Annotated in this window: 56 protein-coding genes, 1 tRNA gene and 1 pseudogene (1 of these 58 running past the window's edge); 27 read left to right on the forward strand and 31 right to left on the reverse strand. The window is 65.6% G+C overall.

The genetic code is table 11. The annotated features are described in order from the left end of the window. The 4 genes and pseudogenes from VGI62_RS03445 to VGI62_RS03460 form a co-directional block, all read right to left on the reverse strand. Positions 1–333, reverse strand: a pseudogene (locus VGI62_RS03445) (peptidase M61); the annotation flags it as partial. A 127-nt stretch (positions 334–460) separates the two neighbouring features. After that, the gene (locus VGI62_RS03450) at positions 461–634 is read right to left on the reverse strand and encodes a hypothetical protein (RefSeq protein ID WP_331502994.1); all 174 of its coding nucleotides are present in this window, start codon (positions 632–634) and stop codon (positions 461–463) included. 88 nt (positions 635–722) lie between these two features. Further along, complete coding sequence (gene glnA, locus VGI62_RS03455; RefSeq protein WP_331502995.1) at positions 723–2,132, reverse strand: type I glutamate--ammonia ligase; 1,410 nt, start codon at positions 2,130–2,132, stop codon at positions 723–725. A gap of 39 nt (positions 2,133–2,171) precedes the next feature. Further along, entirely contained in the window at positions 2,172–2,510 is a 339-nt protein-coding gene (locus VGI62_RS03460) for a P-II family nitrogen regulator (RefSeq protein ID WP_331502996.1), read from the reverse strand. Between the two features lie 240 nt (positions 2,511–2,750). Here VGI62_RS03460 and VGI62_RS03465 point away from each other — a divergent pair, with 240 nt between their 5' ends. Genes VGI62_RS03465 through VGI62_RS03475 form a run of 3 tightly spaced genes read left to right on the forward strand, consistent with a single transcriptional unit; the run spans position 2,751 to position 6,325 of the window. After that, positions 2,751–4,289, forward strand: a complete 1,539-nt coding sequence (locus VGI62_RS03465) for an acetyl-CoA acetyltransferase (RefSeq protein WP_331502997.1) — start codon at positions 2,751–2,753, stop codon at positions 4,287–4,289. A gap of 5 nt (positions 4,290–4,294) precedes the next feature. Then, on the forward strand, positions 4,295–4,864 hold the full coding sequence (locus VGI62_RS03470) for a histidine phosphatase family protein (protein ID WP_331502998.1): 570 nt from the start codon (positions 4,295–4,297) through the stop codon (positions 4,862–4,864). Between the two features lie 18 nt (positions 4,865–4,882). Beyond that, positions 4,883–6,325 carry an NAD(P)H-hydrate dehydratase gene (locus tag VGI62_RS03475; protein WP_331502999.1) on the forward strand — a complete coding sequence of 481 codons (1,443 nt, stop codon included), beginning with the start codon at positions 4,883–4,885 and terminating at the stop codon, positions 6,323–6,325. Between the two features lie 45 nt (positions 6,326–6,370). Here the strand turns inward: VGI62_RS03475 and VGI62_RS03480 are convergent, their stop codons facing one another. From VGI62_RS03480 to lptF, 12 genes are all read right to left on the reverse strand, one after another. After that, positions 6,371–6,835 (reverse strand): Lrp/AsnC family transcriptional regulator, encoded by a 465-nt coding sequence (locus VGI62_RS03480; RefSeq protein ID WP_331503000.1) that lies wholly within the window; start codon positions 6,833–6,835, stop codon positions 6,371–6,373. A 164-nt stretch (positions 6,836–6,999) separates the two neighbouring features. Continuing rightward, on the reverse strand, positions 7,000–7,356 hold the full coding sequence (locus VGI62_RS03485) for a hypothetical protein (protein WP_331503001.1): 357 nt from the start codon (positions 7,354–7,356) through the stop codon (positions 7,000–7,002). 5 nt (positions 7,357–7,361) lie between these two features. Next, on the reverse strand, positions 7,362–7,586 hold the full coding sequence (locus VGI62_RS03490) for a hypothetical protein (protein ID WP_331503002.1): 225 nt from the start codon (positions 7,584–7,586) through the stop codon (positions 7,362–7,364). 158 nt (positions 7,587–7,744) lie between these two features. Next, a complete protein-coding gene (locus VGI62_RS03495) occupies positions 7,745–8,773 on the reverse strand; it encodes a DUF2891 domain-containing protein (RefSeq protein ID WP_331503003.1) in 1,029 nt (342 codons plus the stop codon). After that, the gene (locus VGI62_RS03500; protein ID WP_331503004.1) at positions 8,754–9,707 is read right to left on the reverse strand and encodes a DUF979 domain-containing protein; all 954 of its coding nucleotides are present in this window, start codon (positions 9,705–9,707) and stop codon (positions 8,754–8,756) included. The genes VGI62_RS03495 and VGI62_RS03500 overlap by 20 nt, the downstream gene beginning before the upstream one ends. Next, on the reverse strand, positions 9,704–10,372 hold the full coding sequence (locus tag VGI62_RS03505) for a DUF969 domain-containing protein (RefSeq protein ID WP_331503005.1): 669 nt from the start codon (positions 10,370–10,372) through the stop codon (positions 9,704–9,706). Before VGI62_RS03505 ends, VGI62_RS03500 begins: the two co-directional genes overlap by 4 nt. Positions 10,373–10,494: 122 nt before the next feature. Further along, positions 10,495–11,328, reverse strand: coding sequence for a 16S rRNA (adenine(1518)-N(6)/adenine(1519)-N(6))-dimethyltransferase RsmA (gene rsmA / locus VGI62_RS03510; protein ID WP_331503006.1), 834 nt, complete (start codon positions 11,326–11,328; stop codon positions 10,495–10,497). Then, complete coding sequence (pdxA, locus tag VGI62_RS03515) at positions 11,325–12,332, reverse strand: 4-hydroxythreonine-4-phosphate dehydrogenase PdxA (protein WP_331503007.1); 1,008 nt, start codon at positions 12,330–12,332, stop codon at positions 11,325–11,327. The genes rsmA and pdxA overlap by 4 nt, the downstream gene beginning before the upstream one ends. Then, positions 12,329–13,762: a peptidylprolyl isomerase gene (locus tag VGI62_RS03520; protein WP_331503008.1), complete on the reverse strand. Its 1,434-nt coding sequence runs from the start codon at positions 13,760–13,762 to the stop codon at positions 12,329–12,331. The genes pdxA and VGI62_RS03520 overlap by 4 nt, the downstream gene beginning before the upstream one ends. Before the next feature lie 43 nt (positions 13,763–13,805). After that, positions 13,806–16,265: an LPS-assembly protein LptD gene (locus tag VGI62_RS03525; protein WP_331503009.1), complete on the reverse strand. Its 2,460-nt coding sequence runs from the start codon at positions 16,263–16,265 to the stop codon at positions 13,806–13,808. A 63-nt stretch (positions 16,266–16,328) separates the two neighbouring features. Beyond that, positions 16,329–17,429, reverse strand: coding sequence for an LPS export ABC transporter permease LptG (gene lptG / locus VGI62_RS03530; protein WP_331503010.1), 1,101 nt, complete (start codon positions 17,427–17,429; stop codon positions 16,329–16,331). Between the two features lie 10 nt (positions 17,430–17,439). Next, positions 17,440–18,576, reverse strand: a complete 1,137-nt coding sequence (gene lptF / locus VGI62_RS03535; RefSeq protein ID WP_331503011.1) for an LPS export ABC transporter permease LptF — start codon at positions 18,574–18,576, stop codon at positions 17,440–17,442. Positions 18,577–18,725: 149 nt separating this feature from the next. Here lptF and VGI62_RS03540 point away from each other — a divergent pair, with 149 nt between their 5' ends. The 5 genes from VGI62_RS03540 to VGI62_RS03560 all read left to right on the forward strand — a co-directional run bounded on the left by VGI62_RS03540 (position 18,726) and on the right by VGI62_RS03560 (position 22,271). Continuing rightward, positions 18,726–20,177: a leucyl aminopeptidase gene (locus VGI62_RS03540; RefSeq protein ID WP_331503012.1), complete on the forward strand. Its 1,452-nt coding sequence runs from the start codon at positions 18,726–18,728 to the stop codon at positions 20,175–20,177. Between the two features lie 9 nt (positions 20,178–20,186). Continuing rightward, positions 20,187–20,894, forward strand: coding sequence for a hypothetical protein (locus VGI62_RS03545; RefSeq protein WP_331503013.1), 708 nt, complete (start codon positions 20,187–20,189; stop codon positions 20,892–20,894). Further along, positions 20,887–21,348 (forward strand): DNA polymerase III subunit chi, encoded by a 462-nt coding sequence (locus tag VGI62_RS03550; RefSeq protein WP_331503014.1) that lies wholly within the window; start codon positions 20,887–20,889, stop codon positions 21,346–21,348. The genes VGI62_RS03545 and VGI62_RS03550 overlap by 8 nt, the downstream gene beginning before the upstream one ends. Further along, positions 21,345–21,725 (forward strand): I78 family peptidase inhibitor, encoded by a 381-nt coding sequence (locus VGI62_RS03555; protein ID WP_331503015.1) that lies wholly within the window; start codon positions 21,345–21,347, stop codon positions 21,723–21,725. The genes VGI62_RS03550 and VGI62_RS03555 overlap by 4 nt, the downstream gene beginning before the upstream one ends. Positions 21,726–21,977: 252 nt before the next feature. After that, on the forward strand, positions 21,978–22,271 hold the full coding sequence (locus VGI62_RS03560; protein WP_331503016.1) for a hypothetical protein: 294 nt from the start codon (positions 21,978–21,980) through the stop codon (positions 22,269–22,271). Between the two features lie 15 nt (positions 22,272–22,286). Here the strand turns inward: VGI62_RS03560 and VGI62_RS03565 are convergent, their stop codons facing one another. Genes VGI62_RS03565 through VGI62_RS03575 form a run of 3 tightly spaced genes read right to left on the reverse strand, consistent with a single transcriptional unit; the run spans position 22,287 to position 23,530 of the window. Next, the gene (locus VGI62_RS03565) at positions 22,287–22,577 is read right to left on the reverse strand and encodes a transcriptional regulator (protein WP_331503017.1); all 291 of its coding nucleotides are present in this window, start codon (positions 22,575–22,577) and stop codon (positions 22,287–22,289) included. A gap of 20 nt (positions 22,578–22,597) precedes the next feature. Continuing rightward, positions 22,598–22,936, reverse strand: a complete 339-nt coding sequence (locus VGI62_RS03570) for a type II toxin-antitoxin system RelE/ParE family toxin (protein WP_331503018.1) — start codon at positions 22,934–22,936, stop codon at positions 22,598–22,600. Between the two features lie 57 nt (positions 22,937–22,993). Continuing rightward, positions 22,994–23,530, reverse strand: a complete 537-nt coding sequence (locus tag VGI62_RS03575) for a GNAT family N-acetyltransferase (protein ID WP_331503019.1) — start codon at positions 23,528–23,530, stop codon at positions 22,994–22,996. 518 nt (positions 23,531–24,048) lie between these two features. Between VGI62_RS03575 and VGI62_RS03580 the strand changes: the two genes are divergently transcribed. Beyond that, positions 24,049–24,133, forward strand: a tRNA-Leu gene (locus tag VGI62_RS03580). Between the two features lie 148 nt (positions 24,134–24,281). Beyond that, entirely contained in the window at positions 24,282–25,640 is a 1,359-nt protein-coding gene (tig, locus tag VGI62_RS03585; RefSeq protein ID WP_331503125.1) for a trigger factor, read from the forward strand. Between the two features lie 170 nt (positions 25,641–25,810). Here the strand turns inward: tig and VGI62_RS03590 are convergent, their stop codons facing one another. Then, the gene (locus VGI62_RS03590; protein ID WP_331503020.1) at positions 25,811–25,999 is read right to left on the reverse strand and encodes a hypothetical protein; all 189 of its coding nucleotides are present in this window, start codon (positions 25,997–25,999) and stop codon (positions 25,811–25,813) included. A gap of 327 nt (positions 26,000–26,326) precedes the next feature. Between VGI62_RS03590 and VGI62_RS03595 the strand changes: the two genes are divergently transcribed. The 3 genes from VGI62_RS03595 to VGI62_RS03605 are packed head-to-tail and all read left to right on the forward strand — an operon-like array spanning position 26,327 to position 31,001. Continuing rightward, positions 26,327–28,114, forward strand: coding sequence for an FAD-dependent oxidoreductase (locus tag VGI62_RS03595; RefSeq protein ID WP_331503021.1), 1,788 nt, complete (start codon positions 26,327–26,329; stop codon positions 28,112–28,114). Next, the gene (locus VGI62_RS03600) at positions 28,111–29,949 is read left to right on the forward strand and encodes a 2-oxoacid:acceptor oxidoreductase subunit alpha (RefSeq protein WP_331503022.1); all 1,839 of its coding nucleotides are present in this window, start codon (positions 28,111–28,113) and stop codon (positions 29,947–29,949) included. The genes VGI62_RS03595 and VGI62_RS03600 overlap by 4 nt, the downstream gene beginning before the upstream one ends. After that, positions 29,946–31,001 (forward strand): 2-oxoacid:ferredoxin oxidoreductase subunit beta, encoded by a 1,056-nt coding sequence (locus tag VGI62_RS03605; RefSeq protein WP_331503023.1) that lies wholly within the window; start codon positions 29,946–29,948, stop codon positions 30,999–31,001. Before VGI62_RS03600 ends, VGI62_RS03605 begins: the two co-directional genes overlap by 4 nt. 230 nt (positions 31,002–31,231) lie before the next feature. On the opposite strand, the gene purM is transcribed toward VGI62_RS03605, so the two are convergent. Then, positions 31,232–32,257, reverse strand: a complete 1,026-nt coding sequence (purM, locus tag VGI62_RS03610; RefSeq protein ID WP_331503024.1) for a phosphoribosylformylglycinamidine cyclo-ligase — start codon at positions 32,255–32,257, stop codon at positions 31,232–31,234. A 79-nt stretch (positions 32,258–32,336) separates the two neighbouring features. Here purM and rnd point away from each other — a divergent pair, with 79 nt between their 5' ends. Next, complete coding sequence (rnd, locus tag VGI62_RS03615; protein ID WP_331503025.1) at positions 32,337–33,515, forward strand: ribonuclease D; 1,179 nt, start codon at positions 32,337–32,339, stop codon at positions 33,513–33,515. A 414-nt stretch (positions 33,516–33,929) separates the two neighbouring features. Here the strand turns inward: rnd and VGI62_RS03620 are convergent, their stop codons facing one another. The 6 genes from VGI62_RS03620 to VGI62_RS03645 form a co-directional block, all read right to left on the reverse strand. Continuing rightward, positions 33,930–34,934: a D-2-hydroxyacid dehydrogenase gene (locus tag VGI62_RS03620; protein ID WP_331503026.1), complete on the reverse strand. Its 1,005-nt coding sequence runs from the start codon at positions 34,932–34,934 to the stop codon at positions 33,930–33,932. A gap of 3 nt (positions 34,935–34,937) precedes the next feature. Continuing rightward, positions 34,938–36,437, reverse strand: coding sequence for a Ppx/GppA phosphatase family protein (locus VGI62_RS03625; RefSeq protein WP_331503027.1), 1,500 nt, complete (start codon positions 36,435–36,437; stop codon positions 34,938–34,940). Beyond that, positions 36,418–38,628 (reverse strand): RNA degradosome polyphosphate kinase, encoded by a 2,211-nt coding sequence (locus VGI62_RS03630; RefSeq protein WP_331503028.1) that lies wholly within the window; start codon positions 38,626–38,628, stop codon positions 36,418–36,420. Before VGI62_RS03630 ends, VGI62_RS03625 begins: the two co-directional genes overlap by 20 nt. Before the next feature lie 64 nt (positions 38,629–38,692). Further along, positions 38,693–39,364 carry a DnaA ATPase domain-containing protein gene (locus tag VGI62_RS03635; protein WP_331503029.1) on the reverse strand — a complete coding sequence of 224 codons (672 nt, stop codon included), beginning with the start codon at positions 39,362–39,364 and terminating at the stop codon, positions 38,693–38,695. Between the two features lie 119 nt (positions 39,365–39,483). Continuing rightward, on the reverse strand, positions 39,484–40,245 hold the full coding sequence (locus tag VGI62_RS03640) for an arginyltransferase (RefSeq protein ID WP_331503030.1): 762 nt from the start codon (positions 40,243–40,245) through the stop codon (positions 39,484–39,486). A 79-nt stretch (positions 40,246–40,324) separates the two neighbouring features. Beyond that, positions 40,325–41,236 carry a flagellar motor protein MotB gene (locus VGI62_RS03645; protein ID WP_331503031.1) on the reverse strand — a complete coding sequence of 304 codons (912 nt, stop codon included), beginning with the start codon at positions 41,234–41,236 and terminating at the stop codon, positions 40,325–40,327. A gap of 89 nt (positions 41,237–41,325) precedes the next feature. Here VGI62_RS03645 and VGI62_RS03650 point away from each other — a divergent pair, with 89 nt between their 5' ends. The 3 genes from VGI62_RS03650 to VGI62_RS03660 are packed head-to-tail and all read left to right on the forward strand — an operon-like array spanning position 41,326 to position 43,578. Beyond that, entirely contained in the window at positions 41,326–42,186 is an 861-nt protein-coding gene (locus tag VGI62_RS03650; RefSeq protein WP_331503032.1) for an NAD(P)-dependent oxidoreductase, read from the forward strand. Next, positions 42,183–42,680, forward strand: a complete 498-nt coding sequence (locus VGI62_RS03655; protein WP_331503033.1) for a GNAT family N-acetyltransferase — start codon at positions 42,183–42,185, stop codon at positions 42,678–42,680. Before VGI62_RS03650 ends, VGI62_RS03655 begins: the two co-directional genes overlap by 4 nt. A 7-nt stretch (positions 42,681–42,687) precedes the next feature. Next, positions 42,688–43,578, forward strand: a complete 891-nt coding sequence (locus tag VGI62_RS03660) for an alpha/beta hydrolase (protein WP_331503034.1) — start codon at positions 42,688–42,690, stop codon at positions 43,576–43,578. On the opposite strand, the gene VGI62_RS03665 is transcribed toward VGI62_RS03660, so the two are convergent. Further along, the gene (locus VGI62_RS03665; protein ID WP_331503035.1) at positions 43,463–43,930 is read right to left on the reverse strand and encodes an NUDIX domain-containing protein; all 468 of its coding nucleotides are present in this window, start codon (positions 43,928–43,930) and stop codon (positions 43,463–43,465) included. The genes VGI62_RS03660 and VGI62_RS03665 overlap by 116 nt on opposite strands. Positions 43,931–43,962: 32 nt before the next feature. On the opposite strand from VGI62_RS03665, the gene VGI62_RS03670 reads away from it, so the two are divergent. Further along, a complete protein-coding gene (locus VGI62_RS03670) occupies positions 43,963–44,841 on the forward strand; it encodes an SMP-30/gluconolactonase/LRE family protein (protein WP_331503036.1) in 879 nt (292 codons plus the stop codon). On the opposite strand, the gene hemB is transcribed toward VGI62_RS03670, so the two are convergent. Then, positions 44,838–45,854 (reverse strand): porphobilinogen synthase, encoded by a 1,017-nt coding sequence (gene hemB, locus VGI62_RS03675; RefSeq protein ID WP_331503037.1) that lies wholly within the window; start codon positions 45,852–45,854, stop codon positions 44,838–44,840. The two genes, VGI62_RS03670 and hemB, sit on opposite strands and share 4 nt — an antisense overlap. 285 nt (positions 45,855–46,139) lie before the next feature. Between hemB and VGI62_RS03680 the strand changes: the two genes are divergently transcribed. From VGI62_RS03680 to hemA, 5 genes are all read left to right on the forward strand, one after another. After that, positions 46,140–47,279: an isobutyryl-CoA dehydrogenase gene (locus VGI62_RS03680; RefSeq protein ID WP_331503038.1), complete on the forward strand. Its 1,140-nt coding sequence runs from the start codon at positions 46,140–46,142 to the stop codon at positions 47,277–47,279. Further along, entirely contained in the window at positions 47,276–48,343 is a 1,068-nt protein-coding gene (locus VGI62_RS03685) for an enoyl-CoA hydratase/isomerase family protein (RefSeq protein WP_331503039.1), read from the forward strand. Before VGI62_RS03680 ends, VGI62_RS03685 begins: the two co-directional genes overlap by 4 nt. A 42-nt stretch (positions 48,344–48,385) precedes the next feature. After that, entirely contained in the window at positions 48,386–49,144 is a 759-nt protein-coding gene (locus VGI62_RS03690) for a methyltransferase (protein WP_331503040.1), read from the forward strand. A gap of 23 nt (positions 49,145–49,167) precedes the next feature. After that, entirely contained in the window at positions 49,168–50,058 is an 891-nt protein-coding gene (gene mmsB, locus VGI62_RS03695) for a 3-hydroxyisobutyrate dehydrogenase (protein WP_331503041.1), read from the forward strand. A 176-nt stretch (positions 50,059–50,234) separates the two neighbouring features. Then, complete coding sequence (gene hemA, locus VGI62_RS03700; protein ID WP_331503042.1) at positions 50,235–51,464, forward strand: 5-aminolevulinate synthase; 1,230 nt, start codon at positions 50,235–50,237, stop codon at positions 51,462–51,464. Between the two features lie 161 nt (positions 51,465–51,625). Here hemA and VGI62_RS03705 read toward each other — a convergent pair whose 3' ends face one another. Together VGI62_RS03705 and VGI62_RS03710 are read right to left on the reverse strand one after the other, a co-directional pair. Continuing rightward, positions 51,626–51,859 carry a hypothetical protein gene (locus VGI62_RS03705; protein WP_331503043.1) on the reverse strand — a complete coding sequence of 78 codons (234 nt, stop codon included), beginning with the start codon at positions 51,857–51,859 and terminating at the stop codon, positions 51,626–51,628. Positions 51,860–51,861: 2 nt separating this feature from the next. Further along, positions 51,862–52,293: a MucR family transcriptional regulator gene (locus VGI62_RS03710; protein WP_331503044.1), complete on the reverse strand. Its 432-nt coding sequence runs from the start codon at positions 52,291–52,293 to the stop codon at positions 51,862–51,864. A gap of 195 nt (positions 52,294–52,488) precedes the next feature. Here VGI62_RS03710 and glyA point away from each other — a divergent pair, with 195 nt between their 5' ends. From glyA to VGI62_RS03730, 4 genes are all read left to right on the forward strand, one after another. Continuing rightward, positions 52,489–53,802: a serine hydroxymethyltransferase gene (gene glyA, locus VGI62_RS03715; RefSeq protein ID WP_331503045.1), complete on the forward strand. Its 1,314-nt coding sequence runs from the start codon at positions 52,489–52,491 to the stop codon at positions 53,800–53,802. Between the two features lie 28 nt (positions 53,803–53,830). Further along, positions 53,831–54,304, forward strand: coding sequence for a transcriptional regulator NrdR (gene nrdR, locus VGI62_RS03720; protein ID WP_331503046.1), 474 nt, complete (start codon positions 53,831–53,833; stop codon positions 54,302–54,304). Positions 54,305–54,458: 154 nt separating this feature from the next. After that, positions 54,459–55,103, forward strand: a complete 645-nt coding sequence (locus tag VGI62_RS03725) for a RibD family protein (RefSeq protein WP_331503047.1) — start codon at positions 54,459–54,461, stop codon at positions 55,101–55,103. Next, positions 55,104–55,553, forward strand: partial view of a riboflavin synthase gene (locus tag VGI62_RS03730; protein WP_331503048.1) — the 5' portion only. It continues 141 nt past the right edge of the window; only the first 450 of its 591 coding nucleotides appear in the window; it begins with the start codon at positions 55,104–55,106; the stop codon falls past the right edge of the window.

A 55,553-nucleotide genomic window follows, 5' to 3' on the forward strand; every position in this document is an offset into this window, starting at 1 on the left:
CATCCAGGGGATGGCCCTGCCGTTGGCGCTGAAGCTGATGCCGCCAACGTTTTTGATCGGGCCGTTCGCGGCGTGATTGCCGGGCAGCCACTGCGGATAGAGCACTGTCAGCGGCCCGGATTTGGCGACCGGGATCGACTCTTGAACGCGGAAGATGTGGCGATCTGTGTCGGTGGCGTCGACCTTCACCTTCAAGAGGCCGGGGTAGGCGACGTCCTTCGGCGCTTCGGTCTTGGGCGGCATGGGATAGGGCTGCGGTCCGGGCGAAGGCTGGGCGGCGGCGGAACCGGCGATGCAAAGAACGGCGGCGCACGCGAACAGGGCAAGCTTCAACGGAACATCACCTGGAGCGGGGAGAGGCTTGCCCTTGTAGGGCCACTTCGACAGCAATCTCAACTACCCGAGAGGACGCAGGGTCAGGCGGTCGGAAGGGGTGGCTCGCCGGACTCGTCGTCTCCCTTCACTTCGCCTCATTGGCGGGCGGATCGAACGGCACGCCGAAGCCCAGCAAGATCGAAGCGAGCGCAAGACCGCCCTTGATGCTGCGTCCGTGACGATGGCCGAGCCAGGCCATTAGCGGCGCCAGGACGACCAGGGCGCCGAGCGCCGGAAGATAGCCAAGCCAGGCCGACATAGAGCCAGGGTGGTGTGGGGCCTCGAAAAGAGAAGGGGCCGCGGAGAAACTCCGCGGCCCCTTCCTTGCCCCTGTCAGCTTTCGCCGACTAGCACTTGTAATACATGTCGTATTCGACGGGGTGCGGGTGCAGGGCCAGGCGCATGACCTCTTCCATCTTGAGCTCGATGTAGCTGTCGATGAAGTCGTCGTCCATGACGCCGCCCTTCTTGAGGAAAGCGCGGTCCTTGTCGAGATTGTCGAGCGCTTCCTTGAGCGAGCCGCAGACCTCGGGGACCTTCTTCTGCTCGCGCGGCGGCAGGTCGTAGAGGTTCTTGTCCAGGGCCTGGCCGGGATCGATCTTGTTCTCGATGCCGTCCAGGCCGGCCATCAGCAGAGCCACGAAGGTGAGGTACGGGTTGCCCATCGGGTCAGGGAAGCGGACTTCGATGCGCTTGCCCTTGGGGCTGTCGACGTGCGGGATGCGGATCGAGGCCGAGCGGTTGCGGGCCGAATAGGCCAGCTTCACCGGAGCTTCATAGCCGGGCACCAGGCGCTTGTAGGAATTGGTCGTCGAGTTGGCGAAGGCGTTGATCGCCTTGGCGTGCTTGATTACGCCGCCGATGTACCAGAGGCACATGTCGGACAGGCCGGCATATTTGTCGCCCGCGAACAGCGGCTTGCCGTCCTTCCAGATCGACTGGTGCACGTGCATGCCTGAGCCGTTGTCGGCGAACATCGGCTTGGCCATGAAGGTCGCCGTCTTGCCATAGGCGTGGGCGACGTTCTTGATCACGTACTTATAGAGTTGCAGCCGATCGGCCATGGTCAGCAGGTCGGAGAACTTCAGGCCTAGTTCGTGCTGGGCCGGCGCCACTTCGTGGTGATGCTTCTCGGGCATCATGCCCAGTTCGCCCATCACCGCCAGCATCTCTCCGCGGAGATCCTGGGAGCTGTCAGTGGGATTGACCGGGAAGTAGCCGCCCTTGGGACCTGGACGGTGGCCCATGTTGCCTTCCGGATAGGACTTGGTGGCGCTGAGCGGCAGTTCGGTCGAGTCATACGCGTAGAAGGTATTCTCCGGTGATGTGCCCCAGCGGACGTCGTCGAAGATGAAGAACTCGGCCTCCGGGCCGAAGAAGACGGTGTCGCCGATGCCGGCCGACTTCACGTAGTTGAGCGCGCCCTTGGCGATCGAGCGCGGATCGCGGTTGTAGGGGGTGTTGGTGTCGGGGTTCAGCACGTCGCAGAACAACACCAGCGTGGTCTGTTGATAGAAGGGGTCGATGTGGGCGGAGGCGAGGTCCGGCCGCAGCTTCATGTCGCTCTCGTTGATCGCCTTCCAGCCGGCGATCGACGAGCCGTCGAACATCGTGCCGTCGGTCAGGAAATCGTCGTCGACGAGGTCGATGTCGAAGGTCACGTGCTGCATCTGACCGCGGATGTCGGTGAAGCGCACGTCGACGTATTTGACGTCCTTCTCCTTGATCTGGGCCAGAATTTCTTTGGCGGTGGCCATGGTGGTTATCCCCTTTAGTGGTCTCGATTGGATGGAAGGTTAGACGGCGTCCGCCCCGGTCTCTCCGGTCCGGATGCGCATGACGTCCAGGACGTCGGAAACGAAAATCTTGCCGTCACCGATGCGGCCCGTTCGGGCGGCGGTCGAGATGGCGTCGAGGACGCGGGCGAGCTGGTCATCGGCGATCACCACCTCGATCTTTATCTTCGGCAGGAAGTCCACGACGTACTCCGCGCCGCGGTAAAGCTCGGTCTGGCCTTTTTGGCGTCCGTAGCCCTTGGCTTCGATCACCGTCATGCCCTGGACCCCCAGTTCCTGCAGGGCCTCTTTCACTTCATCCAGCTTGAACGGCTTAATGATGGCTTCGATTTTTTTCATGGGTCCTCGGACACGCCGCCCCCGCGTCTTGCGGGATTCGCGCGTTCGGCGCGACGGAGCATGGCTGATGGGGGCTCACAAGCGCGCTGGTGGGAGGCGCGCGCCAGGGCGTACGGCAAAGCCGTGGGCGCCCAAAATCAAGGCGCCGAGAGATCAAAAAATGGTCAGCGTCGAATTGCCTTCAAGAGCGCGGTCCCGGCGCCTAGGATCGCCCGCGCAGCATTGAAAGGCGGGAGAAGCATGGACGGAAGCACCCCAGTTCTCATTGGAGCGGGCCAATTTACCTATCGTGGCGATCCGGCCGCTTCGCCCTCTCCGGTCGCGCTGCTGAAGATTGCGGCGGAACGTGCAGCGGCAGATGCCGGCATCGGGGCGGGGGGTCTTTCGGCGCTGGACGGGCTGGCCGTGGCGGGCTTCACGATCGACGCGCCGGGGTCCACGCGGAGCACGATCCCCCACTCGTCCAACCCGCCTGCCAGCCTCGCCAAGCAGATCGGAGCGGCTCCTGGCTGGTCGGTTTATTCGCATATGGGCGGCAACACCTCCCAGCAGCTGGTCAATGTGATCTGTGAGCGAATCTCCAAGGGCGAGACCGAGCTGGCGTTGGCCGTGGGGTGCGAATTCCTTGGTTCGGCGGTCAAGCGGCTGACCAAGGGCCTGGGCTTCGACGATTGGCAGGAGGACCAGGACCTGCCGGAGCCGCAACGCATCGGCGATCCTCGGCCGGGGGTGACGCCTTACGAGGCTCGGCACGGCCTTAACCGGCCGATCAATACCTATCCGCTGTTCGAGAATGCGCTCCGTGCGCGCGACAAACGTTCGCTCGCGGACCACCAGGCCCGACTTGGGCGACTGTTTGCGCCCTTCACCAAGGTGGCGGCTGCCAATCCCGAAGCCTGGTTCCCCATTGAGCGGACGGCCGAGGAATTGGTGGCGGTATCAGAGAAGAACCGGATGGTGGGCTTCCCCTATCCGAAGCTGCTTAACGCGATCATGGAGGTCGATCAGTCGGCCGGCGTGCTGATCGCCAGCGAGAAGAAGGCGCGCGAGCTGGGCGTGCCGCAGGACCGCTGGGTCTACCTGCACGGCTGCGCCGACGCTGCGGACCTGTGGTACCCGCTGGATCGCCAGAACTTCCACTCGAGCCCAGCCATGCGCCTGACCGGGCAACGAGCGCTCGAAATGGCCGGCGTGACCCTGGACGACATCGACCTCATCGACCTCTATTCCTGTTTCCCGGTGGCGGTGGAGATCGGGGCGGAGGAGCTGGGACTGGCGCTGGACGACCCACGCGGGCTGACGGTCACTGGGGGCCTGCCCTATGCCGGTGGGCCGGGTAACAACTACGCCATGCACTCGATCGCCACGATGGCGGCCAAGCTCCGGACCAAACCGGGCTCGTATGGCCTCGTCACGGCGAACGGCTGGTACCTGACCAAGCAGTCGACCGGAATTTATTCCACCAAGCGTCCCGAACGGCCCTTCGAACGGCAAGATCCCGCCGTCCTGCAGCGCCAGATCGACGTCCTTGCGCATCCGACCGTTACCGAAACGCCGCAAGGGCCGGCCAGAATAGAGACCTACACCGTCGTCCATCGCCGCGAGGGGCCGTTCATGGGGATCGTAATTGGACGCGACGAGGCCGACCGCCGCTTCGTGGCCCAAACGCCGGGCGACATGGAAACCCTTGCTGGCCTGGAACACGGCGAGCAGGTCGGCCGCGCCGGTCGTGTCGGCCCAGGCCCCGACGGCCAGACCAACCTCTTTGTACCGGATTGAATTCCATGGCCCGCCTTTACCTGATCCGCCACGGAAAGCCCGCCGTCGCCTGGGGTGGCGGTGATGATGATCCGGGCCTCGATGAGACCGGCCAGGCCCAGGCGCGCGCCGCCCGGGACTGGCTTATGTCGCTTCCGCCGACCGAACGGCCCACGAAAGTGGTGAGTTCTCCGCTGCGCCGCTGCCGCGAGACCGCCGAGCCGACCGCGCTTGCGCTGGGCGTCACGCTTGAGATCGACAAGCGGGTGGGGGAGATCTCAGCACCCGCCTCCCTGACGCCTGAGGAGCGTGGCCCCTGGCTTCGGAGGGCCTTTGCCGGCACCTGGGCGCAGATCGAGGGTGACCTCGACTATGACGCCTGGCGCCGAGATATCACCGCCTCCCTGCTTGATCGCGGGGGCGCGGCCGTTTTCTCGCACTATGTAGCGACCAACGCGGTCGTCTCTGAACTCCTTGGCGATCCGCGCGTACTGGCCTTCCGGCCGGACCACGCGTCGATCACGGTGCTGGAGACGGACGGCGCGGAACTGGTCCTGGTGGAAAAGGGCCGCGAAGCGACCACAGGTGTGCTTTAGGATGGGGCGCTAAGGATTTTGATACGCCAGGTTCTTACAGTCTCAGAAATGGCGCAGGCCGATGCCGCGGCGATCGCCTCCGGAACGTCGGGCCTGACCCTCATGGAACGGGCGGGGCAAGCCGTCGCTGATGCGGTGTGCGCACGGTTCGCCCGGCAGAGCGCGCTCGTGTTCTGCGGACCTGGCAACAACGGCGGCGACGGTTATGTAGCGGCGCGGGTTCTCAAGGAACGCGGCTGGCCGGTAGAGGTGCGCGCGTTCGGCGAGCCGGCTAGCCAGGACGCCCAGGCTGCCTACGCCCGATGGTTCGGGACCACCAAGCCCCTGAATGGGACCCTCGAGCCCGGCGTCTGGATAGACGCGCTGTTCGGCGCGGGCCTGTCGCGGCCCCTGGAAGGCTCGGCTGCGGCGGCGGCGCTGCGCATGGCCGAGGCGCCGGCGCGCGTGGTGGCGGTCGATACGCCAAGCGGGGTGCCCGGCGACACCGGCAAGCCAAGAGGTCCGGCAGCCCGCGCGGCGCTGACGGTCACCTTCCACTCCAAGAAGCCGGCCCATCTGTTGGAACCCGGCCGCAGCCGGTGCGGCGAGGTTGTCGTCGCCGATATCGGACTGGGCGCGACGCTTGGCCAGACCGTGGAAAACACCCCTGAACTGTGGCTGGCGCGCTTCCCATGGCCGACGGCGGCCTCCCACAAACATGCCCGTGGTCGGTTGGTCGTGGTCAGCGGTGAAGCGTGGAGCACAGGCGCCGCGCGGTTGGCGGCTCGCGGGGGTTTACGCATCGGGGCAGGTTTGGTGACCGTGCTGTCGCCACCGGAGGCCCTGCCGGTCAACGCCGGTCATCTCGAAGCGATAATGCTAAGGCCCTTCGAAACCGATCTCGAGCTGGAGCAGGCCGCCAAGGACGTGGACGCCGCAGTGATCGGTCCGGCCGCCGGCCTGGGTGAGCCGACCCTGCTCAACGTGCTCGCGCTTGCGCGCACCGGGGCGGCCCTGGTGCTGGATGCTGACGCCATTACTGTGTTCCGCGAGGATCCGGAGGAGCTGTTCTCGCTCCTGGATCGCGACGACGTGCTGACCCCGCATCCTGGCGAATTCGAGCGGTTGTTCCCGGGGCTTCTGGCCGGGTCGCCGGAGAGGATCACTGCTGCGCGAAGGGCGGCGGAGAGGGCCGGCGCCGTGGTCCTCCTGAAGGGGTCTGACACGGTGATCGCCGCGCCGGATGGACGCTGCGCGGTCAACGCCAATGGTTCGCCATGGCTCGCCACCGCGGGCTCCGGAGACGTGCTTTCGGGCTTCATCGGCGGCCTTGTCGCCCAGGGGATGGAGAGCTTCGAAGCCGCCTGCGCCGGCGCATGGATCCACGCCGAGGCCGCCGACCTGCATGGACCGGGCCTGATTTCCGAGGATTTGCCGGGCCTCGCGCCGGCCGTACTTCGCCGGCTCTTCGACGAGCGCTGAGCGGGGGAGGGGCGCGGCATCCGGGTTCCGCGCCGGTCGCCGTCCTTACAAGGGAATGGCCGTGGTGAATTTGACGCGCTTCTTCACGAAGCTCGCTTCATAGCGGCGCACGGCGGGATGGTCAGCGATATTGGCGTCGGTGAAGGCGTTGAACTCTTCCATGCCGCGGAAAACCGCGATGCACGAGATGTCGTAGGCTCCCGAGATCTCCATGCAGACCTGCACGTGGGGCGAGCAACAGAGATGGGCGCGGAACTCAGCGACGGCGAGCGGGGAGTGGCGTTCCAGTTGCACCATCATCAGGACCGATATCCGCTCGCCGACCTGGGTGGGTTCAATGATCGAAACATCGGCGGCGATCACGCCCTCATGCCGATACTGGCGAATGCGGCGCAGGATCGCCGAGGGTGAGAGCGGCACCCGATCGGCCAACGCCTGGGCGGTCGCCTGATTGTTTTCCTGCAGGGCGGCGAGGATTTTCACATCCAGGCGGTCGAGTGCGTAGGCCATGGCGGCTGGCTCTCCCGAGTAACAGGAACCAACCACAGGATTCGAAATCTTGACAATTAACTTGCGTTCATCTCGCTCTTTAAGACTGCAGTTCGGTATTCGAGCGGCGGGTTGTTGCGGAAACGCATGGAGTTTTCTACGGATCGTTAGTAGAATTTCTCCATTCAAGTTCCATACTCGATAGTCACGCAGCGGCGGATCAGTTCGTCCAGCCGCTCGCGCATCGCACGCCCCTCTTCGGTCAAATGAATGACGTGGCTGCGGGCGTCGGCTGGATTGAGGAAGGCGTCAACGAGGCCGAGCGCCGGCTCCTGGGCCCAGTCGGTGCCGGGCCGCCCAAGCGAACGCAGGCTCCGCGACGCCGTCGACTGGGTAAGCCCGGCGACGTAGGCGAGCTCCATCACCGACAGGCCCTCATTCTCGCAAGTGTAAAGGAAAGCGACGATCTCATTGAGGCTGATGCGCGGGCTAAGCGCCCTTAGCGCGAGGAGGGCCTCGAGGAGAGAGTCCCTTGGACGCATCGGGACTATTCGTCGAAGTAGTGGTTCAGGGCCCCCGTCGCGGCGGCCCGTGGCTCTGCGCGGCCGGTCGGCAGAGCCTTGCGCTGACGACGCTCACGCATGGCGAGCCTCGCATCGGGATAAGCGTCACGGACCAGCTTGAGAATGTCCTCCAGCCGCTTTTGGTGGTCGGCGGCTTCGATGTAGTCGCCGACAGTCAGTTCGACGGAGATTTGACCACAGAGCTTCATAGGCATCCTCGCAAGAGATCTTGCTTTGAGGAAGAAAGCGTAAGCCAAGGCGAGTGCGGTTTTGCCGCTTTGAACGCCCCTCCAACGCGAAAAAAGCGCGTTCTGCGAGGTCCGTTCGCTGAAAGTCGCGCGCGGTCATCTTCTAAAAAAACTGTAATCTATCCAATAGTTTCTCCGGCGGTCATCGCGAGGAGCGCGAAAGACGCCAGCCAGTGCTCGCCCATGTAGTCGCCCGCGACGTGCGGGAGGCTGGCTTCGAGGTGCTCCTGGGCCGTGGCTTCGGCAAGGCTGGCCAGGGGGTCATCAGGGGCCAGGGTGGCGGCGAGCTCGCGCCAACACCAGGCGCGCGAAAAGTTCAGGCCGTCGAGGTGGGCAATCTTGCCATCGGACCGGTCGGAGACAACAGCCGGCGCAAACAGGCTGGCGGGTTGGCGCTGGGCGGCTCGGGGCAGGAAGTCCTTCAGCCACGAGGCGAACTCCTCGGCCGGCAAAATGCGGCGCAGGCATTCGGCCTCCATCAGGGTGGCGGACAGGAACTCATCGCCCGACGGCTCCCAGGCCTGGGCGTCGCGGTCGCTGAGGTACCAGGCACGGGCTTTTTCGAGGAAGAGCCTCGTCAGGGCGGCGTCGCCGACCGCCGCGGCATAGTCCTGGGCGAGCGCTATGGCGAAAGCGGTCGAGGAATGGACGCCTGTGCGGACCGGATAGTTCGCCTTCGGAAGGAAGTCGAAGAAGCGTTCGGCAAAGGCGGTGGCCAAAGGTTGCAGCTTCCCAGCCCAAGGGCGATCCCGGTGCGAGAGAAGTTCGGCCTGCAGTTTCAGGAGCCAACCCCAGCCGTAGGGCCGTTCGAAGCCGCGGGAGGCGGCGCGCGCGAGGTAGGCCACCTCGCCGGCGACCTTGGCGTCTGTAAAAGCATCATCGAAAAGATCGCCGATGGCTGAGGCCTCTGGAATGCCGGGCTCCCGGCGCAGCAGCGCGGCCAGCAACCAGTAGCCGTGCACGCAGGAATGCCAATCGAAGCTGCCGAAGAAGATCGGATGCAGGGCACGGGGCCCGCGCGCGTCGGCGGGGCCCTCGAGCACGTGATCGAGCTTGTTGGGAAATTCGCGCGTCACGTGACCGAGTGCGATACGGGCGAACTTCGAGGCGACCTGCGGGGTCAGCCGACTAGCGGAAGGCAAGGACATACATCAGCACCGTGTTGACGATCAGCATCAGAAGGGCCGTCGGGATCTGCGTCTTGATCACCGCGTAGCGGTCGGGGATTTCGAGCAGGGCGGGAGGGACTAGGTTGAAGTTGGCGGCAAGCGGCGTCATCAGCGTGCCGCAGAACCCCGACAGCATGCCGATCGAGGCGATCACGGCCGGATTGCCTCCAAAATGGCCCACGAGGATCGGGATGGCGACACCTCCGGTCAGGACGGGGAAGGCGGCGAAAGCGTTGCCCATCAACATGGTGAAAGCCGCCATGCCGATGCAGTAGACGGCGACCGCGGCCAGGCGGGTGTCCACGGGCAGGTAGGTGGTCACCAGCGCGCCGATTTCCTTGCCGACGCCGGCCATGGCGAAGACCGCCCCGAGCGCGGCCAGGAACTGCGGCAGGAGCGCGGCCCACCCAACGGTGTCGGCCAGCCGCCGTCCTTCCTGCAGCGGCCCAGCCAGCGGTTGGCGAAGCAGAATAAGCGCGACCGCGAGCGCGACGACGACGGCCAGGGCGAGTGAGATCAGCGTCGCCTGTTTGGCGTCCATCAGCGGAACCCCACTCAATTGAATGGGCTTCAGGATCAGCACGCCTGTCGCAACAACGACAGGCAGGATCAGCGCCGGGACGAAGAGTTTGTTACCGAACTCGCGGGAGAGGCCGGCCCGCTCCTGTGGCGAGGTCGTCGGGGGCTGGCTGCGGCCCAACAGGCCAAGGCCCGCCAGTCCTGCCAGACCCAGCACGAGGACGCCGTTGCCGAGGTCGCCCAGCCGGTCCCCAGCCAGGAAACTCAGAGCCACCAGCGCCCAGAAGGCGGCGTTTCCGAACCGCTTGCGGTTGCCACGGTCCAGCGCGCTGAATGCCGCGAAGCCCGCGAACATAAGTCCCGCCAGGACGTAGACGGCCCCAAGCTTGATCACGAGCCCGCCCGCCGGCGCAGGCGACGGTCAAAGAGCATCAGGCGCGTAGAATGGATGGCGAAGGCGGCCAGCGCCGTGGGGATCGCCCAGACCGAGAGGTGCAGCGGGTCGAGCACGATCTTGCTGCTCGAAAGGAAGCCGACCATCAACAGCACCGAGCCCATGGCCACGAAGATGTCCTCGCTGAAGAACACCGAAACGTTGTCGGTGGCCGCGGCCATGGCGCGGATGGCATAGCGGGTCTTGAGGGTCGGGACGCCGTCACGCGCCTCGGCGGCGGCCTCGGCCATCGGGGCGACGATGGGCCTGATCGTCTGGGCCTGTCCCGCGATCGGCATCAGCCCCACCGCCGTGGTGGCCTGCCGGAAGACCATATAGCTGACGAGCAGGCGACCGACCGAGACGCCGCGCAGCCCGGTGATGATCGCAGCCGCCCGCTCGCGCAGCCCTGCGCGCTCGAGCACGCCCACCAGTGGCAGGACCAGGTAGGCGGCGCTGACAAAGCGGTTGTCATTGAACGCCTTGCCGAAGGCGGCGATCACCTGGAGCGGGGACAGGCCCGCGAACCAGCCGCTGGTCATGGCCGCCAGCACGACCACCAGCAGCGGGTTGAGACGGGCGGCGAAGCCGATGACGATCACGGCCACGCCCAAGAGGATCAACATCCGGTCTCCTTCGTGAACGGCGCAGCCATTGGACCGTCTGGAGTTAGTGTAGGCAACGGCGAAGGCCGGCCAGACAGTGGAGGATGGGCCCTAAGCAGCGAGGCGCCCCCGGATAGTCTTGTCTAGCGCCGGCGTTCGGTGATCCAGGCGTCGGCCAGGCGCAGGAAGCCCCCAACGTCCACCGTCTCGGCGCGGGCCTTGGGGTCGAGGCCGGCGGCGTCGATAAGCGGCTCGCCGCCAAGCGCCTTGAGGCTGGCTCGCAGCATCTTCCGGCGCTGGCCGAAGGCGGCTGCGGTGAGCTTTTGCAGTGCGTCCAGGCGCGCTGGTGACGGCCGATCCGGGCGTGGGGTCACGCGTACGACGGCGGATTCGACCTTCGGCGGCGGGGTGAAGGCGCGGGCCGGTACATCCATGACGGTCCGCACGTCGGACGTGACCTGGGCGATCACCGCCAGCCGACCGTAAGCTTCACCGTCCACCGGGGCCGTTATCCGCTGGGCGACCTCCTTCTGGAACATCAAGGTCATGGATGACGGCGTCCAGCGCCCGGTCAGCCACTTGATCAACAGCGCCGTTCCGACGTTGTAGGGCAGGTTAGACACCACGTGAGCCGCACCACCGCCCAGCGCGGCCTCGTCGGCGATGAGCGCATCAGCGAATTGCAGATTGAGCGCTCCGGGCGAGGCTGCGGCCGCCAGCGCTTCCAGCAGTGGACGAAACCGCTGGTCCTTCTCGATGGCGACCACCTGGGCGCCGGTTTCGAGCAAAGCGCGGGTGAGCCCGCCCGGGCCCGGCCCGACTTCGATGACCTGATCGCCGGGACCGACCTGCGCGAGGCGCGCGATCTTGCGTGTGATGTTGAGGTCGAGGAGGAAGTGCTGCCCAAACGCCTTCCTCGCCAGAAGACCATGTTCAGCCAGCGCGTCGCGAAGCGGCGGCAATTGCTCCAGGGTCACGCGCCTCGCGCCCGCGCCAGCTGCTCGGCGAGGCGGATCGCGGCGATCAGGCTGTCAGGTCGAGCCAGGCCGCGTCCTGCGATGTCGAAAGCGGTGCCGTGGTCGGGCGAGGTGCGCACGATCGGCAGGCCCAGCGTGACATTCACGCCGCCCCAGAAATCCAGCATCTTCACCGGGATCAGCGCCTGGTCGTGATAGAGGCAGATGGCCGCGTCATACCGCTCGCGCATCTCCTGCGGAAACAGAGTGTCGGCAGGATAAGGCCCGGCTACCTCGACGCCGAGGTCCTTCAGCGCGCGCACGGCGGGCGCGACGATCTCGATCTCCTCTCGGCCGATGCCGCCGCCTTCGCCCGCGTGAGGATTGAGGCCGGCTACCGCCAATCGCGGCCTGGCTATCGCGAAGTCGCGGCGCAAAGCCTGGGCGGTCACGAGGCCTGCGTTCACGATCGCCTCGACGCTCAGCAATCCCGAGACTTTCGCCAGGGGTTCGTGAACCGTGACCAGGGCCACCCGCAGGTCGCCGGCGACCAGCATCATGATCGGCCCGCGGGCGCCGTCGAACGCCTCGCTGGCGGTCAGTTCGCCGAGGAACTCGGTGTGGCCCGGAAACTTGAAGCCGGCCTCGTAGAGGGGCGCTTTGGCGATCGGAGCGGTCACCACGCCGCAAACCGCGCCGGAAAGCGCCAGGCCCACCGCCGTCTCGATCCATTTGATGATCGCCGGGGCCGCCGCCGGCGATGGCCGGCCCGCCACGACCGGCGCTCGCAACGGCAGGTCGAGAACCGGCAGAGCGTCTGAGAACGCGGTCATAGCTTCGGCCGGGGCGAGGACCTTCCGCAGGATGGAGGCCCCGCCGGCCGAGGCCGACGCCACAGCCTGGAAGTCGCCGATCACCATGAAGGGGGGCCCTTCTCGGCGCAGCTCGCTCCAGGCCTTGACGATGATCTCCGGACCGACGCCGGCCGGATCGCCAAGGGTCAGGGCGAGTGGCCCGGACTTCACCTGGTCTCGATGGTCGCGGAGTTGCGAAGATCGCGCATATAGCGCCGTGAGATCATGCTGAGCTGCTGACCTGTCAGACGGCTTTCGATCTGGTCGTGATCGGCGAGCACCGCCCCGCCGGCGCGCTTGCCGCAGACCGCCAGCACATGCAGTCCGACTTTTGTGCGGATCGGCGATGAGACCTGGCCGACGTTGAGGGTCTGGGCGGCCTGCTTGAACTCCGGCGCAAGATCGTTGATTTCCGCCTCGCCCAGATCGCCGGCCACGACGCCGGGCGTCTTTCCGGCGGTGGCCTCGAGTGTCGCGCAGTCCTTGATCTGTGACTTCACGCCTTCCAGCTTCACCCGCGCGGCCTCGATGTCGGCCGGGGTCGCGGTTGCGGGAAGTGCGATGGCCGCCTGTTTGAGGCTGACCACGGTCTGGCTCGCGCCCGAACGCTTGTCCTTCAGATAGATGATGTAGACGCCGTCCTTGACCGGGATCGGTTGCGAGAGCTGGCCTGGCCGCAACTGTTCCAGCACGGCGTCGACCTCGGCCGGCATTTCACCTTGGCTGATCCAGCCCGCATCGCCGCCGGCAGCGGCGGTGGACGAAGCTGAAAACTGCCGGGCCACCGCGGCGAAAGGCGCGCCCTGCTGCAACTGGGCGACGAGTTGCGCGGCGCCCTTGGAGGCCGGTTCCATGCCGCCGGCCCGGCCGGCGTCGACGAAGACTTCGCTGACTTCATATTGCGGCCTGGAGGCGGCGGCCGTCAGTCTGGCCTGCGTGGCCTTGATCTGGTCCTCGCCGATCCGCAGGCGTGTGCCGTAGCGGCCGCGAATCCAGCGCTGCCAGCTCATCTGGGCGCGGATCTGCTCGTATAGCGTCTCCGAACCGATGCCTTGCTGCTTCAGCGCCGCAAGGAATCCTTCCGGCTTGAGGTTGTTCTGCTGGGCCATGCCGGCCAGCTCCTCCTGGATCTCCTCGTCAGTCGCGATGATCGTGATCTTCTGATCCTTTTGGACGCGCTTGAGCTCCTGGATCTGCAAATGTTCGTCGACGAGGGAGCGCAGGGCCTCCTGCTGGAATTCCGGCAGGGTGTCCTGGGTGGGCTGCACTCCGGACGTGGCGATCAGCAGGCGCATACGCTGGGCCAGGTCGTAGGTGGAGATGATGTCGTCGTTGACGATCGCCGCCACCGATTCGGTCATCGGGCGCATCGGCGTAAGCAGTTGAGTAGATTCCGGCGCGGGCGCCAGCGCCGTCGCCGACGAAGCCGCCGCGGGCGCAGCCGCCGAAGCAGCTGCGGGCGCAGCCGCCGGCGCGGAGGCTGCCGCCTTGGCCTTCGAGGCCTGGGCCTGGGCGCACATCGGCAGGGAGGCCGCCAGCACGGCCGTTGCCACAACAGCGCCGCGCGCCCCAAGGCGAGTGACGTTACGCGCGCGCATCATGGATGAGATCATTCCTTCGTTCGGCCGCGTCCGGCCGCAATTCCTATCTGCCATAAATTGGTCCGCCCAATGTGGCGAGCGTTAGGCGCACGGACACTTGGTCGCTGGCGCCCAGTCGACCCAGGATAACGTCTTCGTGGCGATAAAACACGTCTACTCGGATACATTCGTCCTTATAGAAAACCCCGAGGTCGCTGATCACCCAGGCGTCCTGCACCAAGTCGCGATTTCCTGAGGCGCTCAGGCCCCAATGCTTGGTCAGGTTGAGGTCGCCGCCGAGGTCGAGGTTCTCGACCTTCGCCCCATTGATCCCCTGGTCGTCGGAGAGATAGCGGACGTAACCGGAACCCCACTTGGAGCTGATGTTGGCGCCCGCCTCCAGGCGGTGAACCTCCAGGGTGTCGGCATCGAGCCGCGTGCGCGCAAAGACAGAGAATCCCGTCCAGGGCTGTGCGTCGGCGGCAATGATCCAGTCCGAGGCGCGTTCGCTGAGGCCGGATCTTGGCGCGAACACCGTGTTGGGGCTGTCTCGAAAGCTGCGGCCGATCAGCAGGCTCGCGCGGCGATTATCGTCCCAGAGGATGGACCCGCGGCCCGCGACATTCACGCGCACGCCGTCCTCGTAGAGGTCGTACCCCGGGAACTTGTTGGCTTGGAAGAGCGTGGATTCGTCGAACTCGAAGGCGACGCTATCTTCGTTGAGATAGATCGGGGCGCCCGTGGCGTCATGGCCGACAACCACCTGCTGGGCCTTCGGCGAGGCGGCCACTTGCACCAACGGCTCCAGCACCACGGTGGCATCGTGCCAGCGCCGGAAGAGCGGATAGGAGAAGTCCGCGCCGGCCACGCCCAGGCCGCGGGACATCGATTCCGACGTTGTTTCCTTTCCGACTCCGGTGAGGACGTCGTTCAGGGCGTAGGCATCGAACCGCATGCTCACGAAGGGCTCGACGCGCAGACCGACGCTCGAGGTGAAGACCCGTGACCAGTCGGCCTCGGCCGTGGCGCGCTTGCTGTCCAGGCCCGGCAGGTTCTCTGCCTGGTTGTCGGGAGACTGCGTGCGGGTTAGCGACACTGCGCTTCCAAGCAACCTCAGGCGTCCGCCAAGAACGTCGTCAGGCAGCTCGTATCGGGTCTCCAAGAGAGGAGCGGCGACGGGGAAGGTTCGGTTGTTGTCGCCCGGACGAAGCCCCTGGACCGTGAAGGCGGCGATAGAGGTATAGGACCGATCATCCTGGCGGATCGCATAGGCTTGACTGATCAGCCGGCGGTCGTCCGCCACGTAGGGCCCCCGCGCCTCGTAGACGCGGCCGATGTCGTATTTGTCGAAGAGCAGCGGATCGGAGGTCCGCTCGGCGGTGAAGCCGGCTATCCAGTTGTCGTCGATATGGAAGAGGCCACGCCCCAGCACATAGCTGCGGTTCGTCAGGTCGCCGAATCGCTCACCCTGGCCGGTCAGATCCTGCTCGTAGGTGTAGCCAAGGCGCATGTCGATTTCGCCGGTCGCGAAGCGCTCGCGATAGTGCAGGTTCAGGAACGGATTGACCTTGGAGTTGATCTGCGGGGCGATGACCAGGTCGGCCGAGGGGTTGATCACCCAAAGATAGGGCTGGTCCCACGAAAAACCGCGGCGGCTGTTGATGCCGATCCTGGGCGCCAGCAGCCCAGAAGCCCGGTACGCCGACGGATCGGCGTGCCAGAACACCGGCAGGTAGAGGATCGGCACGCCAAGAACATGGATGCGGGCGTGGCGGTAGTAGATGACCCGGTTGGCCTTGTCCTGAACCACGCGGTCGGCGGTGATCGACCACGTCGGGGTCTTGGGCTTATCGCCGACGCAGATCGGGCAGGGCGTGTAGATTGCCTTATTCAGCTCCTGGATCTCGTCGGTGCGGCGGACGGCGGTGGCGCCGGCGATGGTGATGTTCTGGTTAAGGCGCTGGTCGTGCATGCGCGACGAGAAGGCCAGGGCCAGGCCCGCCTGCATCTTGTCGTCGAGCGTCATCTCGTCGGCGTATTCGACGTCGCCGTTGTCGTGAATGATCTGCACGTGTCCGTACGCGCGGATCACGCCTTGGGCGGGCGCCTCCTTGTCCCGCGGCGGACGCGATTGGCCTTCGGGAGGCGGGGGCGCCTCCTTGTAGACGACGCGGTCGGCGCGAAGGGTCCGGTCTTCGTATCGGACTTCGACCGAGCCTTCGGCGGTGGTGATGCCGTTCTTGTCGTCGCGGGTGAGCTTGTCGGCCTCAAGGTAGAGCTCACCGGGACTGAGTCCATCGATGTGCGCAGGGGCGGGCGGCTTGGCCGGCGCGGAGCTGACCTGGTTCTGATTGAGGATCTGGCCGCGCTCTTGGCGGCCCTCGGGACCGACCGGCGGCGCGCCCACAGGCTGGGCCTGGGCGGCTGCGGGCCAGATCGCAGCGATCGCCGCGCCGGCAAGCAGAACGCGCTTGCAAGCGGCCATCGGGGCGGCAGCGGACGACCTGCGTCGACGCGAACTCATTTTCCGCTTCCGATCCTTCCCACGACGCGCCTTGCAGCCTGCATAGCCGGGCACGCGTAGGATTCAACCGTCTTCGGTGTAACAGAGCAGGGTGAGGCCGGACAGAAGCGCGACCACAGCCGGCGCCCAGGCGGCCGCGAACAGCGGAATGATATCGGCCCGCCCCAGGGCGCCGGCGAATTTGTCGAAGAAAAACACAATGAAGCCCAAGGCGACACCGGCGCCCGCCAGGCCAGCCAACCCGCCGAGTCGCGCCAGCCTTAGTGAAAAGGCGGCCGCCAGTATGGCCATGGCGGTGAACAGCACAGGGGTGGCCAACATCTGTTGAAACTTCAGCCGGTAGCCGGAGGCCGAGAACCCGGCCTGCTCTGTCAGGCGGATAGCGTCGGGCAAGCGCCAGAAGGCGATCGTGTCCGGCGAAGCGAAGCGCTCGACAGCAGCCTCCGAATCCAGCGTCGAGCGCAGCGACAGGCTGTCGGAGCGCACGGAGTTTTGTCCGGCGGAGGCTTCGCGCACGTCTTTCAGTTGCCAAAAGCCTGGGCGAAGCACCGCCTCGGCGGCCTCGAGGCGGCGGCGGAATTCCGGTTGGCCGGCCTGATTTTTCTCATAGAGGTACAGCGAGACGCCGCGCAGCCTCACCTCGCCCTCGACGGTGTCGCGCGACTTGGCATGGATCACCATCTGGGTGTGTTCATCGCCTTGGCGCAGCCAGATGTCCTTCGGAGTGTCTCCCAGGTAGTTGGACATGAGCCGCGCCCGGTCAGCCTCGAAACGGGCGCTGAGCGCTGCCGAAATCGGATTGAGCGCCGCGACCGCCAGGACACCAGCGACGAAGGCCGCCACCGCCGCCGGCATGATGAAGCGCCAGGCCGAAACGCCGGCGGCCCGCATGGCGACCAGTTCGCTGCGCCGGTTCAAGCCAACGAAGGCGCTGATGCCCCCGAACAGGAACACGAAGGGCAGCAGGAGTTGGATCACCGAGGGTGACTTGAGCAGTGTCAGCCCAAAGATGTCGCCTGCATTGACGTCGGCGCGCACCCCGATGGAACGGGAAAGGTCGACGAACTGGACGAGCAGGATCACCGCCGAAATCACGGCCAGTGCGGCGCCGACACCGCCGAGCGTTCGGGCCAGGACGTAGCGTTGGAGGCGTGCGGCGCTCACGTGGCGTTCCTCATGCCGGCATCGGGGCGATCCGCGCCGGACGCCGGCGCATGTCGATAAAGCGGCTGACCCGCTGGCGGAAAATGCTGCGGAGCGCGAACACGGTCGCGGCCAGCGGAATAGCGTATTGCAGGAGGTTCACCCATACGTTCCCCTCGCTGGCTGACTGGGCCACGAACCCCAGGATCCGCACGAGCGCGGCGTAGGCGCCGATCAGCGCGATTCTCCTCGCGTAGCCCAGCCGCGAAAAACCACCTCCGATGATCGCCGACAACGCCATGGCCATGAAGGCGATGTTGTAGAGCGGCGTTGCGAGCCGAGCGTGCCCCTCGGCCAGCAGGCTCTTACGGTTGCGCTTTTCCCAGGCCTGCTGGAGATCGGGGAAGAAGAGCTCGTGGATGAATCGGTCCGAGGCCTTGTAGTGCACCATCTCCTGGGGATTGCTGAGCGACCCGAGCTCGAAGGGATACTCGATGAAGGTCAGGTAGTTGAGGACCCCCTGCGGCGAGAATTCCTGCGTGGAGCCATTGCGCAGCACGAGCACGGAGCTTCCGTTGCGGTTGTCTATCCGACCGGAGTTGGCCATGTAGGTGGTGGCTGTGCCGTTCTGTTTCATCTGATGGATGAAGAGGTTGTGCATGTCGCCATTAGCGTCGACGGTCTGCGCATAGACCGTGAGGCCCGGAACCGGCTCGGTGAATTCACCCTCGCGCACCATCGTTGCGGCCAGGTCGGTTCTCACCTGGAAGAGCTCCTTTCGAAGCTCCTGGTAGGTCAAGGGCTGCACCCAGAGGTTCATCAGAAGGGCGAGGAAGGCGACGGTTGCGGCCAGCCGCATCGCCGGCGAAATCACCCGCCAGCGGCTCATTCCTCCTGCGAAACAGACCACGATCTCCTGTTCGGTATGCAGGCGGTTCAACGCGACGAGCGCAGCCACGAAAACGGCGATCGGCAGGATCATGTTGATCAGTTGCGGCATGGAAAGCAGCGTGACCTTCAGGACCACCAGCGCGCTCTGTCGCTGGTTCACGATCAGGTCGAGCCATGTGAGGCTCTGGCTCAGCAGCGCAACTGCCGTCAGCGCCGCTGTGGCGAGAAGGGTAGGGCCGAACAGTTGCCGAAGCAGATAACGATCGATCAGGCGCATGGGTAAGAAATACGGCTCGCTCGGAGTTTTTGCCGCGCCCCCGCCGCGGAGCTGATCTAAACCATGCGTCGCCGTGTCAGACAACCGCCGGGACGCTTCGGACGGGGCGCGTCGGCCACGGCTCCCATTTTGGCATCGAGAGACTTCGTATGGATATCCAGTTCGTCGCCGCCGACGCGGCCGTGTCGTCGAAGACCGCGCTGGCCCGCATCGTATTCGAGGGCGCCCCCCTCGAGGGCGCCTTAGCCCAGGCCGCGTCAGCGACTCGCTTCACGGGAAACAAGGGCCAGAGCCTCGACGTGCTGGCTCCGGCCGGAACGGACGCGGCGCGGTTGGTGCTGGCGGGCGTGGGCAAACGCGAGGACTTCGATGCACTGGGCGCAGAGCGCGCGGCGGCCGGCGCCTACGCGGCCGTGAAGGCCTCGGGCCTCACGACGCTCAGGCTGGAGTTGCCCGACAGCGCCGCTGACCTGGCGGCGCGCGCGGCGCTCGGCGTGCGCCTGGCGAGCTACCGGTTCGACAAATACCGGACCAAGGAGCCGGCGGATAAGAAGCCCTCTATAGTCAAGACTGAGATCGTCGCCGCGGACAGCACCGCTGCGCTCGAGGCTTTCGCGCCGCTGGCGGCCTTGGCTGACGCGGTGAGCTTCACACGTGATCTGGTCTCCGAACCTGCAAACGTCCTTTACCCCGCCGAATTCGGACGTCGGGTGAAGGCCCTGGAGACCCTGGGGCTGGAGGTGGAGATCCTGGGCGAGCCGGAAATGATGAAGCTCGGAATGGGCAGCCTGCTGGGCGTCGGCCAGGGCTCCATCCGCGAAAGCCAGCTGGCGATCATCCGTTGGAACGGTGCGGCGGACAAGAACGCCCAACCCATCGCCTTTATCGGCAAGGGCGTTTGCTTCGACACCGGCGGCATCTCCATCAAGCCGGCCGACAGCATGGAAGACATGAAGTGGGACATGGGCGGGGCGGGCGCCGTGGCGGGTCTCATGCACGTGCTCGCCGGCCGCAAGGCCAAGGTCAACGCAGTGGGGATCCTTGGCCTCGTCGAGAACATGCCCGACGGCAACGCTCAGCGGCCCGGCGACGTGGTGACCTCCATGTCCGGGCAGACTATCGAGATCATCAACACCGACGCCGAGGGCCGCCTCGTGCTGGCCGACGCCATCTGGTATTGCCAAGACCGCTTCAAGCCGAAGTTCATGGTCGACCTCGCCACCCTGACCGGGGCGATCATCGTCGCCCTGGGGAACGACCTGGCCGGCTGCTATGCCAACGACGAACAGCTGGCCGCGAACCTGATCGCAGCCTCGAACACCGAGGGCGAGCCCCTCTGGCGGATGCCGCTGCCGGCGCAATACGACAAGAACATCGACTCGATGATCGCCGACATGAAGAACACCGGCGGCCGGCCTGGCGGTTCGATCACCGCGGCCCTGTTCATCCAGCGCTTCACCAATGGCGTACCCTGGGCGCATCTGGATATCGCCTCGACGGCGTGGAAGAAGCCGTCGCAGGTCGCCACGATCCCGGACGGCGCTACCGGATTCGGCGTTCGCCTGCTGAACCGCATGGTGGCGGAGAAGTACGAGGATTGAGGCCCACGAATGCGTGCGCCCCTCTTTGTGCTGCTGGCGAGCCCGCTGCTGGGGCCAATGGCCTGGCAGGCCGTCGCCGCCGAACTGGCCAGACGGGGACATGCCGCCAGCGCGCCCGCCTGGCCGCGGCTCTCGACCATTGCGCAGGGGTTCTACGGCGCTCTGGCTGACGGCCTGATCGGGGCTTCCGGCGCGTTCCCCGAGAATCTCCTGCTGGTCGCACACAGCGGCGCCGGAGCCCTCGCGCCTGTGCTGGCCGATCAGCTGGGCGGCCGCGTCGCAGGCGTGATCTTCGTCGATGCAATCCTGCCGCATCCAGGACGCAGCTGGTTTGACACCGCCCCTGAGGAGATGCGCGGGAAGCTGCGGGCGGGCGCGCAGATGGGCGAATTGCCGGCCTGGGACCAATGGTGGGCGCCGGGCGCGCTGGAACGGCTGGTTCCGGACCGGGGTGTCCGCGAGGCGTTAGTCGCCGAACTCGAGCCCCTGCCGCTCGCCTACTTCGAAGAGAAGGCTCCTTCCGTCGCGTTTGACGTGCCCGCCGCCTACCTGCAGCTGAGCGGAGCCTATGACGACGAGGGCAAGATCGCCGGACGATACGGCTGGCCTCTCGTGCGCCTTCCGTTGCATCATCTCGGGATGCTGACCGATCCCGGGCCGGTTGCCGCTGCGCTGGAATCCCTGGCCGCGCGACTGGCGGAGCCGGCCCATGGCTGAGCGCGCCGCAACCGAGGTCTGGTTCTATCACCTGGAGCGGACGGGGCTCGAGCAGGCGCTGCCTGAACTCCTGGAGAAGACCTTGCAGCGCGGATGGAAGGCCCTGGTGCGGGTCCGCGAGATCGAGCGCTTGCGCAATCTCGACAGCTGGCTCTGGACCTATCGCGATGAGAGCTTCCTGCCCCACGGGCCCGATGACGAGCCGGGAGCCTCGCGCCAGCCGATCCTGCTGACGACAGGGTTTGAGAACCCCAACGGCGCGGACGCCCTCTTCCTGATCGATGGGGCTGAGCCGGGCGATCTAGCGGGCTTTGCGCGCTGCGTGGTGCTGTTCGACGGCGGCGACGAGGCGCAGTTGGCCGTTGCGCGGTCGCAATGGAGCGTGGTGAAGGCTAGCGGCGTTCAGGTCTCCTATTGGCGACAGCAGGGCCGCGGATGGGAGAAGCAGGCATGAGGCGGGCGTTCTGGCTCGGACTCGTCTCGTTGGCGGCGGCGTGCTCGACCACCCCACGCTATCCGACAACAACCCAGACGACACCGGCGGCTCCGGCGACTCCGGCGGCTCCGGCGACTCCCGCGACGCCGACACCCTTACCGCAACAATCAGCCCGTCCGCGGCGAAGCCAGACCAGCGCCAACGACCAGTGCGGAGCCTCGGCCCTGCAAGGTCTGGTCGGCCGGCCGCGGACGGAAGTCCCCGTCCCGGTCAATCCGAACCTCCAGCGCGTGGCTTGTACGACCTGCCCCGTCACGATGGACTATAGCCCCCAGCGGCTGAATTTTTTCTTCGACGCCCAGACCGGCATCATCAAGGAAATCCGCTGCGGTTAGCCGGCGGAATCGCCGCCCCAAATTCCTTGAGTAGCCCCAGCCACGCGGCGCGATCGTCGCGGGTTGCGAATCTGTCCATGGCGGTCTCGCGATCGGCCCGCGCAGGGGCACGGCAGCCTGTGCTGTTGAGCCTATCGGCGCCGACGCCCTATCGGGCGACGGGCGACCTCGACTGCTCGGGTTCGGCGACAACGCGCCCGCTCGAGTGGCCCAGAATTTCCGGCAAGTGCTGGAGATCCCCAACGAGACGGCGTGATCTTCAAGCCGTCGGGAACGCGACGCCCCTGCTTCTGGGGTGCTCGCATGTTTGGCGACCATCATGACGATCCATCGGCGGCTGGGGAGATCAAAGGATTTGTGATGCCGTATCTCGGACAGGTCGATGAGCGCCTCCCGGTCCGCCCTTCCGACCTTGTGCCCAGGCAAGCGGTGGTCGACTACCCCACTGACTTCAATCCGATGTCGAAGGCGAATGTCGAAAAACTCAGCACGCGCAGCGAGCAACCCACCAACGCGCTGCTCGATGTCTATGCGCCCGATCTATAACGCTCTTCGACATAGTTACTCGGCGACCGCGTCCATGATCTCCCTCGGCTTGCGCTGAATAGCGAGTAGGTACGCAGCCGCCGGCCCATCCGGGTAGCGTCGCCCTTGTTCCCAGTTCTTGAGCGTCGCGAGCGGAATGCGAAACGCAGCCGAGAAACGGTTCTGCGACATGTGAAGCGACTGCCGGATCGCCTTCACGTCCGGCACCTCGACGTTCGTAAGCCGTAGGCCGGGCACGCGCTCGCCGCGGGCGTGCGCTGCTGCCTCGCTCATACTCTCGATCAGATCCTTGCCAAACTTCGCCATGATACACCTCTCGCCCGTCGCTACTTCGCTCGCTTCAATTCCGCCGCGAGCTGGCGGACTGCTTTCTTCTCATCGGCCGTCAGGTTCTCCCGGCTCGCCTTCGCATAGGCGAGCAGGAGGTAAAGCGGGTGTTCCGGGTCGTGGTAGAAGTAGATGACCCGGGCACCGCCGCGCTTGCCTGAACCTGGCCGGGTCCACCTGACCTTCCGCACCCCACCGGTCTCTGGGATCAGATCGCCCGCTTCCGGGTTCGCTGCGATGAAGTTCACGAAGGCGTCGTGCTCCTCGTCATCCCAAATCGCAGAGGCCTGGCGGATGAAAACCTTGGTCTCGGCCACAGTGATGAGCCTAGTCGACATTGCAGAGCACTATACGCCAGTGGCGTCCAAATGCCCAGGAAAAGACGCCAATGGCGTCTAAGTCACTGGCGTATAGGCCGAAGGCCGGTTGAGCCACGATCGGTCCATTCGAAAGACGCTAATCCGTGCTCCATGGAAGTCGGCGTCGCGCTCGTACCCAAACCCCGTCTTGAGGAGCACGCGATCAGAGGCAACATGGCCCTTCATCACGAGGCCGAGAAGGCTGGGGTCTGCAAGCACTGCGCGCCAGTGATCAACGAGCGCCTGCGCAATCTCCGTCGCCAGCCCTTGCCCCCAAAACGGTCGGGCCAGGGTGTAGGCGATCTCCAGGGTCTCTTCGCCTTCAAGCTCCGTGTAGCGAAGACCTGCGCGTCCGACGAATTCGCCCCCGAGCGTCTTGAGGGCAAGCAGTCCGAAGCCGTGCTCGTTCCAGTGAGCGATCTGGGTCGCGAGATATTCCGCGGTCACGTCGGCTGAACGTGTGCCGCCAAGGAAGCGCGAGACGTCTTCATCGAGGTGAAGACGTACGAGATCATCGCGGTCCTCCTCGCCGATGCGCGTGCCAATCAGACGTGACGTTCTTAGCTCCCCCATGCGAGGGCAGCATGGGCGCCTCAGCCGAGAACAGCAAGGATGGCTTGAGGAGGGCGTGGAGGGCTCTCAGTCCACTAAGGCGCGCCCCTCGCGCGCGAGTACGATCCTGAGCGGCCTTCCTTTCGGTAGCGCTGATTAAGCAGTTCAGCGATATCGACCGCGTCTTCCTCGGAAATCCCGGTCTGTACGGCGCGAGCAAATATCGCTGGTTCGCTGAGTAGCCCCAGCCACGCGGCGCGACCGTCGCGGATTGCGAATCTGGCCATGGCGGGCTCGCGAGCTACCCGCGCAGGGGCGCGGCAGCGTGTGCCGTTCAGCCTATTGGCGACGCCCTATCGGGCGACGGGCGACTTCGACTGCTCGGGTTCGGCGACAACGCGCCAGCTCGAGTGGCCGAGATTTCCGCAAAGTGCTGGAGATCTTCAAGCCGTCACGCGGAGGCTTGATGGGTTGGTTTCGTACCCTCGGCGCGATTCCGCTTGCCTGCTGAGGTCGATTTCCCTTAGCGGACGACGGGCGCGGATGTGGCGGAACTGGTAGACGCACTGGATTTAGGTTCCAGCGCCGCAAGGCGTGGAGGTTCGAGTCCTCTCATCCGCACCAAATTCGGTCCTAGCCTTTGCACTTGGAGGCGAAGGCGCCGCGTGACATAACCCCCGCCCTCCGCTGACCCCTCGGCGGCGTTCGTTTTCATCCCCAAGGCGGCCGACCGGCGCTCGTTGGCGCCGCGACCGGAAGTTCGAGAATGTCGATGCAGATCGTTGAAAAATCTGGTGAAGGCCTGAGCCGCGTGTTCGGCGTCACGGTCCCCGTTGCGGACCTGACGCAGGCGCTGGAGGCGCGTATCGCAGAGATCACGCCGACCCTGAACATCAAGGGCTTCCGCCCCGGCAAGGTGCCGACCGCCCACGTGCGCCGCCTCTACGGTAAGGCGCTGATGAGCGAGGTGGTGGAAAAGACCCTCACTGAGACCACCCAGAAGGTCCTTGAGGACAACAAGCTGCGCCCCGCCGGCGACCCGGATCTGAAGCCGGAAGGCGACATGAACGCAGTGATGGATGGCAAGGCCGACCTGGCCTATGAGATCGCCGTCGATGTGATGCCCGATTTCGAGCCCGTCGATCCCGCCACGCTGTCGCTGAAGCGCCCGGTCTATGCGCCCACTGAGACGGAAGTCGAAGAGGCGGTGGCCGAGTTGGCCAAGCAGAACCGCACCTACGAACCCCGGTCCGGCAAGACCGTGAAGGCCAAGGACGGTGATCTCGTGGTCATCGATTTCGTCGGCAAGCTGGGTGGCGAGGCGTTCGACGGCGGCTCAGCCGAAGGCGCCGAACTCGTCCTTGGTTCAGGCCAGTTCATTCCCGGTTTCGAGGACCAGCTGGTTGGCGCCAAGCCCGACAGTGATGTCGAGGTGAAGGTGACCTTCCCGGAGAACTACCAGGCCGAAAACCTGAAGGGCAAAGAGGCCGTCTTCGACGTCAAGGTGAAGGAAGTGAAGGCGCCGGTGAATGCGCCCGCCGACGATGCGCTCGCCGAACGCCTCGGTATCGAGAACCTCGAAAAGCTGCGCGAACTCCTGAAAGCCAACCTCGAGAAGGAATACGCCGGCGCGAGCCGCTTCAAGCTGAAGCGCGCGCTCCTGGACCAACTCGACACCAAGCACGACTTCCCGCTGCCGCCGAAGATGGTGGAAGCTGAGTTCGCATCGATCTGGCAGCAGGTGGAGCAGGACAAGGAGGCCGGTCAGCTGCCGCCTGAGGACCTCAAGAAGTCCGACAAGAAGCTCAAGGAAGAATACCGCAAGATCGCAGAGCGCCGCGTGCGCCTGGGCCTGGTGCTGGCCGAGATCGGCCGCGCCAACAATGTCCAGGTCACCGACCAGGAACTGGGCGAGGCCATGCGCCAGGAGGCCATGAAATACGGGCCCCAGGCCCAGCAGGTGTTCGACCTCTTCCGCCAGAACCCCAACGCCCAGGCTCAACTCCGCGCCCCGATCTTTGAGGACAAGGTCGTCGACCTGATCGTCGGCAAGGCCAAGGTGAAGGATCAGAAGGTCTCGAAAGAGGACCTCATGAAGGACGACGACCTCCCGGAAGGCTACAGCGAATAGTCTCTCCGATCGATCTGACTGCGGAAAGCCGCGATGGCGGCTCTCCGCGATCTGGCAGCGCGGCAGGCGCACACGATTTAAGGGCCCGGCGGTGACGCCGGGCCCTTTCCCGTTCAGTGCCGATCATCGGTGGTCTCCTGGTTCCGCGACCGGGATGCCGGGAACTGGCCCTAGAGGCCCCGCAGTTGCTGCAGCAGTTCGGCGTTCTCGACGCGCGCGCGTCGTTCGTTGATTTCCTGAAAGAGGCTCAAGGAGGCCCCCTGGTTTTCGGCAAGGGGTGGCGCTGTTGGCGCCGCCAAGGCGCCGGCGGCGAGGGAAGGGGACTGAGGCGCAGGGGCGACGTCACCGCTCATCGTCATCGGAATCCTCCCGGGTCTCGCGCAGAGCTCTCACTTGTTAAGCTATCATTAAGGAATAGCGAGGCCTGCCAGAAATGATGGAGCCGTCCTCACGTTCCCTGAGGCCGTCGCAGCGTGGCCAAGGTAGGAATTTACAGGCTTTGGGCCTCGCGGGCTCAAAATCACCGATCATCGATCAGGAATCGACTTGGCTTGACCGCCAAACGAGGCCTAACCTGACAAGAACGCCGCGTCGTGACGGCTCAAGCGCATCCTGCAGTCCGAGTTCAATTGCAGAGTTTGTCTTGCCGCCGCGGGAGGAGAGCGTCGCGGGAAGGGATCAGAGTTTTGCAACGTACGAGTACGTGGACTCCCGACTACTTTCACAAGGTCGTCGATTGCCAGTGGGCTTGTCCCGCGCACACGCCGGTTCCGGAGTACATCCGCCTGATAGCGGAGGGCCGCTACTCCGATGCCTATATGGTCAACTGGAAGTCGAACGTCTTCCCGGGGATTCTCGGCCGGACCTGCGATCGACCCTGCGAGCCTGCCTGCCGCCGTGGCCGGGTCGAAGATGAGCCCGTCGCCATCTGCCGCCTGAAGCGGGTAGCGGCCGACAACAAGGAAGACATCACCCCGTTCCTGCCTGCGCCTGCCGCGACCGCCAACGGCAAGAGGGTCGCGATGGTCGGCGCCGGGCCGGCGTCCTTGACGGTGGCGCGCGACCTAGCCCCTCTTGGCTACGAGATCACGATCTTCGACGGTGACGCCAAAGCCGGCGGTATGATCAGGAGCCAGATCCCGCGCTTTCGCCTGCCCGAGGCGGTGATCGACGAGGAGGTCGGCTACATCACCGGGCTCGGGATGAGGCTTCGGCTGGGCGAACGGGTGGACAGCCTAAGAACCCTGCTGGGCGAGGGTTATGACGCGATATTCGTGGGCTCCGGCGCGCCGCGCGGCCGTGACCTCGACTTGCCGGGACGCGAAGAAGCCCGCGCCAACGTCCACATCGGCATCGACTGGCTGTCCTCGGTTTCCTTCGGCCACGTCAGCAAGATCGGCCGCCGGGTGATTGTGTTGGGCGGCGGCAACACTGCCATGGACTGTTGCCGCACCTCGCGCCGCCTGGGCGGCGAGGACGTCAAGGTGATCGTCCGCTCCGGCTTCGAGGAGATGAAGGCCAGCCCCTGGGAGAAGGAAGACGCGATCCACGAGGACATCCCAATCCTCAACTACCGGGTCCCCAAGGAATTCACTCACCAGGATGGCAAGCTGACCGGGGTCATCTTCGAAGTGGTCAAGGCCGAGTTCGACGAGAAGGGCCGCCGCAAGCTCGTGCCGTCGGGAGAGCCGGACGAACACTTCGAGTGCGATGATGTGCTGGTGGCGGTCGGCCAGGAGAACGCCTTCCCGTGGATGGAACGCGACATCGGCATGGACTTCGACGAGTGGGACATGCCCAAGGTCGACCCGATCACGATGCAGTCGACCATCCCACGGGTTTTCTTTGGCGGCGATGCAGCCTTCGGGCCCAAGAACATCATCTGGGCGGTGGCGCACGGCCACGATGCGGCGGTCTCCATCGACAAGTTCTGCCGCGGCGAGAATGTCGGTGAGCGCCCACCACCGGAGTTCTCCCTCATCAGCCAGAAGATGGGGATCCACGAGTGGAGCTACGACAACGACATCGCCAACGACCGCCGTTATCGCGTGCCCCTGCGCGAGAAGGCCGTGGCGCTGAAGAACGTCAAGATGGAGGTCGAGCTCGGATTCGATCAGGAGACGGGCTACCGGGAGGCGCAGCGGTGCCTCAACTGCGACGTCCAGACCGTGTTTGCCGACAACCTGTGCATCGAGTGCGATGCTTGCGTCGATATCTGCCCGGTCGACTGCATCACCTTCACGGAGGAGAGCGATGAGGCCGATCTGCGCACGCGGCTGAAGGCGCCGGCGCTCAATCTGGACCAGCCCCTCTACGTGTCCGGCTCGTTGGCCACCGGCAGGGTGATGGTGAAGGACGAGGACGTCTGCCTGCACTGCGGACTATGCGCCGAACGCTGCCCGACGGGGGCCTGGGATATGCAGCGCTTCACCCTCGAAATGACTCAGGCGGGGGTGGGATGTCAGTCTCGATGAAACGCGACGCATCGGCGTCTCGAGCGGTGACGGTCAACGACTTCGTTGTGAAGTTTGCCAACGTGAACGGCTCGGGCTCGGCGAGCGCCAACGGCATGTTCGCCAAGTCGATCCTGCGCATGGGCGTGCCGGTGGCGGCGCGCAACATCTTCCCGTCCAACATCCAGGGGCTGCCGACTTGGTTTGAGGTGCGCGTGACCGAGAGCGGCCACCTGGGACGGCGCGGCGGCGTGGACCTGATGGTGGCTATGAACCCCCAGACCTGGGACAAGGATCTGGCCGAGATCGAGGCCGGTGGTTTCCTGTTCTACGACTCGACCAAGCCCCTCCCACCTTCGAAATTCCGCGACGACGTGACGGTCATCGGCGTGCCGCTGACGGCCATGTGCAACGATCGCTACGAGCTTCCACGCGAACGTCAGCTCTTCAAGAACATCGTCTACGTCGGCGCGCTGGCCGCGTTGTTGGGCATCGATCCGGCGGTGATGGAACAGCTTCTGGCTGAGCAATTCGCCGGCCGCGCCAAGCTGATCGCCGCGAACGTCGAGGCCCTGCATATGGGCGTCGACTACGTAAGAGCGGAACTTGGACCGATCCGCCTTCAGGTGCGCAAGGCCGACAAGGTGGGCGAGCGCATCTACGTCGAAGGTAATTCAGCCGCCGCCCTGGGCGCGGTGTACGGCGGCGCCACGGTTTGCGCCTGGTACCCGATCACGCCATCGACCTCGCTGGCCGAGGCCTTCATCGGCTACTGCGAGGATCTGCGCACCGACCCTGATGGCAAAGCGCGATACGCGATCGTCCAGGCCGAAGACGAGATCGCCTCGATCGGCATCGTCGTAGGGGCCGGCTGGAACGGTGCGCGCGCCTTCACCTGCACCTCCGGTCCCGGCGTGTCGCTGATGACCGAGTTCATCGGGCTCTCCTACTTCGCCGAAATTCCTGCGGTCATCTTCGACGTGCAGCGGGGAGGGCCATCCACGGGAATGCCCACCCGCACCCAGCAGGCCGACCTTATAGGGGCGGCCTACGCTGGCCACGGCGACACCAAGCATCCGATGCTGCTGCCGGCCGATCCAGGCGAGTGCTTCGAAATGGCGGCGCTGGCGTTCGACCTGGCCGACCGACTCCAGACCACGATCTTCGTCATGCTCGACCTCGACATCGGCATGAACGAATGGCTGACCGAACCCTTCGCCTGGGACGACAAGCGCCAACTCGACCGCGGCAAGGTGATGACCCACGACGAGCTTGAGGCAGGGGCCGATTTTGGGCGCTACAAGGATGTCGACGGCGACGGCATCCCCTACCGAACTTACCCAGGGGTGCACCCTTCGAAAGGCAGTTATTTCACCCGCGGCACCTCACGCAATCCCTATGCGCGCTACTCCGAAGAGGGCGCCGTCTACGTCGACAACATGCAAAGACTGCTGAGGAAGTTCGAAACGGCCAAGTCGGTGATCCCGGCGCCGGTCGAGCGAGCGGCCAAGCGCGCCACCAGCGACGGGGTGATCTACTTCGGCTCTTCGACACCCTCGATGCATGAGGCGCTCGAGGCGCTGGAGGCGCAGGGCCGCCACCTGGACGCCATGCGCGTGCGGGGCTTCCCGTTCTCAGACGAAGTCTACGAATTCGTGGCCGCCCACAGCCGCGTCTTTGTTGTCGAGCAGAACCGCGACGCCCAGTTGCGGACCCTTCTGGTGAATGAAGGCGAGATCGACCCGGCCAAGCTCATACCGGTGCTGCACTATGACGGGACGCCGATCACCGCGCGGTTCATCGCCGGAGAAATCGGCCAGATCCTGGCGCTTGGTCGTATCGAGGCGGCGGAATGACCTACATACTGAAACCCCAGTTGCACCACCCGAAGCTGGCCGCCAACGCGCTTGGCTTCACGCGGCGCGACTACGAGGGCTCAGTCTCGACGCTCTGCGCCGGTTGCGGCCACGACTCGATCTCCTCAGCGATCATCCAGGCGGCCTTCGAACTCGATCTGCCGCCGCACAGGATCGCCAAGCTGTCCGGGATCGGCTGCTCCTCGAAGACGCCCGACTATTTCATGGGCGCCAGCCACGGCTTCAACACCGTGCACGGCCGCATGCCATCGGTGCTCACGGGCGCGAACTTGGCCAACAAGGACCTGATTTACCTGGGCGTCTCGGGGGATGGGGATAGCGCCTCGATAGGCCTGGGCCAGTTCGCCCACGCCGTACGCCGCGGCGTCAATATGCTCTACATCGTCGAGAACAATGGCGTTTACGGCCTCACCAAGGGCCAGTTCTCCGCAACCTCCGACAAGGGCTCAAAATCCAAGCGCGGCGTGGTCAACCACGACGCCGGCATCGACCTGGTGGGCATGGCCCTGCAGTTGGGCGCCACGTTCGTCGGCCGTTCGTTCTCCGGCGATAAGGAACAGTTGGTGCCGCTGATCAAGGCGGGACTGGCGCACAAGGGCGCAGCCTTCATCGACTGCATCAGCCCTTGCGTACAATTCAACAACCATCAGGGCTCCACCAAGAGCTTCGACTATGTGCGCGAGCACAACGAGGCGGTGAACCGGCTTGATATGATCCCCGCCCACGCCCCGATCTCGGTCGAATACGCGCCCGGGACTACGGTCAAGGTGGCCCAGCACGACGGCTCGATCCTGTCGCTCCATAAGCTCGCCGAGCTCTACAATCCGAATAATCGAGCACAGGCGTTGGGCTACCTCCAGGCGCGACAGGCGAGGGGGCAGGTGGTGACCGGCTTGCTCTACATCGACCCGCAGGCCGGCGATCTGCATGACGCCCTTGAGACGGTGGACACACCCCTAAATGAGCTCCAGACGTCCGATCTGGTGCCCGGAGCCAAGGCGCTCGAGACAATCAACGCGGGGCTTAGGTAACACCGTCCATCCCTACCGGACCGGGCGTCCCGAGGGTGGGAGGAATTTCCACAGGCGAGACCGGGCGGCAGCGGGGGTCTCCATCTCCCTTTCGACCGGGCGATCAGGCCAGCGAGGCGGCGATCGCCCACGTCTCCTGGGCCGGGCTTGCTAAGCCGTAGTCAGGGATGCCTCCGGGTGTTGGAGGCGTTGCAGGCGGCGGCGTGGCTGTCGGCTGATCTCAACCCGCTCTAGTCCTTCGCCAATTCCCCGATCACGAAGGCGTCCTCGTCGGCTCGGACTAGGCCTTCCAGCACCTCGGCGAGGTCGTGGGGATCGACGATCAGCATCAGGCCGACGCCACAGTTGAAAGTGCGGCGCAGTTCATGGTCGGAGACGCCGCCCACCTCCTGCAGCCAGTCGAAGACCGGCGGCAGCGCCCAGGCGTTCCAATCGAAGCGCGCAACGAGGCCGTCTGCGATGGCGCGTGGCGGGTTCTCGATCAAGCCGCCGCCGGTGATGTGGGCGAGGCCCTTGATGTGTCTTGCCTTCAGGTGTGGCAGGACCGTCTTCACGTAGATGCGCGTCGGTGCAAGCAGCGCTTGGGCGAGCGTTTTGCCCTCCTCGAACGGCGCGGCTGCGTCCCAGGCCAGGCCTGAGCGCTCGACGATGCGCCGAACCAGCGAATAGCCGTTGGAGTGCGGGCCGCTGGAGCCCAGGCCCACCAGGATGTCGCCCGGCTTCTGGTCGCCCATCCGCGGCAGGACCTTGTCGCGGTCGACCGCGCCGACGCAGAACCCGGCCATGTCGTAGTCGCCGGGTGCGTACATACCCGGCATCTCGGCGGTTTCGCCTCCGACCAGAGCGCAGCCGGCCTGGCGGCAGCCCTCGGCAATACCGGCGACCACGGTTGCAGCGGCCTCCACGTCGAGCTTTCCCGTGGCGAAATAGTCGAGGAACATCAAAGGCTCGGCGCCTTGGGCGAGGAGGTCGTTCACGCACATGGCTACGAGGTCGATCCCGACGGTGTCATGGATGCCGGTCTCGATTGCGACCTTGAGCTTGGTGCCGACACCGTCAGTGGTCGTGACCAGCAACGGGTCGTCGTAGCCCGCCGCCTTCAGGTCGAAGAGGGCCCCGAACCCACCGAGCGAGGCCTCTGCGCCGGGCCGGCGCGTTGACTTCGCAAGTGGCTTGATGCGCTCGACCAGGGCGTTCCCGGCATCGATGTCGACGCCTGACTGCGCGTAGGTGAGGCCGTTTGGCCGGTCGGACATAGTGTCGCCTTCGGTAGAAAAACACGGCTTGCGCCACGGGACTTGCAGACTCGCCCGCGCGCCGGGCTATAGCTAGTCGATGACTCCTATTACGACCACCGCGGAACTGGCGGTGTTTTGCAACAAGCTCAAGGGCCAACCGTTCGTCGCCGTGGACACCGAGTTCATGCGCGAGACGACCTATTGGCCCAAGCTGTGCCTGATCCAGGCGGCCGCCGAAGGCGCGGAGGCCTGTATCGACCCTCTGGGTGAGGGCATCGACCTCGAGCCGTTCCTCGAGATCATGCGCGACACCTCGATCCTGAAGGTGTTCCACGCGGCTCGCCAGGACGTGGAGATCTTCAACAATCTGCAGGCTATGCCGGCGCCGCTGTTCGACACCCAGGTAGCAGGCATGGCCGCGGGCTTCGGCGAGCAGATCGCCTACGACGCCCTGGTTCGCCAGATGCTGAAGATCGAGCTCGACAAGTCCTCGCGCTTCACCGACTGGGCGCGCCGACCGCTGTCCGACAACCAGCTCACCTACGCCCTGGCCGATGTGACCCACCTGGCCAGGCTCTATCCGATGCTGCGCGAGCGGCTGGAAAAGGAAGAGCGCCTGGGCTGGGTCACCGACGAGATGACCAATCTCGTCGACCCTGCGCTCTACGACGTGGAGCCGGAGAACGCCTGGAAGCGCCTGCGGCCGCGCAAGCACAATGCCAAGTACCTGGCGGTTTATCGCGCCGTCGCCGCGTGGCGGGAGCGCACGGCCCAGACCCGCGACCAGCCGCGTGGACGAATTCTCAAGGATGAGGCGATAGACGAGGTCGCCACGCAAGCGCCGACCGACGCCGATGCGCTCGACCGGCTGCGCTCGGTGCCCAAGGGCTTCTCGGGATCTCGGTTTGGCCCTGACCTGTTGGCGGCGATCCGCGAGGCGCTCCGCGATCCCGAGGCGTATGCCCCGGTGATCGAGCGCTCAAAGGCGCCGCCATCGCCCGCCGCCGGGGCGGTCGTCGAGCTTCTGAAGGTCCTTCTGAAGGCGCGCGCCGAAGAGGCCGGCGTCGCCTCCAAGCTGATCGCCACCGTGTCCGACCTGGAGCAGATCGCCAACGACGACGCAACGGACAACGCTGCGCTCAAGGGCTGGAGACGCGAGGCGTTCGGCGAGGACGCCCTGAGATTGAAGCGAGGCGAACTGGCGCTAGTCCTGGACGGCGCCCGCGTGCGAGTCGTCGAAGTCCGTCGCGCGCCCAAGGCTGCCAGCGCGGGCTGAGCTCTTCACGATGGGTTCCTGAGGATAAGGCGCGCGCCGTTGATTTCGCCCGGCCTTTCAGGAGGCATACCGACGTTCTCCACAGTCTATCCACCGGCCGTGCCGGGGTCCGCTCACAAGGCCGTTGGCGGGCCTGCTTGCTTCGAGAGGGGACGTTTGCAAATCTGAACTTGCCGAGAGGGACTGCGGCGCGGGGGACCGGGCGACCGGGACGCAAGCGGACAGAAGGCTCACGGGGGTAGGAGGGCTCAGGGCAACCTGATCCGTTCGATCCTGGGGGCAACGAGGACGACCTGAAGTCGAGCTGGGGTGACTCAGCGAAGCGGACGCTCTCTTCGACCTTGAAGGCTCAGATCCCCCAACGGATCTGGTTCCGAGGGCGGTGTTTCGGGAAACCGGGGCGCCGCCCTCTTGCTATGCGCGCTCGGGCAGATGCAGCCCGACTTCGCTCGGGTCGGCTTCGTTGAGCATGGGCTCGCGGGCCAGGTAGCGTCTCAGGTTTTCCAGAAAGAGCTCGTCGCCACGGGCGAGATTGCCGTCCCCGGAGTTGGACGTGTGAGCGCTGACCCGGACCTTCGGGTGGTCCCAGAACCAGCTGTCGGTGGGAAGCGGTTCAGTTGCAAAGACATCAAGGACCGCGTGGGCCGGCTGATCACGAGCCAGCCCCGCCTGCAAGGCCTCCTCGTCGACAAGGCCGCCGCGGCCGATATTGATCAGGATCGCGCCCGGTTTCAGCACCTGGAAGAATGCCGCGTCGCACATTCCACGGGTTTCGTCGTTCAACGCGCACGCCAGCACGACCACGTCCGCATCGGGGATGACCGAGGCCAACTGCGGCAGGCCGATCACTCGGTCGGCCAGCGGATCGGGGGCAGGATTGCGCCGAACAACCGTCAAGTCGACACCGAACGGCTTGATGCGCTTGGCGATCTCGTGGCCGATATTGCCGAAACCGACCAGAACCCAGCGTGTACGGGCGAGCTCTCGATAAGGCGTGTGCTTCCATTCGCGCCTCGCCTGAAGTGCGGCCTGCTCCAGGATCGGCAGCTGCAGGCTGAGCGCGTGGGCGACGACATATTCGGCGATGGGCGTCGCCTGGGCGCTCGACTTCGTGATGCGGACACCCTTCTCCATGATCGTGCGGAACATCGGATTGTCGATCCCGGCGGCCATGATCTGAGTCCAGCGCGGCGCCGGCGTCTTCATGATCCGGCCGAACAGCGGGCCGAGCAGGCCGGAGGTCCAGCTGTCGAGACTCAGCCAGACGACTTCCGGGTCAATATCCTCGACGGCGATCGGCCGGCCATCGCGCTCAAAGGTCTCGGCAGAGAGGGCCGTGATCACGTCGATGGCGGGCGCAATGGCGGCAAGTCGATCGCCGAGCCGCTCTCGCGCCGCCTTGGTCATCAAAATCTGCATCGCTCATCTCAATTCGAGTTTCAATTTCAGCGCCGAGGCCAGGGTCTGGGCGCGGCGGGTGGTCTGCTCGCCCAGCAGCATATCCTCCCAGCCGTCAGCGGCGGTCAGTGTCAGCCGCTCGTCCTGCAGGGTAAGGCTGGATTTCTCCAGCAGGCGCGGATTGCGTCCTGAGAGGTCGCAGCCGAGGCGCACCGCGGCGCCGAGAGCGCGGGCTCTTTGGCGACGCTCGGCGCCGATCACCCGCGCCACGGCCGTAGCTTCCGGCGGCGTCGCCGCTGCGGTGTGCCGCGCAAAGGCCACGCTGGCCAGGAAGGCGCGCTCAGGATGGTTCATGCCGGCGATAGGCGCGCGCAACACCTGCTCGAAGGCGAGATCCGCGCGATGGTCCGGGTGCAGAAGCGCCCCGAGATCTGCGAGCCGGCACGCGGCGGCGACAAGCACCGGATCGCGCACGCCAAACACCGGCGCCAGCCTTTCAAAGGCCGGCGTCAGCCACGCCTCCAGCGCGCCACCCAGCTCCGAGGCGCCCCCACGGGCCGCGGCGAGGGCCTCACAACCCTCGATCAGCGGGTCACGACGCCGCACTTCGGGCGTCATGGCTTCCAGCAGAAGGCCCTCGCGCACGCCGAATGCCGAAATGATCACCCGCTCGAAGCCCAGGCGCTCGATCAGCGCCTCCAGGACCACGGCGGAGTAGGGAAGCGTCTCGATCCGCTTCTTGGAGAGGCCCTGCATGCGCTCGAGCGAGGCGCGCGATTGACGGGCGACCAGGCGCGATACGCTGAGCGCGTCTGCGCGGGACATCTCGTACTGGTGGGCCACGTGCAGCGGGTAGTCGGCCAGTTCCATGTGGAAGAGCGCAAGGTTGCGCCAGGCGCCGCCGACAGCGTGGAATTCCCGGGCGGCGAAGCGCTTGGCGTGTGGGCTCAGCCAATCTTCGATCACGCGGCGGATGCGGTCATTGTCGAGGGGACGTGGTGCGCCGAGCGCGAACGGCCCAAGCGGCAGGGAAACACCTTCTTCGGCCGGAACAGCGCCGTTCAGGGTCACGAGTTCCAGGCTGGACCCGCCGAGGTCGCCCACCACGCCGCCGGCGTCCGGCTGACCGGCGATCACGCCGAGCGCGGCGTAACGCGCCTCCTCCTCGCCGCTCAGCACCCGCACGACGAGGCCGGTCTCCTCGCGAACGCGCTTCAGAAAGGCGGTCCCGTCAGCGGCCTCACGGACTGCCGCAGTGGCCGCCGCGGTGACGTCCTCGGCGCTCCAGCCGTCCAGCGTCGCGCGAAAACGGCGGATCGCGTTCAGCGCGACTTCCACGCCGTCGGGCGAGAGCCGCCCGGTGGTCGGCAGATCGCGTCCAAGGCCGGCCAGCGCCTTTTCGTTATAGACGGTCCAGATTGCCCGGCCATCCAGCCGGTAGATGACCAACCGGACGGAGTTCGAGCCGACGTCGATAACGGCCGCCTGCCTGGACTCGCCCCGGCTATCCCCGCGAGGCCACATGATCGATCGCGCGCGGCATGTCCTTCACCTTCTGCCCTCTACCTGAAAGGCTGGGATTGGTCATGAAATACTCGTGCGCGGAGAAAGCGCTGGGATGATCCCAGGACGGGTCGCGGTGATACTGGCCGCCGGTGTCGAGGAACCAGCTCTGGGCTTCGTCCTTCAGGTTGGCCAACATGATCTGCTGCAGCACCTGCTGGTGCACTGTCGGGTTCTCGATGGGCGTCAAGCACTCGACGCGACGGTCGAGGTTGCGTGGCATCCAGTCGGCCGAGGAGATGAACACGCGGGCCTCGGAGGAGGGAAGCGGCGCGCCGTTGGCGAAGGCGACGATTCGGCCGTGCTCGAGGAAGCGGCCGATGATGCTCTTCACACGGATGTTGTCCGACAGCCCCGCAACTCCGGGTCTCAGGCAACAAATGCCCCGGACAACAAGGTCTATTCCGACCCCGGCCTGGCTGGCGGCATAGAGCGCATCGATGATCTGCGAGTCGACCAGCGAGTTCATCTTCGCCCAGATGCCGGCGGGCTTGCCCTCGGCCGCGTTCGCCGCTTCGCGGGCGATCAGCGCCAGCAGGTCACGTTTCATGGTGATCGGCGAGAACGAAAGCTTTTCAAGGCCTTCCGGCTGGGCGTAACCGGTCACGAAGTTGAACAATCGCGCAGCGTCGCGGCCCAGCGCCGGGTCGGTCGTGAACAGCGACAGGTCGGTGTAGAAGCGCGCGGTGATCGGGTGATAGTTGCCGGTCCCGAAATGGCAGTAGGAGCGCAGGGTGTCGCCCTCCTTGCGCACCACCATCGAGAGCTTGGCGTGGGTCTTGTACTCCACGAAGCCGAAGACGATGTGCACGCCAGCCCGTTCCAGGTCGCGGGCCCACTTTAGGTTCGCCGCTTCATCGAAGCGAGCCTTGATCTCGACGACGGCGGTGACGTTCTTGCCCGCTTCGGCAGCCTCGATCAGGGCGGCGACGATCGGGCTGTCGTGCGAGGTGCGATAAAGCGTCTGCTTGATGGCCAGCACGTTCGGGTCGCGCGCCGCCTGCCTTAGGAATTGCACCACGACGTCGAAGCTCTCGAACGGATGGTGGACCAGAATGTCCTTTTCGCGGATGGCCGCGAAGCAGTCGCCTCCATGGTCACGGATGCGCTCGGGGAACCGCGGCTCGAAGGGCTTGAACTTCAGGTCCGGTCGATCAGCCGGGATAAGCTGGTTCAACTCGTCCAGGCCAAGCAGGCCGTCGATCTTGATGATGTCCTGCGGCTCGGCGTGCAGGCTGGAACAGATGAAGCTCTGCAACTCGTCGGGCATGCTGGCGTCGATCTCGACCCGGACGACCGAGCCTAGGCGGCGCTGTTTCAGCGCAGCCTCGAATTCGCGCACCAGGTCCTCGGCCTCTTCCTCGATTTCGATGTCGCTGTCGCGGATCAGGCGGAAAACGCCCTGGGCCTGGACCTCACAACCGGGAAAGAGGTGGTCGAGGAACAGGCTGACGAGCGCCTCAAGCGAAACGAAGCGCCGCTCGGCACGCTTTCGGCCGGTTCGTTGCGCTGGAAGCTCCCAGAAGCGGGCGACCTGGGCTGGGATCGGCACCAGGGCATAGAGCACCCGCCCATCCGCCAGTCGCCGCAGCTTCAGGGCCAGCGAGAAGGCCAGGTTCGGGATGAACGGGAAGGGATGCGCCGGGTCGATTGCCAGCGGCGTGAGCACCGGGAACAACTGGGACGCGAACGGCTCCTCGAGGGCGTCCAATTCGGCGTTGGTCACATCGGAGGCGGCGACGACGCGTAGGCCCTGGCCGGCCAGTTCGTCGCGGAGTTCGCGCCAGCGGGTCTGCTGGTCGCCCATCAGGTCCGCGGCTTCGGCGTTCACCCGCTCGAGCTGTTCGCTTGGCGTCAGGCCGTCCTGGCTGGTCACCCGCACACGTTCACGGATCTGGGCGCGCAGGCCCGCGACCCGGACCATGTAGAATTCGTCGAGGTTGTTGGCGCTGATCGCCAGAAACCGAAGGCGTTCGAGGAGCGGATGCCGAGGGTTCATGCTCTCCGCCAAAACCCGCCGGTTGAATGCCAGCCAGGAGAGTTCGCGATTGAAGAAGCGAGCCGGCGAGGCCGCCAACTGGCCGTCCCAGAGGAGAGGCGCGTGCGGGATTTCGCTCGCGATGTTGGCGGCGATGGGCTCGGCGTAGCTCATCGAACTGGCTCCGGAGCGGGTGGGGCTCGTAGATTTGAGCCCCGACTGTGACGCGTTCAAGTCTTCAATCGAAATGGTCAAGATTTTCAGTATCGCCCTCAAGGATCTCGCGGGCCAGAACGCGTGACACCGGGCGCATCTGACCGTCTTCGGTCTCATCGAGCCTGCGCACGATCTCCTCCGCCCCGGGGATCGACCGTTCCATTCGCCGCAACAGGTAGGGATAGACATCGTCGTGCGGTCGTATGTTCCGCTCACGGAAGAACTTCCTCAAGACGCCCGAAAGGACTTCGTCATCGGGCGCGGCGATCTCTGCCACTGTCAGGGCGTTCAGTCGCGAGCGCAGGTCGCCAAGCGTGGCGGTCCAGGCAACGGGCGCAATCCGCGCGGTGAGCAATAGGCTACCGCCTTCGCGGGCCGCCAGGTTGATGAGATGGAATAACGCCTCGTCCGCCACGCCCTGGTCCACGTCCTCCAGAAGCGCCGGGCGCCCGGCGACGGCGGCGATATCGGGCGCTTCGCGATCAAGAAGCACCGCTTTCACCTCGGCGGCCCAGGCGCGCGCAAGATGGGTCTTACCGACCCCTTCGGGGCCGACAAGCACAAGCGCTCCGCCCGGCCAGCGCGGCCACGCATCGAGCGCCGCCACGGCGTCGGCGTTGGAGGCCCCCTCGATGAAGGCGTCGCGGGTGTAGGCTGCGGGCCTCTTGAGGCTCAGCCGAAGCTGCCTGGCCATGCGCCTCGTTCAATGCGTCGGATCACCCAGCCACTGTAGCAAGGCGCAGATGGACGGCACACTGGGCTTGCACTCCCATCCCCGGCATTCACATCCCCTTCGGGGCTGTTGACCAAAGACTAGGCGGCCCCGTCGCGCACAGCCCCGCCGACCACCAGGGTCCAACCCTCCGGCTTAAGCAGCTCGATGGGGGAAAAGCGGACCTTGTAGTCCATCTTCTCCGAGCCGCGGACCCAGTAGCCCAGATAGACGTAGGGCAAGCTGGTCAGACAGGCCTGGATCACGTGGTCCAGGATCACGAAGGAGCCGAGGCTGCGCCGGCTCTGGGTGGGGTCATAGAAGCTGTAGACCAGGGAAAGCCCGTCGCTCATCACGTCGACCAGGGCGCAAGCCACCAGATCGCCCGGGCCTCCGTCCCCGGACCTTGTCCGGTATTCGATGATGTGGGTGCGCACGGCGGTGTCTTCGACCATGGCCACGTAATCCGGCCAGGTCATCTCCGCCATGCCCCCGTCAGCGTGGCGGGTGGTGAGGTAACGGCGAAGCAGATCGAACTGCTCCATCGTGGCCTCGGCCTCTACGAGGTGACGTTCGAGGTCCTCGTTGCGGGCGATAGCTTTCCGCTCGGAGCGGGAGAAGACATAGTCCGCGGCCGGCAGGCGAGCCGAGACGCAGGCCGTGCAGGCTTCGCAGGCAGGCCGATAGGCGATGTTCTGCGACCGGCGGAAGCCGACCTGGGTCAGGCTGTCGTTGACCGTCGCGCCATCCGATAGCGGCAGGTGGGCGAAGACCTTCCGCTCATAGCGTTCGGGCAAGTAAGGGCAGGGCGACGGCGCGGTTAGAAAAAACCTGAGCTGCCGGGTCGGGAAATGCTGCGTCACGGACTTGCAGTCGCCTTCGTAGCGATACGCCTTAAGGACGATTAGGCGTCATGCCGCGTCTTGGCGCAAGGCCTCAGGTCTAGAGACCCTGGTCAGGTGGGAGGACCGGCGCTTCGCGCAAGAGCACGATCGCAATCCGGCGGTTGCCCGGAAGGGTCGGATCGTCGGGGTAAAGTGGCTCGGAAGTCGCCTTTCCGGAGACCTGGTAGACCCGATCCGGATCGACCCCTGAGCTTTGCAGAATACGGCGCGACGCATCGGCGCGAGCGGCCGACAGGGACCAGTCGCCCTCCGCCTTGCCGCCTTGTCCCGCGTTGGCGCTGGTGTGGCCGTAGATACTGATTCGATTTGGCAACTGGTTGATGATCTTGGCGATGGCCCTGAGAAGCAGCTTCGCCCGATCGTTGGGCGTCGCGGTGCCCTGATTGAACATCGAACGACCTTCCTGGTCCACGAGCTGGATGCGCAGGCCCTCAGGTGTCTGGTCGATAATGATATTCTTGGAGAGCTCGGCCAGCTCGGGCATATCCTGCAACGCTTGGCGCAGGGACTGGGCGGCCGAGGCGAAGGCGGCCTGCTCACTCTTTTTCTGTTGTTCCTTCAGGACGTCGCTGGCCGCCTGGTCACTGGAGGCGGACTTGGCCCCATCCTTCGACTTGCCGTCGTTGGGGTGACGGGAGTCCGGGCTGGCGTCCTGGACGACCGACTGTGACCCGTTCTGCTTGGCGCCCTCGTTGCCGAGCGCGGTGCCCGCCAGGATGCCGCCTGAGCCGGACGTGGTCGACGACACGCTGGCCGGGGCGAAATAGTCGGCGATGCCGCGTTTCTGTTCCGGCGAGGTGGTGTTGATCAGCCACATCAGGAGGAAGAAGGCCATCATGGCGGTCACGAAGTCGGCGTAGGCGACTTTCCATGCTCCGCCGTGGTGTCCGGGGCCCCCGCTCTTCTTGATGCGCTTGATGATGATCGGGCGCTCACCGCTCATCGACATGGTTCGCCCCGGTGAAGCCTGTTACGAGGCGCGCAAGGTGCGCCGACGCCCGTTAAGATGGCGTTGCGCAGGGTTAAGGAGCTTCTGGAATGAAGGTGGCGTTCGCTGGCGTGGGAGTGATGGGCTTTCCCATGGCAGGGCATCTGGCCAGGGCCGGCCACGAGATGGCGGTTTATAATCGCACTCCGGAAAAGGCTGAGCGCTGGGTTGCGGCGAACGGCGGGCGGGCTGGGGCGAGTGCGGCGGATGCCGCGACGGACGCCGAGGTCTTCGTGCTATGCGTCGGCAATGACGATGATGTGCGCCAGGTCGTGGCCGAGGCGCTGCCGGCGATGGCCCCAGGTGGGATCGTCGTCGACCACACCACGACTTCGGCCGTGGTTGCTCGCGAGATGGCGGCGTTGGCGGCTAAAGGCGCCAAAGGCTTCGTGGACGCCCCGGTGTCCGGCGGCCAGGCGGGCGCTGAGAACGGCCAGCTGACCATCATGTGCGGGGGCGAGCCCGAGGCCTTCGCCAGGATCGAACCGGTGATCGCATCTTACGCCAAGGCGATCCGGCTGATGGGCGGGCCCGGCGCCGGCCAGCTCACCAAGATGGTCAACCAGATCTGCATTGCGGGCGTCGTCCAGGGCCTGGCCGAAGGCCTGCATTTCGCCAGGCGGGCCGGCCTCGATCCCCAGGCGGTCTACGAGGCGATTTCGAAGGGCGCCGCGCAGTCCTGGCAGATGGACAATCGCTGGAAGACCATGAGCGAGGGCAAATTCGACTTTGGATTCGCCGTCGACTGGATGCGCAAGGATCTGGGTCTTGTGCTGGACGAGGCGGCGCGCAACGCCGCAGCCCTCGATATGACTGCATTGGTCGATGGCTTCTACGCCGAGGTGCAAGCGTTGGGCGGACGTCGTTGGGACACCTCCAGCCTGGTCGCGCGCCTGGAGAAGGCCGAGTGATTCTGCAAACCGAACGACTGGCGTTGCACGAGCTGACGCAGGCCGACGCGCCGTTCATTCTGGAGTTGCTGACCAGCCGCGGCTTCATGGACAACATCGGAGATCGGGGCGTGCGCGACCTCGCGGGCGCGGCGGGCTACATTGAGCGTCAGCGCGAGGGCTATGGGGTCAACGGCTTTGGCCTCTGGGGCGCCGATGTGAAAGCCACCGGCGAGCGGGCAGGCATCTGCGGCTTCGTGAAGCGAGAGGGCCTTGAGCATCCGGACGTCGGCTACGCGTTCCTGGAGCGCTTCTGGGGGCGTGGCTACGCCACCGAGGCCGCTGCAGCTGCGCTGGCCTATGGCCGCCAAACGCTTGGGCTGCAGACCATCGTCGCGATTACTGCGCCTCACAACAAGGGCTCGGCCGCGGTGCTGGAGAAAATCGGCATGCGGTTTACGGGCATGGTCACGATGCCCGGCTACGACACCGAAAGCAGCTATTTCACCACGTGAGGACTGCATGGCGATCGCGACGCGCCGGATCACGGCAAACGGCTTCGAGTTTGCGGTGGATGAGGCCGGCGTCGGGGATCGACTTGCCCTTTGCCTGCATGGGTTCCCGGAGAGCCGCTTCTCCTGGCGCTTCCAGCTGCCCATGCTGGCCGCCATGGGCTACCGCGCTTGGGCGCCCGACCTGCGAGGTTATGGCCAGACCGAGCCCAAGCCGCAGGATGTGGCCAGCTATCGGATAGACCGGCTGATGGAGGACGTGGCCGCCCTCATTGACGCCAGTGGCGCCACGTCCGTCACGCTGATCGGCCACGATTGGGGCGCGGGCCTGGCGTGGACGTTCGCGGCCAATCACGTGCGCCCGCTTGAGCGGCTGGTGATCATGAATGTGCCGCATCCGGCGATCATGAGCGCCCATCTGCGCCGCTCCTGGGCCCAGCTGAAGAAATCCTGGTACATGTTCTTCTTCCAGCTTCCTGGTTTGCCGGAGCGGGCCATGACCGCCGCTGACGCGCGGGCTATCCGCAACGCCTTCCATGGCATGGCGCTCGACAAGACGAACTTCACGCCAGAGGTCCTCGACCGCTACGCGGCGGACGCACAACGGCCAGGCGCCATGCGCGGCATGATCAACTGGTACCGCGCGGCCATGCGCGAGCAGGGCAAGCTTGCCGGTCCATGGCCGGTCATCGAAACCCCGACCCTGATCGTCTGGGGCGAAGAGGACGCCGCGCTCGGGATCGAACTCCTGGACGGCACGGACGAACATGTGCGCGACCTCACGATCAGCCGCCTCCCGGGCGTCTCCCACTGGGTGCAGCAGGAAGCTCCGACGGCGGTGAACGCGATCGTGCAGTCATGGCTCGAGGCTCCGCGGGGAGCGCCGGCAGGATCTGGCTGACGAGCAGGGGCGCGATCGGCGCCGCCGGCGAAGCGGCCGGATCGATCCAGAGCAATTCCTCAATTTCCGCCTGGAGGGCGATACGGCCGGCGATCTCGACCAAAAAGGCGCGGCACCGCACGATCGCGCCGGGCTCGTTGGCGGCCTGGGCCTCGAAGTCGCCCAGCAGACTTGCGGCGGTGACTTCGACGCCCAGCTCTTCGCAAACCTCGCGCGCCGGCGCCGTCAGGTCGTCCTCGCCGGGCTCGCGTTTTCCCCCTGGAAGCATGAAGCGGCTCGTGCCGCGTTTTCTGACCGTAAGCAGCCGTCCGGCCGCGTCGTGGACGACAGCGCCCACAACCTCGACGATCATATGAGCGAAACCTTCCTGCGAAAGGCGAGACCATGGGACGCGCGACGCGAGTGCTCACGGGCGGCATCCATTTCGGCGAAGGTCCGCGTTGGCGCGACGGCCGGCTGTGGTTCAGTGATTTCTACGCTCACGCGGTGAACTCCGTGTCCCTGACTGGGGACCTGCGCGTCGAGGTCGAAATCGACGATCAGCCGTCGGGACTTGGCTGGATGCCGGATGGCTCCCTCCTGATCGTCTCCATGCAGAAGCGTCAGGTCCTGCGGCGCACGGCCGACGGCCGCATCTCGGTCCATGCCGATCTCGGCCATATCGCGACCTTTCACTGCAACGACATGGTGGTCGATTCCCGAGGCGGGGCCTATGTCGGCAACTTCGGGTTCAATCTGGACGCCGCGATCGCCGCGCGCGGCGTGGCCGACGTCCTGGCGGACCACCCGACGGCCAAGCTCGCCTACGTAGCTCCCGACGGCCAGACCCGTGTGGCGGCCGATGACATGCATTTTCCGAATGGGCCGGTCATCACGCCGGACGGCAAGACCCTGATCCTCGGCGAGACCCTGGGCGCTGTGCTGACGGCTTTCGATATCGCCGCAAACGGCGACCTCTCGAATCGCCGCGTCTGGGCGCCGACAACGCCTGCGGTCCCGGACGGCATCTGCCTCGACGCCGCCGGCGCCATATGGCTGGCTAATCCCGTTGCGCCGCAGTGCGTGCGCATCGCCGAGGGCGGCAAGGTGCTGGAGACGATCGACACCGGGCAGCCGTGCTACGCCTGCATGCTGGGCGGCGACGACGGCAAATCCCTCTTCATGGTCGTCGCCGACAGCTCCGACCATGCCGAGGCCGCCAAATCCAAGACCGGCAAGATCCTGGTCGCAAGCGTCGATAGCCCGCGCGCCGGCTTGCCTTAGGCCCCCAGCGACCGCGCCGCGCGCGGGGCGAAATAGGTGATGACACCCGCTGCGCCAGCCCGCTTGAAAGCGCCGAGGCTCTCCAGGACGGCGCGCTCCTCGTCGAGCCAGCCGTTCTGCGCAGCGGCCATCAGCATGGCGTACTCACCAGAGACCTGAAAGGCGAAGGTCGGCATGGCGAAGGCCTCGACCACACGGCGGACGATGTCGAGGTAGGGCATGCCCGGCTTGACCATCACCATGTCCGCGCCCTCGGCGATGTCCATGGCGACCTCGCGCAGCGCCTCGTCCGAATTGGCGCTGTCCATCTGGTAGGTCTTCTTGTCCCCAGGATTATCGACCGAGCCGGTCCCGAGTTTCCCGGAACCGATAGCCTCTCGGTAAGGGCCGTAGAAGGCCGATGCATACTTGGCCGCGTAGGACATGATCATCACGTCCTGCAGCCCCTCGGACTCCAACGCGCGCCGAAGAACCCCGCAGCGGCCGTCCATCATGTCGGACGGCGCCAGGATGTCGCAGCCGGCTTTTGCCTGCATCAGACCTTGCTCGACCAGGCGCTCGACCGTGGCGTCATTGAGGATGCGGCCGTTTTCGACCAGGCCGTCGTGGCCGTGGTCGGTGAAGGGGTCCAGCGCCACGTCGCACATGACCCCGACTTCCGGAGCCGCATCCTTCATGGCCTTCACCGCTCGGGCCACGACGCCATCGGGGTCCAGGGCAAGCTTGCCGCCGGCGTCCTTCTTGGCCCCGTCGATGTGTGGGAAGACCGCGATCGCCGGAATTCCCAGCGCCTTGGCTTCCTTGGCGGCCGCTGCGCAGTCCTTCACTGACAGGCGAGCGACGCCCGGCATGGAGGCGACCGGGACCTGTCCGTCTCCCTCGTGCACCACCATCGACCAGATCAGATCCGCCGGGGTCAGCACGGTCTCGCGGACCAGGCGGCGGATCCATTCGCCCTGGCGAAGCCGGCGCAGGCGAAGGGCAGGGTAGGCGGCGAGGGGCGCTTTGCTCATGGTCCGCGCCTTTGCACCCGCAGGGCCGCGTCGCGCAACCCATCCTTTGGGTGACCGTACCGCTGCGGGTCGATGCAATCCACGGGAGATGCGGGATCCGGAGCCGATGGTCCGCCAGAGCCGCAGGGGATCCCTCGGCCCCCTCGGCGCCGGGGCTGCCTGGTCCGTGACGGAAGCTTTGTCCCGGCGGAAACGAGCCAGGAATCCAGACGCTGGCCGGCCGGCGCACCTGGACTTGCGCGCGGCGATTGACAGAGACCGCGACGCGGGCTGAGTCCCAGCCTCATGGATTTCAGCCTCACCGATGACCAGCGAGCGATCGAAAACACCGCGCGCGCCTTCGCCACCACCGAACTTGCCCCGCATTCCGCACGCTGGGACGCCGAGAGCCACTTCCCTGTCGATGTGTTGAGGAAGGCCGCCGAGCTCGGTTTTGCAGGCCTCTACGTAAAGGAGGACGTGGGCGGCTCGGCGCTGAGTCGGCTCGACGCCTCGATTGTCTTCGAGCAGCTCTCCTACGGCGACGTGACGACCGCGGCGTTCATTTCAATCCACAACATGGCGTCGTGGATGATCGACCGGTTCGGCTCGGACGACCTGCGCCGTCGCTATCTCCCGCGCCTCACCACCATGGACCTGATCGCTTCCTACTGCCTGACTGAACCGGGATCCGGCTCCGATGCTGCGGCTCTGGGCACGACGGCGCGCAGGGACGGAGAGGCCTACATTCTCAATGGGTCGAAAGCCTTCATCTCCGGAGCCGGGACTTCGGACATCTACGTCGTGATGGCCAGGACCGGAGGGCCCGGCCCGAAGGGCGTTTCGGCATTTGTGGTCGAGAAGGATGCGCCCGGCCTCTCGTTTGGAGCCCAGGAAAAGAAAATGGGCTGGAAGTCGCAGCCCACGGCGCAGGTCAACTTCGACGACTGCCGCGTCGCCGCGGCGAACCTTATAGGGGCGGAAGGCGAGGGGTTCGGCTTCGCTATGGCCGGGTTGGACGGCGGGCGGATCAACATCGCCTCGTGTTCGCTGGGCGGGGCGGGCCTGGCGCTGGACACCGCCAAGGCGCACCTGGAAACGCGCCGGCAGTTCGGCAATCCGCTGAAGGAGTTCCAGGGTCTGCAATGGCGGCTGGCGGACATGGCCACCGACCTGGAAGCCGCCAGACTCATGGTGCGGCGCGCGGCGCACGCGCTGGATAACCGCGATCCGCAGGCCACCAAGTATTGCGCAATGGCCAAACGGCTTGCGACGGACACCGGCTTCGAAGTGGCCAACCAGGCCCTGCAATTGCACGGCGGCTATGGCTATCTGCAGGACTTCCCGCTTGAGCGAATCGTACGCGACCTGCGTGTCCATCAGATCCTCGAGGGTACCAACGAAATCATGCGCGTGATCACCGCCAGGGAGCTTTTCAAGCAATGAGCGGCGCCGTCCCCAACAGCGAGTCCGAGGTCCTGATCCGTGTCGAGGGTGCGGTCGGACGAATTACGCTGAACCGTCCGCAGGCCCTGCATGCGCTGACCACCAACATGTGCCGGATCATGATCGAGGCGCTGGTCACCTGGATCGACAACCCGATCGTGAAGCTGGTGCTGATCGACCACGCAGGCGAGCGGGGCTTCTGCGCCGGCGGCGACATCCGGATGCTGGCCGAGAGCGGGGCGAGCGACGGGCGGTTGGCGAGGGAGTTCTTCTTCACCGAATACCGGCTGAACGCCCTGCTGCACGACTACCCCAAGACCCTGGTGGCGATCATGGACGGGGTGACCATGGGCGGCGGCGTGGGTATCTCGCGGCCCTGTCGGTTCCGGGTGGCGACGGAGCGGACCACTTTCGCCATGCCGGAAACCGGCATCGGGCTCTTCCCGGACGTTGGTGGCGGCTGGTATTTGCCACGGATGAGCGACCGTGTCGGGTTGTGGCTGGCGCTCACGGGCGCACGGATCAAGGCTGCCGACTGCCAGCTGACCTGCCTTGCCACCGACTACGTGGAGAGCGCCCAGATTCCGGCCCTCAAGGCTGCGATCATCGCCGAGCCGAGTGCGATCGAAACCTTGCTGACCGAGTTCGAGTGCGATGCCGGCCGTCCGAGCCTTGCCGCCCACCAGGACGAGATCGCCCGCCTTTTCGGCGGCGAAAGTGTTGAGGAGATCGTCGCAGCCCTGGAGGCTGCCGATAGTGACTGGGCCCGCGAACAGCTTTTGATCCTGAAGACCAAGTCGCCTCAAACCCTCAAGGTCGCCTTTCGCCAGTTGCGCCTGGGTGGATCGATGAGGAACTTCGCCGACAACATGGCCATGGAGTACCGCATCGGCGCGCGGGTGGTGCAACGCCACGACTTCCTGGAAGGTGTTCGCGCCGTCATCATCGACAAGGACAACGCGCCGCGCTGGAATCCTCCGAAACTGGAGGAGGTCACCGATGAGATGTTGGACAGCATTTTCGCGCCACTGCCTTCCACTGAGGAGTGGACGCCCTTACCTTGACTTCAAGGCGGCGCTTTGAGCTCCGTCGTTGGGAGGAAAACGATGACATCCAAGCTGATGCTGGGGGCCGTGCTGGCCGCCGCCATGGTGTCCGCAGGTGGCGTCTACGCCAAGCCGGACGCAAACCAACTGGCCGCGGTGGCCGACAAGAACCGCCCAGAAGCCGACACCAAGCGCGACGCCGACCGCAAGCCCGCCGAGATGCTCGAATTTGCCGGCGTCAAGCAGGGCCAGACCGTGGTCGACCTGATCCCGGGCGGCGGCTATTTCACCCGAATCTTCGCCAAGGCCGTCGGTCCGAAGGGCACGGTCTACGCCGTGGGTGGCCCGCCGAGGCCTTCACAGGATCCGTCCAAGCCCGCTCCGACCCCGGCGCAGGACACGATCGCGGCGGACCCGAACTATTCGAACGTGAAGTCCATCCATGCGCCGCTGACGGGCGGGCTTTCGATCCCGACCCAGGCCGACGTGATCTGGACGGCGCAGAACTATCATGACGTGAAAAACGTCCCGAACGTCGACATGCTGGCGTTCGACAAGTCGATCTACAACGCCCTCAAGCCCGGCGGGGTGTTCATCGTGCTCGACCACGCCGCCGCGCCCGGCGCCCAAGTCACCAACACGCTGCACCGGATCGATCCGGCGGTCGTGAGAAAGGAAGTCGAGGCCGCCGGCTTCAAGTACGAGGGCGAAAGCAAAGTGCTTGCGAACGCGTCCGACGACCACACCAAGGCCGTCTTCGACCCCGCCCTGCGCGGTCACACGGACCAGTTCATCTACAAGTTCCGTAAGCCAAAGTAAGTAACTGCTATAAAAGGATTTTCATGACCCGGATCGCCTTCATCGGCCTCGGCAATATGGGCGGCGGTATGGCCGCCAACCAAGCCAGGGCGGGTCATGAAGTCCTGGCCTTCGACCTGTCGGCCGCCGCCTTGCAGAAGGCGGTGGCGGCGGGCTGCGCGGCAGCGGGGTCGGCGGCGGCGGCCGTAAAGGACGCCGAGGCGGTTATCACCATGCTGCCGGCCGGCCAGCACGTGCGGGCTGTCTATCACGACGAGATCGCGCCGAACGCTCGACCAGGCTGCCTGATGATCGACTGTTCCACGATCGATGTGGAAAGCGCGCGGGTCGTCGGCGAGAGCATGGGCAAGCTGGGATTTCGCTTCGCCGATGCGCCGGTCTCCGGGGGGACTGCGGGCGCCGATGCTGGGACGCTGGCGTTCATGGTCGGCTGCGCGGAGCCCGACTTCCCTGACATGGAGGCCCTGATCGGACCCATGGCGCGCACGGTGATCCGGGCCGGCGATCATGGCGCGGGGCAGGCGGCCAAGATCTGCAACAACATGGTGCTGGGCGCCTCGATGATCGCGGTTTGCGAGGCCTTCGCGCTGGCCGAGAAGCTGGGCCTCGATCCCGAACGTTTCTTCGACATCGCTTCGAAGTCGTCCGGACAGTGCTGGAGCCTGACCAGTTATTGCCCGTGGCCGGGTCCGGTCCCGGCGGCGCCGTCCAATCGCGGCTACGAAGGCGGCTTCGCCACGGCGATGATGCTTAAGGACCTCAAGCTCGCCCAGGAAGCCGCAGCCAGGGCCGGCGCGGCGACGCCGCTCGGCGCGCAGGCCGAGGGCCTCTACGCCCTCTTCGACAGGCTAGGTGGCGGCGGCAAGGATTTCTCGGCGATTATCGAGCTCTTCCGTGGCAAACCGCCGGTCTGAACCCCACGTAAGTAACCGCCGTTCAGGAAAATTGATCGGTCAGTGACGAAAGGTCGTCCTGGGAGCGTCCTGGTCTTATGGACAACGCACGCTCACGGTGCGAAAACCCGAGCGCATCAAAGGGAACCGGCCGCCCGCGCAAGACGTCGAACGTGGGACCCGGGTAAGCAAAGTCGATGGATTACAGGGCCGCGTTCGCAAGCGCTCTCGAGAAGATCCGGGCCGAGGGGCGTTACCGGGTGTTCGCCGATCTGAAGCGCCACCGGGGTGAATTTCCACGGGCGACCTGGACCCGCGCAGACGGCGCAGAGTCCGAAGTGATCGTCTGGTGCTCCAACGACTACCTTGGCCAAGGCCAGAACCCGGTCGTCACCGACGCAATGAAGAAGGCCATCGACGAGGCCGGCGCCGGCTCCGGCGGCACCCGCAACATTTCGGGCACCACACACTACCACGTCGAGCTGGAACGTGAGTTGGCCGATCTTCACCAGAAGGAAGCGGCGCTGCTCTTCACCTCGGGCTACGTCTCGAATGAAGCCTCGCTTTCGACTTTGTACAAGATCCTGCCGGGTCTGATCGTCTTCTCCGACGCGCTCAACCACAACTCGATGATCAGCGGCATCAAGGCCGGCCGTGGTGGCGAGCGTCACATCTTCCGGCACAACGACCTCGAACACCTTGAAGAACTTCTGGCTGCGGCGCCTGCCGATGCGCCGAAGCTGATCGCCTTCGAAAGCGTCTACTCGATGGATGGCGACGTGGCCGACATCCCGGCTACCGTGGCGTTGGCCAAGAAGTATGGCGCGATGACCTATATCGACGAGGTGCACGCGGTTGGCATGTATGGTCCGCGCGGCGCCGGTGTCGCCGAGCGCGACGAGATGATGGCTGAGATCGACATCATCGAAGGGACGCTGGGCAAAGCGTTCGGCGTGATGGGTGGCTACATCGCCGCCGACGCCATGATCGTCGACGCCATCCGCAGCTTCGCCGACGGCTTCATCTTCACGACCTCGATCCCTCCGGCCCTGGCCGCCGGCGCCGTGGCCTCGATCCGCTACCTCAAGCAGCACAACGAAATCCGCATCGCCCACCAGGAGCGCGCCACCGCCCTGAAGGCTCGCCTGCTGAAGGCCGGGCTGCCCGTGATGCCGAGTGTCTGCCACATCGTGCCTGTGCTGGTCGGCGACGCCGTCCACTGCAAGATGATCTCTGACATCCTGCTCGAAGATCACGGCATCTACGTTCAGCCGATCAACTATCCGACCGTTCCGCGCGGCACCGAGCGGCTGCGCTTCACGCCCTCGCCGGCGCACACGGACGAAATGATGGACGCGTTGGTCGCTGCGCTCGAAACGCTCTGGGTCCGCTGCAACGTTCAGCGCGTCGGCGGCGTCGCCGCTTAAGGATGCCTGGAGGGGCGATGAGCCCCTTCATGAAGCGCAGCAGGTAGGGCAAACCAGCCGAGGTCGGCGCCGCCGGCGCTGGTCGCCGATAGACCGCCTCGGACCAGGCGTTCTCAGTCCGCCGGCGCTCACTGGTTTTCAGCCCCCGATCAAAGGCGGCGTTACGGCTCGTCCGCCCGACAGGTGACGCTCCAGCCGCCAGCGTAGGTGCGGATCTCATCCACCGCCAGGTCGTGCAGCGCGCCCAGGCATTCGATGTTGAAACGGTCGCCCAGCCGTGGCGTCTGAAGCGTGCTCGACCAGATCACCACGCGACCCGTGTCGCCGAAATCTTCGTCGAAGACTGCGTAGCCGCTTGCGCTGAACGGGCGCGGGCCGTCCGGGGACCGCGCCACGGCTATTTGCGTCGCCGGACGCCGCGTCCGAGGCCGATTTGCTTGGCGAAATCGGACCGCCGCGCAGCGTAAGCCGGCGCGACCATCGGATAGTCGGACGGAAGGCCCCAGCGCTTACGGTAGTCATCGGGGCTCATATTGTAGCGCGAGCGCAGGTAGCGTTTGAGCATCTTCAGTTTCTTGCCGTCTTCGAGGCAGACAATGAAGTCGTGCTGAATGCTGCGCCCGATGGAAACTGCCGGCTTGGGCCGCTCCTCGACAATGGGCGCCGGGTCGCGCGAGAGGCCTTCCAGCGCCTGATGCACCGTGCGGATGAGATCGGGAATCGAGTCGGCGGTGACGGCGTTTCGGCTCACGTAGGCGGCAACGATGCCGCTTCCAAGTCGTAGGAGTTCTTCGCCCGAAGGCCCCTCCGGGTCTGCTCCAACGCTCATTGGGTCCCTCTTTCTCTACGCTGCAACCGCCCGCAGCGCAGCGGGACCTGCACATCGGGTGAAGCGGAAACGCCGCGCCAGCGTGATTGTTCCCCTGCGGCTCGGCGACGGTGGAGGGATCGGCGGTTTGGGGGTAAAGAGCGCTCTCCGCCGGTTTCCATCCCGACCGACCCATCAGCCTGAAAGGCGCCGCCCTTGACGCTCAACGTCCAAGCTCAATCCTCGTCCACCACGTCCGCAGCTGGCGGGTTTTTCGCCGATGGCGTCGCGCAAGGTGATCCGGATCTGGCGCGGATCCTGGATGCTGAGCTTCGGCGCCAGCAGAACCAGATCGAGCTCATTGCGTCGGAGAACATCGTCTCGCGCGCCGTGCTGCAGGCCCAGGGCTCGGTCCTGACGAACAAGTACGCGGAGGGGTATCCGGGCAAGCGGTACTACGGCGGCTGCGAAGTGGTCGATGAAGCCGAGATCCTGGCGCAAGAACGGGCGCGTCGGCTCTTCGGTTGCGAATTCGTCAATGTGCAACCGCACTCCGGCAGCCAGGCGAACCAGGCGGTCTTCATGGCCACGATGAAGCCCGGCGACACATTCATGGGGATGGACCTGGCCGCCGGCGGCCATCTGACCCACGGCAAGAACATCAACCAGTCAGGCAAGTGGTTTCGCCCCGTCGCCTACAGCGTGCGCCAGCAGGACCACCTGATTGACTATGATCAGGCGTGGGAAGTCGCCCGCGCCGAGCAGCCCAAGGTGATCATCGCAGGCGCCTCGGCCTACTCGCGGCACATCGATTTCGCCCAGTTCCGGGCGATCGCCGACGATGTCGGCGCGGTGTTGATGGCCGATATCGCCCACTACGCCGGGCTTGTAGCCGCCGGCGCCTATCCCAATCCATTCCCCCACGCTCACATCGTCACAACGACAACGCACAAGACCCTGCGCGGTCCGCGTGGCGGGATGATCATGACCAACGATAAGAAGCTGGCGAAAAAGATCGATTCCGCGGTCTTCCCCGGCCTGCAGGGCGGGCCGCTCATGCATGTCATCGCCGCCAAGGCCGTGGCCTTCGGCGAAGCGCTGCGGCCCGAGTTCAAGCTTTACGCCCACCAGGTGATCGAGAACGCACGCGCGCTGGCCGACAGCCTGCAGACCGCCGGCTTCAAGATCGTCTCCAACGGCACCGACAGCCACCTGATGCTCGTGGATCTTACGCCGAAGGGCGTGAGCGGCGCCGACGCCGAGGTCGCGCTCGAGCGGGCAGGCATCACCACCAACAAGAACGGCATTCCCTTCGACCCGCTTCCGCCGATGCAGACCTCCGGACTGCGGGTCGGCTCGCCGGCCGGGACAACCCGGGGTTTCGGCCCCACCGAGTTCCGGCAGATTGGAGCCTGGATGGGCGAAATCCTCGACGGCGTGGCGGCCGGCGGCGACAATTCGGCGGTCGAGGCCAAGGTTCGCAGCGAAGTCCTGGCCTTGACGGCGCGCTTCCCTATCTACAACGGATAGGGTTTGGTAGGCCCGAGGGGGCTAGATCATGCGCTGTCCGTTTTGCGGCCACGCCGAAAGCCAGGTTAAGGACAGCCGGCCGTCGGAGGATGGCGCGGCCATCCGCCGACGTCGGTCCTGCCCGGAATGCGGCGGCCGCTTCACGACGTTTGAGCGCGTGCAGCTTCGTGAGCTGACCATCCTCAAGCGCTCGGGCAGGCGCACGCCATTCGAACGCGACAAGCTCGCGCGTTCAATCTCGATCGCCATCCGAAAGCGTCCGGTGGATCCCGAGCGGGTGGAAAGGATGATCTCCTCGATCGTCCGCCAGCTCGAGAGCATGGGCGAAACCGAATTGCCCTCATCGGCGGTGGGTGAACTGGTCATGAAGCAGCTCAAGGCGCTCGATGACGTGGCCTATGTCCGCTACGCCTCGGTCTATCGTGACTTCCGAGAAACCCAGGACTTCGCCAAGTTTCTTGGCGAGGAGGGTCTCGCCGAGGCGGCGGAGGGCGAGGAGTGAAGCTGAATCCCCCCTCCTTGCTGGAGAGGACGGACCAAACGAAGCGCGAGATGAATGGCGGCCTGCGGGCCCCGATTTTCCGGGCCTGCGCTTGACCCCGATTCCCCCGCCCTGGCCGCCACGCGGCCTGTCTCCCCCCTGAAGAGGAGGGACGATGACGATCACGCTCAAGCTCGCCACGACGCTGGATGGGCGCATCGCCACCGCGGGCGGCGAGAGCCGTTGGATCACGGGAGAACCTGCGCGCCAGGCTGTGCACCGCCTGCGCTCCGAGCACGACGCTGTGCTGGTGGGCGTGGAGACGGCGCTGTCCGATGACCCGGAGCTTACAGTCCGGCTGCCGGACTACACCGGGCCCCAACCCGCGCGCGTCGTGCTGGACAGCCGTCAACGGCTGTCGCCGGCAAGCAGACTGGTGACCTCGGCGCGGGAGATTCCGACTTATGTCGTAGCGGTTGGCCAACCGGATCGCGTTCTGCTCGAAGCCGGCGTGCACGTCCTGCAGGTCCGCGCCGTCGGCGAGGATCGGCCGGAGCTTTCAACGGTTGTGCAGGCCTTGGCGGGCGAGGGGTTCTCGCGGCTGTTTGTCGAAGGAGGCGGCCAAGTGGCCGCGAGCTTTATTCGCTGCGGACTGGTCGACGCCATCGAGTGGTTCCGTGCGCCAGTGCTGATCGGTGGGGAGGGGCGTCCCGCTATTGGCGCTCTGGCCATTGCCGAGCTCGCTCGGGCGCCCCACTTCAGGCGCACCGACGTCCGGGAGATCGGCGTCGACCTTTGGGAACGCTACGAGAGGGCCTGAATGTTCACCGGCATAGTCACGGACGTGGGCCATGTGCGGCGCGTGCGCGACACCAATCGCGACCGCCGCTTCGAGATCGATACGGCCTTCGACCTGTCGACGCTCGACATCGGCGCCTCGGTGAGCCACGCCGGCTGCTGCCTCACCGTGGTCGAGAAGGGCCATGGATGGTTCGCCGTGGAGGTGTCCGGGGAAACGCTTTCGCTGACCACGCTCGGCGAATGGGAGAAGGGCCGCCGTGTCAATCTGGAGCGAGCGGCCCGGGTCGGAGATGAGCTCGGCGGCCACATCGTCTCAGGCCACGTCGATGGAATCGGCGAAGTGCTGTCCGTTGAAAGCGAGGGTGGCTCGCACCGGGTGCAGATCAAAGTCCCCCGACCACTGCACCGCTACATCGCCCCGAAGGGCTCGATTGCGCTCGAGGGCGTCTCGCTCACGGTCAATGAGGTC

Source organism: Phenylobacterium sp. (genome assembly GCF_036495085.1).
Taxonomy (GTDB): Bacteria; Pseudomonadota; Alphaproteobacteria; order Caulobacterales; family Caulobacteraceae; genus Phenylobacterium.

Coding starts and splice junctions, on each gene's coding strand:
- VGI62_RS03450 (WP_331502994.1), bottom strand. CDS start 634: ATGTCGGCCTGGCTTGGCTATCTTCCGGCGCTCGGCGCCCTGGTCGTC.
- glnA (WP_331502995.1), bottom strand. CDS start 2,132: ATGGCCACCGCCAAAGAAATTCTGGCCCAGATCAAGGAGAAGGACGTC.
- VGI62_RS03460 (WP_331502996.1), bottom strand. CDS start 2,510: ATGAAAAAAATCGAAGCCATCATTAAGCCGTTCAAGCTGGATGAAGTG.
- VGI62_RS03465 (WP_331502997.1), top strand. CDS start 2,751: ATGGACGGAAGCACCCCAGTTCTCATTGGAGCGGGCCAATTTACCTAT.
- VGI62_RS03470 (WP_331502998.1), top strand. CDS start 4,295: ATGGCCCGCCTTTACCTGATCCGCCACGGAAAGCCCGCCGTCGCCTGG.
- VGI62_RS03480 (WP_331503000.1), bottom strand. CDS start 6,835: ATGGCCTACGCACTCGACCGCCTGGATGTGAAAATCCTCGCCGCCCTG.
- VGI62_RS03485 (WP_331503001.1), bottom strand. CDS start 7,356: ATGCGTCCAAGGGACTCTCTCCTCGAGGCCCTCCTCGCGCTAAGGGCG.
- VGI62_RS03490 (WP_331503002.1), bottom strand. CDS start 7,586: ATGAAGCTCTGTGGTCAAATCTCCGTCGAACTGACTGTCGGCGACTAC.
- VGI62_RS03495 (WP_331503003.1), bottom strand. CDS start 8,773: ATGTCCTTGCCTTCCGCTAGTCGGCTGACCCCGCAGGTCGCCTCGAAG.
- VGI62_RS03505 (WP_331503005.1), bottom strand. CDS start 10,372: ATGTTGATCCTCTTGGGCGTGGCCGTGATCGTCATCGGCTTCGCCGCC.
- VGI62_RS03520 (WP_331503008.1), bottom strand. CDS start 13,762: ATGATGCGCGCGCGTAACGTCACTCGCCTTGGGGCGCGCGGCGCTGTT.
- VGI62_RS03525 (WP_331503009.1), bottom strand. CDS start 16,265: ATGAGTTCGCGTCGACGCAGGTCGTCCGCTGCCGCCCCGATGGCCGCT.
- lptF (WP_331503011.1), bottom strand. CDS start 18,576: ATGCGCCTGATCGATCGTTATCTGCTTCGGCAACTGTTCGGCCCTACC.
- VGI62_RS03540 (WP_331503012.1), top strand. CDS start 18,726: ATGGATATCCAGTTCGTCGCCGCCGACGCGGCCGTGTCGTCGAAGACC.
- VGI62_RS03545 (WP_331503013.1), top strand. CDS start 20,187: ATGCGTGCGCCCCTCTTTGTGCTGCTGGCGAGCCCGCTGCTGGGGCCA.
- VGI62_RS03550 (WP_331503014.1), top strand. CDS start 20,887: ATGGCTGAGCGCGCCGCAACCGAGGTCTGGTTCTATCACCTGGAGCGG.
- VGI62_RS03555 (WP_331503015.1), top strand. CDS start 21,345: ATGAGGCGGGCGTTCTGGCTCGGACTCGTCTCGTTGGCGGCGGCGTGC.
- VGI62_RS03565 (WP_331503017.1), bottom strand. CDS start 22,577: ATGGCGAAGTTTGGCAAGGATCTGATCGAGAGTATGAGCGAGGCAGCA.
- VGI62_RS03570 (WP_331503018.1), bottom strand. CDS start 22,936: ATGTCGACTAGGCTCATCACTGTGGCCGAGACCAAGGTTTTCATCCGC.
- VGI62_RS03575 (WP_331503019.1), bottom strand. CDS start 23,530: ATGGGGGAGCTAAGAACGTCACGTCTGATTGGCACGCGCATCGGCGAG.
- tig (WP_331503125.1), top strand. CDS start 24,282: ATGCAGATCGTTGAAAAATCTGGTGAAGGCCTGAGCCGCGTGTTCGGC.
- VGI62_RS03590 (WP_331503020.1), bottom strand. CDS start 25,999: ATGACGATGAGCGGTGACGTCGCCCCTGCGCCTCAGTCCCCTTCCCTC.
- VGI62_RS03600 (WP_331503022.1), top strand. CDS start 28,111: ATGAAACGCGACGCATCGGCGTCTCGAGCGGTGACGGTCAACGACTTC.
- VGI62_RS03605 (WP_331503023.1), top strand. CDS start 29,946: ATGACCTACATACTGAAACCCCAGTTGCACCACCCGAAGCTGGCCGCC.
- purM (WP_331503024.1), bottom strand. CDS start 32,257: ATGTCCGACCGGCCAAACGGCCTCACCTACGCGCAGTCAGGCGTCGAC.
- rnd (WP_331503025.1), top strand. CDS start 32,337: ATGACTCCTATTACGACCACCGCGGAACTGGCGGTGTTTTGCAACAAG.
- VGI62_RS03620 (WP_331503026.1), bottom strand. CDS start 34,934: ATGCAGATTTTGATGACCAAGGCGGCGCGAGAGCGGCTCGGCGATCGA.
- VGI62_RS03625 (WP_331503027.1), bottom strand. CDS start 36,437: ATGTGGCCTCGCGGGGATAGCCGGGGCGAGTCCAGGCAGGCGGCCGTT.
- VGI62_RS03630 (WP_331503028.1), bottom strand. CDS start 38,628: ATGAGCTACGCCGAGCCCATCGCCGCCAACATCGCGAGCGAAATCCCG.
- VGI62_RS03635 (WP_331503029.1), bottom strand. CDS start 39,364: ATGGCCAGGCAGCTTCGGCTGAGCCTCAAGAGGCCCGCAGCCTACACC.
- VGI62_RS03645 (WP_331503031.1), bottom strand. CDS start 41,236: ATGTCGATGAGCGGTGAGCGCCCGATCATCATCAAGCGCATCAAGAAG.
- VGI62_RS03650 (WP_331503032.1), top strand. CDS start 41,326: ATGAAGGTGGCGTTCGCTGGCGTGGGAGTGATGGGCTTTCCCATGGCA.
- VGI62_RS03660 (WP_331503034.1), top strand. CDS start 42,688: ATGGCGATCGCGACGCGCCGGATCACGGCAAACGGCTTCGAGTTTGCG.
- VGI62_RS03665 (WP_331503035.1), bottom strand. CDS start 43,930: ATGATCGTCGAGGTTGTGGGCGCTGTCGTCCACGACGCGGCCGGACGG.
- VGI62_RS03670 (WP_331503036.1), top strand. CDS start 43,963: ATGGGACGCGCGACGCGAGTGCTCACGGGCGGCATCCATTTCGGCGAA.
- hemB (WP_331503037.1), bottom strand. CDS start 45,854: ATGAGCAAAGCGCCCCTCGCCGCCTACCCTGCCCTTCGCCTGCGCCGG.
- VGI62_RS03680 (WP_331503038.1), top strand. CDS start 46,140: ATGGATTTCAGCCTCACCGATGACCAGCGAGCGATCGAAAACACCGCG.
- VGI62_RS03685 (WP_331503039.1), top strand. CDS start 47,276: ATGAGCGGCGCCGTCCCCAACAGCGAGTCCGAGGTCCTGATCCGTGTC.
- VGI62_RS03690 (WP_331503040.1), top strand. CDS start 48,386: ATGACATCCAAGCTGATGCTGGGGGCCGTGCTGGCCGCCGCCATGGTG.
- mmsB (WP_331503041.1), top strand. CDS start 49,168: ATGACCCGGATCGCCTTCATCGGCCTCGGCAATATGGGCGGCGGTATG.
- hemA (WP_331503042.1), top strand. CDS start 50,235: ATGGATTACAGGGCCGCGTTCGCAAGCGCTCTCGAGAAGATCCGGGCC.
- VGI62_RS03710 (WP_331503044.1), bottom strand. CDS start 52,293: ATGAGCGTTGGAGCAGACCCGGAGGGGCCTTCGGGCGAAGAACTCCTA.
- nrdR (WP_331503046.1), top strand. CDS start 53,831: ATGCGCTGTCCGTTTTGCGGCCACGCCGAAAGCCAGGTTAAGGACAGC.
- VGI62_RS03725 (WP_331503047.1), top strand. CDS start 54,459: ATGACGATCACGCTCAAGCTCGCCACGACGCTGGATGGGCGCATCGCC.